53 protein-coding genes (2 of these 53 running past the window's edge) are annotated in these 56,616 nt (G+C 61.5%); 14 read left to right on the plus strand and 39 right to left on the minus strand.

The window, feature by feature from the left end:
* A protein-coding gene (locus tag AWB69_RS04780) for a LysR family transcriptional regulator (RefSeq protein WP_062082949.1) crosses the window boundary here: on the plus strand, positions 1-518 show its 3' portion. 394 nt of this gene lie to the left of the window's left edge; only the last 518 of its 912 coding nucleotides appear in the window; the start codon falls outside the window, past its left edge; its stop codon occupies positions 516-518.
* A gap of 24 nt (positions 519-542) precedes the next feature.
* Here the strand turns inward: AWB69_RS04780 and AWB69_RS04785 are convergent, their stop codons facing one another.
* From AWB69_RS04785 to AWB69_RS04825, 9 genes are all read right to left on the minus strand, one after another.
* Positions 543-1,916, minus strand: a complete 1,374-nt coding sequence (locus AWB69_RS04785) for an MFS transporter (protein WP_062082707.1) — start codon at positions 1,914-1,916, stop codon at positions 543-545.
* 84 nt (positions 1,917-2,000) lie between these two features.
* Positions 2,001-3,740, minus strand: a complete 1,740-nt coding sequence (locus tag AWB69_RS04790) for a GMC family oxidoreductase (protein WP_062082709.1) — start codon at positions 3,738-3,740, stop codon at positions 2,001-2,003.
* 163 nt (positions 3,741-3,903) lie between these two features.
* Positions 3,904-4,710 (minus strand): enoyl-CoA hydratase/isomerase family protein, encoded by an 807-nt coding sequence (locus tag AWB69_RS04795; RefSeq protein ID WP_062082712.1) that lies wholly within the window; start codon positions 4,708-4,710, stop codon positions 3,904-3,906.
* Positions 4,711-4,713: 3 nt separating this feature from the next.
* Positions 4,714-6,264, minus strand: a complete 1,551-nt coding sequence (locus AWB69_RS04800; protein WP_062082715.1) for an AMP-binding protein — start codon at positions 6,262-6,264, stop codon at positions 4,714-4,716.
* Positions 6,257-6,826 (minus strand): (2Fe-2S)-binding protein, encoded by a 570-nt coding sequence (locus AWB69_RS04805; RefSeq protein WP_062082717.1) that lies wholly within the window; start codon positions 6,824-6,826, stop codon positions 6,257-6,259. Before AWB69_RS04805 ends, AWB69_RS04800 begins: the two co-directional genes overlap by 8 nt.
* Positions 6,823-7,638 carry an FAD binding domain-containing protein gene (locus AWB69_RS04810; RefSeq protein ID WP_062082719.1) on the minus strand — a complete coding sequence of 272 codons (816 nt, stop codon included), beginning with the start codon at positions 7,636-7,638 and terminating at the stop codon, positions 6,823-6,825. Before AWB69_RS04810 ends, AWB69_RS04805 begins: the two co-directional genes overlap by 4 nt.
* The gene (locus AWB69_RS04815; RefSeq protein WP_062082721.1) at positions 7,635-10,691 is read right to left on the minus strand and encodes a xanthine dehydrogenase family protein molybdopterin-binding subunit; all 3,057 of its coding nucleotides are present in this window, start codon (positions 10,689-10,691) and stop codon (positions 7,635-7,637) included. The genes AWB69_RS04810 and AWB69_RS04815 overlap by 4 nt, the downstream gene beginning before the upstream one ends.
* The gene (locus AWB69_RS04820; protein ID WP_062082723.1) at positions 10,688-11,311 is read right to left on the minus strand and encodes a UbiX family flavin prenyltransferase; all 624 of its coding nucleotides are present in this window, start codon (positions 11,309-11,311) and stop codon (positions 10,688-10,690) included. The genes AWB69_RS04815 and AWB69_RS04820 overlap by 4 nt, the downstream gene beginning before the upstream one ends.
* Positions 11,308-12,792, minus strand: coding sequence for a UbiD family decarboxylase (locus AWB69_RS04825; protein WP_197500166.1), 1,485 nt, complete (start codon positions 12,790-12,792; stop codon positions 11,308-11,310). The genes AWB69_RS04820 and AWB69_RS04825 overlap by 4 nt, the downstream gene beginning before the upstream one ends.
* A 285-nt stretch (positions 12,793-13,077) precedes the next feature.
* Here AWB69_RS04825 and AWB69_RS04830 point away from each other — a divergent pair, with 285 nt between their 5' ends.
* Complete coding sequence (locus AWB69_RS04830; protein ID WP_062082727.1) at positions 13,078-13,992, plus strand: LysR family transcriptional regulator; 915 nt, start codon at positions 13,078-13,080, stop codon at positions 13,990-13,992.
* Between the two features lie 15 nt (positions 13,993-14,007).
* Here the strand turns inward: AWB69_RS04830 and AWB69_RS04835 are convergent, their stop codons facing one another.
* Together AWB69_RS04835 and AWB69_RS04840 are read right to left on the minus strand one after the other, a co-directional pair.
* Positions 14,008-14,400 (minus strand): VOC family protein, encoded by a 393-nt coding sequence (locus AWB69_RS04835; protein WP_062082729.1) that lies wholly within the window; start codon positions 14,398-14,400, stop codon positions 14,008-14,010.
* 26 nt (positions 14,401-14,426) lie between these two features.
* Positions 14,427-14,795, minus strand: coding sequence for a YciI family protein (locus tag AWB69_RS04840; protein ID WP_062082731.1), 369 nt, complete (start codon positions 14,793-14,795; stop codon positions 14,427-14,429).
* Between the two features lie 216 nt (positions 14,796-15,011).
* Between AWB69_RS04840 and AWB69_RS04845 the strand changes: the two genes are divergently transcribed.
* The 3 genes from AWB69_RS04845 to AWB69_RS04855 all read left to right on the plus strand — a co-directional run bounded on the left by AWB69_RS04845 (position 15,012) and on the right by AWB69_RS04855 (position 17,207).
* Positions 15,012-15,428 (plus strand): DUF6232 family protein, encoded by a 417-nt coding sequence (locus AWB69_RS04845; protein WP_062082734.1) that lies wholly within the window; start codon positions 15,012-15,014, stop codon positions 15,426-15,428.
* Between the two features lie 253 nt (positions 15,429-15,681).
* Entirely contained in the window at positions 15,682-15,864 is a 183-nt protein-coding gene (locus AWB69_RS47470) for a hypothetical protein (protein ID WP_097268160.1), read from the plus strand.
* Between the two features lie 278 nt (positions 15,865-16,142).
* Complete coding sequence (locus tag AWB69_RS04855; protein WP_062082738.1) at positions 16,143-17,207, plus strand: LacI family DNA-binding transcriptional regulator; 1,065 nt, start codon at positions 16,143-16,145, stop codon at positions 17,205-17,207.
* Between the two features lie 73 nt (positions 17,208-17,280).
* Here AWB69_RS04855 and AWB69_RS04860 read toward each other — a convergent pair whose 3' ends face one another.
* The 17 genes from AWB69_RS04860 to phnS form a co-directional block, all read right to left on the minus strand.
* On the minus strand, positions 17,281-18,033 hold the full coding sequence (locus tag AWB69_RS04860; protein WP_062082740.1) for an SDR family oxidoreductase: 753 nt from the start codon (positions 18,031-18,033) through the stop codon (positions 17,281-17,283).
* Between the two features lie 17 nt (positions 18,034-18,050).
* The gene (locus tag AWB69_RS04865; RefSeq protein ID WP_231936977.1) at positions 18,051-18,914 is read right to left on the minus strand and encodes an aspartate dehydrogenase; all 864 of its coding nucleotides are present in this window, start codon (positions 18,912-18,914) and stop codon (positions 18,051-18,053) included.
* 3 nt (positions 18,915-18,917) lie between these two features.
* Positions 18,918-19,691 carry an alpha/beta fold hydrolase gene (locus tag AWB69_RS04870; RefSeq protein WP_062082741.1) on the minus strand — a complete coding sequence of 258 codons (774 nt, stop codon included), beginning with the start codon at positions 19,689-19,691 and terminating at the stop codon, positions 18,918-18,920.
* Positions 19,688-20,239: a cupin domain-containing protein gene (locus AWB69_RS04875; RefSeq protein ID WP_082913257.1), complete on the minus strand. Its 552-nt coding sequence runs from the start codon at positions 20,237-20,239 to the stop codon at positions 19,688-19,690. Before AWB69_RS04875 ends, AWB69_RS04870 begins: the two co-directional genes overlap by 4 nt.
* A 150-nt stretch (positions 20,240-20,389) precedes the next feature.
* Entirely contained in the window at positions 20,390-21,424 is a 1,035-nt protein-coding gene (locus AWB69_RS04880; protein ID WP_062082743.1) for a proline racemase family protein, read from the minus strand.
* A 27-nt stretch (positions 21,425-21,451) separates the two neighbouring features.
* Positions 21,452-22,111: an amino acid ABC transporter permease gene (locus tag AWB69_RS04885; protein ID WP_062082745.1), complete on the minus strand. Its 660-nt coding sequence runs from the start codon at positions 22,109-22,111 to the stop codon at positions 21,452-21,454.
* Positions 22,112-22,117: 6 nt separating this feature from the next.
* Positions 22,118-22,792 carry an amino acid ABC transporter permease gene (locus tag AWB69_RS04890; RefSeq protein WP_062082747.1) on the minus strand — a complete coding sequence of 225 codons (675 nt, stop codon included), beginning with the start codon at positions 22,790-22,792 and terminating at the stop codon, positions 22,118-22,120.
* A 9-nt stretch (positions 22,793-22,801) separates the two neighbouring features.
* Positions 22,802-23,683 carry an amino acid ABC transporter ATP-binding protein gene (locus tag AWB69_RS04895; protein ID WP_231936978.1) on the minus strand — a complete coding sequence of 294 codons (882 nt, stop codon included), beginning with the start codon at positions 23,681-23,683 and terminating at the stop codon, positions 22,802-22,804.
* A gap of 27 nt (positions 23,684-23,710) precedes the next feature.
* Positions 23,711-24,601 (minus strand): substrate-binding periplasmic protein, encoded by an 891-nt coding sequence (locus AWB69_RS04900; RefSeq protein ID WP_231936979.1) that lies wholly within the window; start codon positions 24,599-24,601, stop codon positions 23,711-23,713.
* Between the two features lie 589 nt (positions 24,602-25,190).
* Entirely contained in the window at positions 25,191-27,647 is a 2,457-nt protein-coding gene (locus AWB69_RS04905) for a glycogen/starch/alpha-glucan phosphorylase (protein WP_062082749.1), read from the minus strand.
* Positions 27,648-27,910: 263 nt separating this feature from the next.
* A complete protein-coding gene (locus tag AWB69_RS04910) occupies positions 27,911-28,474 on the minus strand; it encodes a phosphonate degradation HD-domain oxygenase (RefSeq protein ID WP_062082751.1) in 564 nt (187 codons plus the stop codon).
* Between the two features lie 3 nt (positions 28,475-28,477).
* A complete protein-coding gene (phnY, locus tag AWB69_RS04915; RefSeq protein ID WP_062082753.1) occupies positions 28,478-29,932 on the minus strand; it encodes a phosphonoacetaldehyde dehydrogenase in 1,455 nt (484 codons plus the stop codon).
* A complete protein-coding gene (phnA, locus tag AWB69_RS04920; protein ID WP_062082755.1) occupies positions 29,929-31,197 on the minus strand; it encodes a phosphonoacetate hydrolase in 1,269 nt (422 codons plus the stop codon). Before phnA ends, phnY begins: the two co-directional genes overlap by 4 nt.
* Before the next feature lie 162 nt (positions 31,198-31,359).
* A complete protein-coding gene (gene phnV / locus AWB69_RS04925; protein ID WP_062082756.1) occupies positions 31,360-32,199 on the minus strand; it encodes a 2-aminoethylphosphonate ABC transport system, membrane component PhnV in 840 nt (279 codons plus the stop codon).
* Positions 32,189-33,088, minus strand: a complete 900-nt coding sequence (locus AWB69_RS04930) for a 2-aminoethylphosphonate ABC transporter permease subunit (protein WP_062082757.1) — start codon at positions 33,086-33,088, stop codon at positions 32,189-32,191. Before AWB69_RS04930 ends, phnV begins: the two co-directional genes overlap by 11 nt.
* Positions 33,066-34,154 carry a 2-aminoethylphosphonate ABC transport system ATP-binding subunit PhnT gene (gene phnT, locus AWB69_RS04935; protein ID WP_407923013.1) on the minus strand — a complete coding sequence of 363 codons (1,089 nt, stop codon included), beginning with the start codon at positions 34,152-34,154 and terminating at the stop codon, positions 33,066-33,068. The genes AWB69_RS04930 and phnT overlap by 23 nt, the downstream gene beginning before the upstream one ends.
* 71 nt (positions 34,155-34,225) lie before the next feature.
* Entirely contained in the window at positions 34,226-35,320 is a 1,095-nt protein-coding gene (gene phnS, locus AWB69_RS04940) for a 2-aminoethylphosphonate ABC transporter substrate-binding protein (RefSeq protein ID WP_062082760.1), read from the minus strand.
* Between the two features lie 314 nt (positions 35,321-35,634).
* On the opposite strand from phnS, the gene AWB69_RS04945 reads away from it, so the two are divergent.
* A complete protein-coding gene (locus tag AWB69_RS04945) occupies positions 35,635-36,762 on the plus strand; it encodes a 2-aminoethylphosphonate--pyruvate transaminase (RefSeq protein ID WP_062082762.1) in 1,128 nt (375 codons plus the stop codon).
* Positions 36,763-36,794: 32 nt separating this feature from the next.
* On the opposite strand, the gene AWB69_RS04950 is transcribed toward AWB69_RS04945, so the two are convergent.
* The gene (locus tag AWB69_RS04950) at positions 36,795-37,550 is read right to left on the minus strand and encodes a DeoR/GlpR family DNA-binding transcription regulator (RefSeq protein WP_062082765.1); all 756 of its coding nucleotides are present in this window, start codon (positions 37,548-37,550) and stop codon (positions 36,795-36,797) included.
* Between the two features lie 98 nt (positions 37,551-37,648).
* Between AWB69_RS04950 and AWB69_RS04955 the strand changes: the two genes are divergently transcribed.
* Together AWB69_RS04955 and AWB69_RS04960 are read left to right on the plus strand one after the other, a co-directional pair.
* A complete protein-coding gene (locus AWB69_RS04955) occupies positions 37,649-38,821 on the plus strand; it encodes a TIGR03364 family FAD-dependent oxidoreductase (RefSeq protein WP_062082960.1) in 1,173 nt (390 codons plus the stop codon).
* A 162-nt stretch (positions 38,822-38,983) separates the two neighbouring features.
* The gene (locus tag AWB69_RS04960; RefSeq protein ID WP_062082768.1) at positions 38,984-39,172 is read left to right on the plus strand and encodes a hypothetical protein; all 189 of its coding nucleotides are present in this window, start codon (positions 38,984-38,986) and stop codon (positions 39,170-39,172) included.
* 48 nt (positions 39,173-39,220) lie between these two features.
* Here the strand turns inward: AWB69_RS04960 and AWB69_RS04965 are convergent, their stop codons facing one another.
* Together AWB69_RS04965 and AWB69_RS04970 are read right to left on the minus strand one after the other, a co-directional pair.
* Positions 39,221-39,736, minus strand: a complete 516-nt coding sequence (locus AWB69_RS04965) for a hypothetical protein (RefSeq protein ID WP_062082770.1) — start codon at positions 39,734-39,736, stop codon at positions 39,221-39,223.
* A gap of 177 nt (positions 39,737-39,913) precedes the next feature.
* On the minus strand, positions 39,914-43,357 hold the full coding sequence (locus AWB69_RS04970) for an ATP-binding protein (RefSeq protein WP_082913259.1): 3,444 nt from the start codon (positions 43,355-43,357) through the stop codon (positions 39,914-39,916).
* Between the two features lie 365 nt (positions 43,358-43,722).
* Between AWB69_RS04970 and AWB69_RS04975 the strand changes: the two genes are divergently transcribed.
* Positions 43,723-44,043, plus strand: coding sequence for a DUF4148 domain-containing protein (locus AWB69_RS04975; protein WP_062082772.1), 321 nt, complete (start codon positions 43,723-43,725; stop codon positions 44,041-44,043).
* A 619-nt stretch (positions 44,044-44,662) separates the two neighbouring features.
* Positions 44,663-45,100, plus strand: a complete 438-nt coding sequence (locus AWB69_RS04980; protein ID WP_062082774.1) for a PRC-barrel domain-containing protein — start codon at positions 44,663-44,665, stop codon at positions 45,098-45,100.
* 94 nt (positions 45,101-45,194) lie between these two features.
* Here the strand turns inward: AWB69_RS04980 and AWB69_RS04985 are convergent, their stop codons facing one another.
* The 6 genes from AWB69_RS04985 to AWB69_RS05010 all read right to left on the minus strand — a co-directional run bounded on the left by AWB69_RS04985 (position 45,195) and on the right by AWB69_RS05010 (position 52,347).
* Positions 45,195-45,497: a putative quinol monooxygenase gene (locus tag AWB69_RS04985; protein ID WP_062082776.1), complete on the minus strand. Its 303-nt coding sequence runs from the start codon at positions 45,495-45,497 to the stop codon at positions 45,195-45,197.
* Between the two features lie 68 nt (positions 45,498-45,565).
* Positions 45,566-47,716 carry a catalase HPII gene (katE, locus tag AWB69_RS04990; protein ID WP_062082778.1) on the minus strand — a complete coding sequence of 717 codons (2,151 nt, stop codon included), beginning with the start codon at positions 47,714-47,716 and terminating at the stop codon, positions 45,566-45,568.
* A gap of 110 nt (positions 47,717-47,826) precedes the next feature.
* Positions 47,827-49,464, minus strand: a complete 1,638-nt coding sequence (locus AWB69_RS04995) for a S10 family peptidase (RefSeq protein WP_062082964.1) — start codon at positions 49,462-49,464, stop codon at positions 47,827-47,829.
* A gap of 116 nt (positions 49,465-49,580) precedes the next feature.
* Entirely contained in the window at positions 49,581-51,143 is a 1,563-nt protein-coding gene (locus AWB69_RS05000; RefSeq protein WP_062082780.1) for a S53 family peptidase, read from the minus strand.
* A 195-nt stretch (positions 51,144-51,338) separates the two neighbouring features.
* Complete coding sequence (locus tag AWB69_RS05005; protein WP_062082782.1) at positions 51,339-51,899, minus strand: DUF488 domain-containing protein; 561 nt, start codon at positions 51,897-51,899, stop codon at positions 51,339-51,341.
* Between the two features lie 28 nt (positions 51,900-51,927).
* Positions 51,928-52,347 (minus strand): GFA family protein, encoded by a 420-nt coding sequence (locus tag AWB69_RS05010; protein ID WP_062082784.1) that lies wholly within the window; start codon positions 52,345-52,347, stop codon positions 51,928-51,930.
* 189 nt (positions 52,348-52,536) lie between these two features.
* Between AWB69_RS05010 and AWB69_RS05015 the strand changes: the two genes are divergently transcribed.
* From AWB69_RS05015 to AWB69_RS05025, 3 genes are all read left to right on the plus strand, one after another.
* Positions 52,537-53,856: an inositol monophosphatase gene (locus AWB69_RS05015; protein WP_231936981.1), complete on the plus strand. Its 1,320-nt coding sequence runs from the start codon at positions 52,537-52,539 to the stop codon at positions 53,854-53,856.
* A complete protein-coding gene (locus AWB69_RS05020) occupies positions 53,846-54,370 on the plus strand; it encodes an isochorismatase family protein (RefSeq protein ID WP_231936982.1) in 525 nt (174 codons plus the stop codon). The genes AWB69_RS05015 and AWB69_RS05020 overlap by 11 nt, the downstream gene beginning before the upstream one ends.
* Positions 54,371-54,548: 178 nt before the next feature.
* Positions 54,549-55,349 (plus strand): transporter substrate-binding domain-containing protein, encoded by an 801-nt coding sequence (locus AWB69_RS05025; RefSeq protein WP_062082786.1) that lies wholly within the window; start codon positions 54,549-54,551, stop codon positions 55,347-55,349.
* A gap of 88 nt (positions 55,350-55,437) precedes the next feature.
* On the opposite strand, the gene AWB69_RS05030 is transcribed toward AWB69_RS05025, so the two are convergent.
* Together AWB69_RS05030 and AWB69_RS05035 are read right to left on the minus strand one after the other, a co-directional pair.
* Positions 55,438-55,839 carry a type II toxin-antitoxin system MqsA family antitoxin gene (locus AWB69_RS05030; RefSeq protein WP_062082788.1) on the minus strand — a complete coding sequence of 134 codons (402 nt, stop codon included), beginning with the start codon at positions 55,837-55,839 and terminating at the stop codon, positions 55,438-55,440.
* A 2-nt stretch (positions 55,840-55,841) separates the two neighbouring features.
* Entirely contained in the window at positions 55,842-56,138 is a 297-nt protein-coding gene (locus tag AWB69_RS05035; RefSeq protein ID WP_062082790.1) for a type II toxin-antitoxin system MqsR family toxin, read from the minus strand.
* Positions 56,139-56,539: 401 nt separating this feature from the next.
* Between AWB69_RS05035 and AWB69_RS05045 the strand changes: the two genes are divergently transcribed.
* A protein-coding gene (locus AWB69_RS05045) for a 2Fe-2S iron-sulfur cluster-binding protein (protein ID WP_062082794.1) crosses the window boundary here: on the plus strand, positions 56,540-56,616 show its beginning. The gene runs 634 nt beyond the window's last position; only the first 77 of its 711 coding nucleotides appear in the window; the start codon lies at positions 56,540-56,542; the stop codon falls past the right edge of the window.

The following is a 56,616-nucleotide window of genomic DNA, read 5'->3' on the forward strand; positions in this document are numbered from 1 at the left end:
TGATTGATGCGGTCGAAACCGGGCGCCTGGACGCCGCGGTCATTAACAAGCCGCGCGGACGTCTGTCGCTCGACACGCGCTCCTTGCTCGACGAAGAGATGGTGCTGGTCACGAGCGTCATCCACGGACGACCGATGCCCGATGCAATCGACCTGGCCGAACTCGGTGACCTGGAACTCGTGCTGCCCACCCGGCGCAACGGCCTGCGCGGCGTGCTGGATGCCGCGCTTCTCAACGCGGACATTGTGATCAAGCCGAAGTTTGAAATCGATCTGCTGAACACGATCGTGCAGTTCGTCGAACAGAGCAACGTGGCCACGATCCTGCCGCGCGTTGTTGTCCAGCGGAAGGTGGATGACGGCCTGCTGCGCGCCTACCGCATTGCGTCTCCGGGAATCGTGCGGCATATCGTGTGCGTGAGTCACCCGAAGCGGCCGATTGGCGCCGCGACGAATGCACTCATTGAAATCATCACCGACAACATCCGTCGCGTGACCACGACCGCCGCGTCCCGTTGAGCCGCAAGGTCAGTTCAGGAAACATCAGCCCGCACGCGCCAGACGATTCTCGAGCTTGCCGAGCGTCTCCGGCACGATGAACGCACCCGCAAGAAAGATCACGCTGATCACGCCAACGAAGATCGCAAGCGTCATCGGCAACTCGCCGGGGTCCTTCGCCACCAGCGAGACAGCGGTCGGCATCATGCCGCCAATTGCAAAGCCGATATTCCACGAGAGCCCCGTTCCGGTCGCGCGGATCGCAGTCGGAAAACGCTCGTTCAGGAAGATCAGGATAGGTGCATAACCGGCGCTGCCGAGCGCGCTCAACACGACCGCATAAACGCCGATCATCGTGATGCTTGGCGCGGTGGGCAACAGGAGGAACAACGCAGGCAGCGCGAACAGGCGCACCAGCCCGATCCAGATGAACGCGGTCTTGCGGCCGATGAACGTGCTCAGGTGCCCCGCCGCCACCGATGCAGCAAGTACCCCCACGCTTGCTATCATCAGGATGGCAGCGGCGGCGCCATTGGGCACGTGGCTGACCACCTTCAGGAAGGTCGGCAGGTAACCCGAGGTCAGGTAATAACCGCTGCCGCCGCCAATCGTGAGCAGCAGGTTCACGAACAGGATGCCGCGATAGTCCCGCGAAAACAGCGTCCTGATCGGCGAGCGAATGACTTCCACCGGTGCGGACATATCGCGTGATGCCGCCTTCGCGGCCTTCTCCGCCGCCAGCTTTTTCCACAGCGGCGACTCTTCGAGGCTGTTGAACACAAACAGCCCGAGCACCGAACTGATGATCCCGGTGAAGAACATGCAACGCCAGCCCCATGCGTCAAAGAGCGCGCCTGGAAAGATTGACGACATGGTCAGGAATACGATGGAAGCGAGCAAGGCGCCCAGACCCGCACCGCCACCGCCGATGAGCCCGGACACCGCGCCGCGATACTTCGGCGCAACCGATTCCGTGCCGATGGTATGCGTGGACGCTACCACCCCACCCACGAACACCCCCTGCACCAGCCGCAACACGAGGAACAGGACCGGCGCTGCCAGACCGACCTGCGCAACGGTAGGCAAGGCGCCGAAAAGCGCAGTCGATATCCCCACCCCGACCACGGCGAGAATCATCGCGCCCTTGCGGCCGTGCCGGTCCGCGTAGGAACCGAACCACGCGGAGCCGAGCGGACGCATCAGCAGGGTCACCGCAAACGACGCGTAGACCGCTGCCAGCGAGAGCATGGCGTGTTCGGACGGAAAGAACAGCCGGCCGACCACGGGAGCCACGTACAACAGCACGAACAGATCGAATAGATCGAGTGCCCAACCAAGGCATGACGCCACTACTGCGCCCATCACCTGTCGCGTGTTTACTTCGGGTGCGGCGGCGCTTTCCTGTGCTGCTACGGACATTGTCATCTCCTTGAAGGTCGCGGCGCCCTCTCTTGAATGGCGCCGTGTTTTAGGCACGTCGGACTGCCGTGCTCTCGTTGGCGGTTAAGAAATGGTTGAGTGCATTGAGTGCCGGTGCTGCGCTTGCGCGCCAGAACCCGCTTGTGTGCTCAGTATCGTGTCGGCGATTTTCTCGGCGATCATGATGGTCGGGATGTTGGTGTTGGCCGAAGGCAGCCGCGGCATCAGCGAGGCGTCCGCCACGCGCAAGCCTTGCGCGCCGTGCACGCGTCCCTGGGTATCGACCACAGCATGGCGATCGCTCGCCGGACCCATCCGGCACGTACCGCTTGCGTGCCATACGCCGAATACATTCGCGCGGATAAACGCGTGCAGCGCCTGCTCGTCGGCCAGCAGGGACGCCATGTCCTTGCCGCGTGTGAAGAATTGCTCGATCAGCAAACGGCGCAGCGGCGCAGGCGTATCGAGCATTGCGCCGAGCAGCGACGTCACGAACGCGTTGGTCTTGCTCACGCGACTGAGCGCCTTCACACGCGGCGAAAATGCAGCCGGGAAGAAGTCGCGCGGGTCACGGTTCAGGCCTGATGCTTCAACCACGTTCGCCAGCAAGCAGATGCCCGCGGCGAGGCGCGCGGTGTCGCGTTCGTCGTCGAGCAGGTTCAGGTCCACGCGCGGTGCGACAGCGGCGTCAGGGGAAACCAGTTGCACGCGGCCGCGCGAATACGGCCGGTTGCACCAGAGGAAAAACAAGCCGAGGCGGTTGCCCAGCGCATGCCACGCAGCGCGGGTGGCGCTCGATAAATACATGTCGGAGGTATCGCAGTCCTCGACGCCCGATGTAAAGCGCGCAGCCGTCATGCTTGCGCGGCGCCGCGTGAGCGGCATCCTGAACCGGGGTTCAAGGAAGTGACAGAACGTCAGGGACGGATGATCCTGCAGGTTGCGCCCCACACCGGGCAGGTCGATCGCGCAACGCAAGCCGAGTGCATCGAGATCCGCCATGCCGCCGATACCCGCGCGCAGCAACATGGCCGGAGACTGCAACGCACCGGCCGCAACAATCACCTCACGCGCGTCGAATCGCACACGCTCACCATTGGCCGCGATCGCTGTCACCCCTTTCGCCGTGAGACCTTCCATCACAATGCGCTCGACGTTCAGGTTCGCGAAGATCGACAGGTTCGGCCGTTTGCGCGTCGTCGCATCGAGGTAGGCGGTCGCGGTGGTCACGCGCCGGTCGTCGAGATTCGAGAACGCGCCGGGGAAAACACCATCGCCGAATTCCGCATTCTGGTCTTCCAACAGGGGCAGTCCATTCTTGCGCAGGCCGTTCGCGAATGCATGGCAGAAAGGCGGCCAGTCGTGCGGCATGATGCGGCGGATGGCAACCGGTCCACTGCGGCCATGCAACTCGGCATCGGGAAAATTCACGTCGCGTTCGAGCTTGAGAAAGTACGGCAGCACGTCGTCCCAGCTCCAACCTGCCGCACCGTTCGCGGCCCAGTCGTCGTAGTCGCGCGGCAAACCGCGATTCGCCGACTGGACGTTGATGCTCGAGCCGCCGCCCATCACGCGGCCCTGCTCGTACACTCGCTCGGCCGCCTGTTTCGTGGCGCGCGCTTTCAGCGCGGGCCAGATGTAGGTGTCGCCGCAGAACACCGGCATGGGGTAGCTGTCGAGGATCGCTTCGGGCACTCGTCCCGGCGGCGTATCCGCGCCCGCTTCGATCAACGCGACACGCAACGACGGCACGGCCGACAGCCGGTGCGCGAGCACGCACCCCGCCGACCCGCCGCCCACGATCACGTAGTCGAACGCCTCCATGCCCGTCTCCCTTGTCGACCGGAGTTGGCGCTTTAGCGCTTACTCCGGTCCCATGCAATTTTGATGCGGTCGACCGGAGTTGGTGCTTTCGCACTTACTCCGGTCCCATGCAATTTTGATGCGGTCCCATGCAAGATGGGTTGCTTATGGTGTGCTGCAGTCTTCAGCTACCTCGAAACACCGGCTTGCGTTTGCTGTGAAATGCTTCCACGCCTTCACGGAAATCATCCGATGTACGCAGCCGGCTATAGCTGTGCCCTTCAAGTTCGATAGCAATCGAGAGCGGCGCATCTTCCGTGTCATTGAGCAGCTTCTTGGCCGTGCGTTGTGCGAGTGGCGAGAACGCGCGCAGTTCATCGACGAGTGCATCGGTCGTGGCTTCCAGTTGCGCGTCCGCGACGCACTCCACCGCAATGCCCCACTCGTACGCCTGCTTGCCGGGGATCCGGCGCGAACGCATCACAATGTCCTTGGTCCTGCCAATACCCACCATCTGCTGCAGGCGCGCCGACCCGCCCGAACCCGGGATCTGGCCCAGCTTCTGTTCCGGCAGTGCATAGAAGGTCGTGTCGGTCGCAATGCGGAAGTCACAGGCGAGCGACAACTCGAAGCCCACGCCGAAGCAGAAGCCGCGGTTCGCCGCAATCACCGGCTTCGAGCAGCGAGCGGGCGCCGCGATATTCCACGCCAGCTTCGACACATGTTCCGGCGATGCTTCGAGGAAACCCTTGATGTCGCCGCCGCTCGAGAAATGCTCGCCGTTGGCGCGAACCACGATCACGCGCACGCGCTCATCTTCGTCGAGCGCTTCGAACGCCGCGCGCAACTGGTCGCGTGCGTGCATGGAAATGACATTGAGCGGCGGACGATGCAAGATGATGTCGGCACGCTCGCGGGTTTCATCGACTTCGATCGAGAAGCCGTCCAGGTCCTGCAACAGCGTCTGGCCGCGATGGGTCAAGTCAGTCATCGGTTACTCCTTCGTTGTTTCAGTAGGGTTGTTCGTGGTGTCGATGTCATATTCGCCTGCGGATAATTTGCGGCGCAGAATCTTGCCGACTGGCGACTTCGGAATCTCGTCGACAAAAACATAGTCGCGCGGGCGCTTGAAATTCACGAGATCCGACTCACGGCACCAGGCGTCGAGCGTACGGGCATCGACGAAGTCACGACGCTTGATGAACGCGACCACGCGTTGTCCCCAACGCTCGTCTTTCACGCCCGCGACCGCCGCTTCGTCCACGGCGGGATGCAGCGACAACACCGATTCAATATCCACGGGCGAGATGTTTTCTCCGCCGCTGATGATCATGTCGTCTACCCGGCCGCTCACGAAGAGGTCACCGTCCTGGTCGAAGAAACCCGTGTCGCCGGTGAAATACCAGCCGTCGCGCAAGGACTTCGCGTTCGCGTCCGGACGATTCCAGTAACCTTCGAATGCTTCGTCGCCGAGCAGGTCCGCAATGATCTGGCCTTCCTCGTGCACGGCCGCGAGATCGGCCGACGAGACCGCATCCAGCTTCACCACGCGCAACCGTGTGTTGATACCCGCGCGTCCCGCGCTGCCCGGTTTGCGTGTGGCGTCCTGGTCGATGCTGAACGTGTACACCTCGGATGATCCGTAGTGGTTCACGAACAGCTCGGGCTTGAATGCAGCCGACAGGCGTTTCAGCAAGCCGTCGCTCATGGGTGCGCCGGCAAAGCCGAGCTTGGTCACCGAGGCTATGTTTGCGCCCGCGAAGCCGGGAGCGGCCAGCAGGTCGTGATAAAGCGTGGGCACGAGATACAGGCACGTGAGTTCGAACGAGCTGATCGACTCGAGCGCCTGGGGCCCGTTCCAGCGCCGTATGCAAACGAACAGGCCGTCGACCAGCGCCATGGCGAGAAGCGAACGCACGCCCATGGTGTGATACAGCGGCATGACGCCAAGCGTGCGTTCACCGTAGCGGTAGAGGTTTTGCGCCACGTGCGCGAGTGCAGCAGCGCGCTCATGCCGGTGACGGCGCGGCACGCCCTTCGCTTTGCCCGTTGTGCCGGAGGTATAGAGGATCAGCGATACGTCCTCGGCCGTGGCTTCCGTTGTGCCGCTCGCCGTATGCCCCCTCAGCAACGCATCGAACGAAGTCGTGCCGAGGGCATCGTCCAACGCGACACGCGGCAGCTTCTGCGCCGCCTCGCTTGCGTAGACCGCATCGGCGGAAACCGGTTCGAATACGACCGCTTTCGCACCCGCATCGGTCACGCAATAGTCGAGTTCCTCCGGCTTCGCGCGCCAGTTCAACGGCGTCATGACAATGCCCGCGAACTGGCAGGCCCAATGCAGCGTTGCCATTTCCCAGCGGTTTTGCAGCACCACGAGCAAGCGGTCGCCGCGTACGAGACCCAGCCTGCGCAAACCGCCGGCTGCCTTGAGGATGGTTTCGTGCCACTGCGCATAAGTCAGCCGGACGTCTCCATCCACTAGGGCAAGCGTGTTGGGGCTGCGCTCAACGCTTTGCAAAAAGGTCCGGCCGAGATCAAGCATGCTCCGGCTCCTTCTTGCTGCTCTCCTTGCTGCTCTCCTTGCTGCTCCCGTCGCTGCACTCATTACGCTGTGCCGCTACATCCAGCACCGCTGCCACGATCGGCGTGTAGCCTGTACACCGGCACAGATGCCCCGACAGCATCTCGCGTACCTGCGTTTCCGTCGGGTCGGGGACTCGCTTGAGATAGTCCGCACACGACATCAGGATGCCCGCCGTGCAGAAGCCGCACTGCAATGCGTGATGACGTTGAAACGCCCGTTGCAGATCGCCAAGCGTTTGGTCAGGTGCGAGACCTTCGACCGTGTCCACCCGGCGCCCCTCTGCCTGCACCGCCAGCATCAGGCATGACCGTGCCGCCACGCCATCCACGTGCACGGTGCACGCGCCGCACACACCATGTTCGCAACCCACGTGCGTTCCGGTCGCGCCCAGTTCATGACGCACGAAGTCGGACAGCAGGTCGCGCGATTCGCAATAGCCGGCGCGCTCCCGTCCGTTGAGCGTCACGGTGATTCGCCGGCGCTCACCGCGCTGTAGCGTGGTGGATGATGTCTTGCTCACTTTGCCTCCTCTATCACGCGCCATCCGAGTTGCCGCACCAGATGGCGTCTGTAAGTTGCGCTGACATGGGTGTCGTCCTGCGCATTCAGCTTCCAGCTCAAGTCGTTCAGCGCGGCGCGCAAATCATCGCCGTGCAGCCTTGGCCATTGCTCGACCACCGGCCGGTCCGCCACGCCGCCGACCGCGATCCTGATCGATGTATCCGTGACCACGGTGGCGCACGCGACCACCGCGAAGTCCCCGTGGCGGGCTGAAAATTCGGTGAAGGCGTATCGCTCGCCGGCTCGCTTCAACGGGAACCGAACGCCTTCCACCAGTTCGTCGGGCTCGCGTGCAGTCATCAACATGCCCTGGAAAAAATCCCCGGCCTTGAGCACGCGCTTGCGTTTCTTCGATCGCAACATCACGTCGCCACCCAGTACCGAGAGCACCAGCGGCAGCTCCGCGCTGGGGTCGGCATGCGCAATCGAACCGCATACGGTGCCGCGATTGCGGATCTGAAAATGCGAGATATGCGGGAACGCGAGCGCGAGCAAGGGCACTTCGTTCTGCAATGACGGACGCCATTCCACACTGCCTTGTGTGGCGGCCGCGCTCACCACAAGATGACCGTCGTCGATACCCACGCGATCAAGATCCTCGGTACGAGAGATATCGATCAGCACCCGTGGTTGCGCAAGCCGCATGTTCAGCACGGCCATCAGCGACTGGCCACCCGCGAGGATGCGTGCGTCTTCGCCGATTTGGGCGAGGACCTCGAGCGCGTCGTGCGAGGAAGCGGCGCGCAGATAATCGAATGGCGCCGGTTTCATGACTTCCTCCTGAAGCGTGCAACGAGCCTGCCGAGCCACGAACCGCCGGTTCTTACGGGCTTGCCCGCCGCCTGACGTCCCAGCGACTCAAACAGCTGGCGCAGCACGACCTTCGCCGCGCCCTCAAGCATTCGTCCGCCCACGGCTGCGACCTTGCCCGAGACCTGTGCCTCGTAGTCGTAGGTAAGCCGCGTACCGGTAGCAACGGGCGTGAGCTCCACCAGGCCATTACCGCGCGCGCTGCCAAGCGACGACATGCCCGCGCCGGCCAGCCGCAACCGGTGCGGCGGGTCGAGATCTGACAGCGTGATCTCCGCTTCGAAGCGCGCCTTGATCATGCCCACGCCCACGGTCACATCCGCGCGGTACGCGTTCTCGCCTGTAGCTTCCAGCGCATGACAACCGGGGATCACCTTGGCGAGCGCGTCCGGATCGAGCAGCACCGCGAAGATCGCTTCCGGCGATGCAGCGAGATCCACGCTGCCCTGCGCGGTCAGCGCCTTGCCGCCGGGCAGGGTCGGCCGCTTCTGCTGCGTCTCGCGGAACTCGGGCCGCGAAGGCTCAGGGTCGTCGATACCGATCAGCGCCATCACGTTCGAAGGCGTGAGCGGCAAACGGATGTCATCTACGCCGAGCGCGTCGGCCACCGCGTTCGCAACGCATGGCGGTGTGCTCATGTTGTTGCCCTCGCCCAGTCCCTTGGCGCCAAGAGGCGTGAAAGGCGACGGCGTCTCCAGATGGATGATCACCGGATCGGGCACTTCGCACGTGGTCGGCATCAGGTAATCGGCGAGCGTGCCGGACTGGAAACTGCCGTCGGCGCCATAGCGGAACTCTTCCATCAGCGCCGCGCCGAGTCCCTGCGCAAACGCGCCGCGAATCTGGCCGTCGGCGAGCGCGGGGTTCAGCAACGTGCCGGCATCGTGCGCGGTCACATAGCGGTCGATCCGCACGCGCCCCGTTGCGCGGTCCACCTCAACGCCGCACATATCGAACGCAAAACCATATGCCGCCGATGTATTGATGCGGTCCTGTTCATCGGGCGCATCCATGTTTTCCGGCGTCCAGAACACCGTCTCCCGCAACCCTGGTTCTTCACCTTCGGGCAGTAACGCGGGCGCCCAATGCGGGGCGTTGCTCGCGACGCGGCCAAAGGGCATTGCGCGGTCTTCAGCGCCCTTTGCATACACGCGGCCGTCCTCGAAGCAAATGTCCTCGGGCCGGCAGCCAAGCTGCGACGAAACAATGCGCGCCAGCTTGTCCCGCACCCGCATGGCCGCAAGATGCACCGTGCCCGCGACGGCGCCGGCAAAGCGGCTTGAATAGTTGCCCGCCGCCACCGACCACGCGTCCTTGTGCGTATCGAACTCCACGTTCACCACGATCTCGTGCGGCGCGAGCCCGAGCACATCCGCCACCACTTGCGCGCACACGGTCATGTGGCCCTGCCCCGCCGGTGTCGACGCGACCGTCACGACCACGCCGCCGAGCAGATCGACGCTGACCGTCGCACTCGCAATCGCGCCGCTCTTGGGTCCGGCCTTCTTGCGTGCCTCAGCGGGCATCACGGTCGTGATGTAGCCCATGTTCGATACCGACGGTTCGACAATTGCCGCAAAGCCGATGCCGTATAAACGGCCTTCCTTGCGCGCGGCTTCGCGGCGTGCCTTGAGCTCGTCGTAACCGCCCTCGGCGAGCGAGCGCCTCAACGCTTCCTGATAGTTGCCGGAGTCCAGCAATGCGCCCGCCGCCGCACGATAAGGGAAGGCATCGGCGGGAACGAAATTGCGCCGGTACACGTCGAGCACATCAAGCTTCAACTCGATCGCGATGCGTTGCACCAGGCGTTCGAGCGCGAAATAAACTTGTGGACCGCCAAAACCGCGTACGAGGCCGGTAGGCGTCTTGTTGGTCAGTACAACCCTGTTGCGCACCAGCAGCGCGGGAATGGCATAGGCACCCGTTAAACAGCCGTGCATACGATAAAACGTGGCAGGCTCGGGCGCGCGCAGATAACCGCCGCAATCCTCGATCTGGTCGTAGTTGAGCGCGGTGATCCGGCCGTCGTTTTCCACGGCCGCTTCGAGCGTGGTCAATCGCGCCGTGGCGGAGGTCGCCGCGCTCAGGTGTTCAAGCCGGTCTTCCACGTATTTCACCGGCGCGTTCGCCTTGCGCGAGGCCAGGCACATCAGCACCACGTACGGGAACACCGCCTGCTTCACGCCGAAGCTGCCGCCCGAATCGCGCGGCGCCTTGTGACGCAGGCGGTTGGCCGGCACGTTCAGCGCGAGCGCCATCACCGCGTGCAGCGAGAACGGCCCCATGAAATTCGAGGTCACGTCATACCCTTCGTCACCCGAAAGATATTCGGCGATGACCACCCCGCATTCGATCGGCGCGCAGGTATTGCGCGGATAGTGCGCTTCGAGCTTCACGCGATGCGGCGCGTTCCTGAATGCCGCCTCGGGCTCGCCGTAGCGAAAGCTGCGGTCGCTGATCACATTGGTCTGGACGTTCGCATGCAGTACGGGTGCATCGCTTTTGAGCGCGCCTTCTATCGACGTGACCGGGTCCAGCGTCTTGTATTCCACCTTGATCAGGTCGAGTGCGTCTTCGGCCAGCGCACGCGTTTGTGCCATCACCACCGCCACTGGTTCGCCGACGTAACGCACGCGATCCGTCGCGAGCGCCCACTGCTCCATCTTCGACTTCACGCCGACCACGAACGGCCGGGACCACGCAGCGAGGTCGTCACGCGTCAGGACCGCCCGCACGCCTTCGTATGCGAGCGCGGCCGTCGTATCGATGGAAATCAGCTCGGCATGGGCGTGCGGCGAGCGCAGGACCGCTGCGTGCAGCGTGCCCGGCTTGATCCCCAAGTCGTCGCCATAGCGGCCGCGGCCAGTCAGGATCGCGGGGTCCTCGAAGCGTTCGAGGGACTTCCCGACGTGAGTGGTTCTGGGCTTTGGCGGCAGCGCCTCCTGCACCAGTTCGACCGCTTCGGGTGCGCGCGCGTCGGCACCGGAGAAACCGGTCTGTTCGCGCTGATTCATTCGTCTGCTCCTTCGTTGCGCCTGGTGCCGAACTCATCGGCAAGACCGCTCCAGCGCCGGGTTATTTCGCTGTGCTCGATACTGAACAGATCGAGAATCCGGCCGACGGTATGGTCGACAACGTCTTCAATGGTCTTCGGATGTGCATAGAACGCCGGGACCGGCGGCATCACGATCGCACCCATTTCCGTCGCCATGGTCATGTTGCGCAAGTGCGCAAGATTCAGCGGCGTTTCGCGCGCCACCAGCACGAGCCGGCGCCGCTCTTTCAGCATGACGTCGGCTGCGCGCGTGAGCAGGTTGTCGGCAAAACCATTGGCCACGGCGGCCAGCGTTTTCATCGAACACGGAGCCACGACCATGCCGCTCGTCACAAACGAACCGCTCGCAATCGATGCGCCGACATCGCGTATGTTATGCACGACATCCGCCAGCGCATCCAGATCGGTGCGCGTGATGCCAAGCTCCTGCGCCGCGGTCACCGCCCCCGACGCCGACACGACCAGATGCGTCTCGTGCGTGCCGATCCGGCGCAGCGCGGCAAGCAGCCGCACGCCGATGACAGCGCCGCTCGCCCCTGAAATGCCGACGACCAGGCGCGGCTTTTGATCGGCGCTCATTCCCTGTCGCTCAGATAGCTGTCGAAGCCGGCGTTGTCGGCGGCGACGAGCGCTTCCAGGTCGACTGCGTCGTAGCCTGGAATCCGCACGCGGGTGAACACATGGCCCGAATACATCACCGGCCGCGTGGCGTCGAGACCCATCTTCGTGCTGATGCCCTGCAGATGCGGGGGTGCGTCGTCGGGATGACCGACGGTTGTCGACGGGTCCAGCGGCGAGCCTTGCGCGCCTTCGATCAACACAAGATCGCGGTCCGCCTGGAACCGCGTGGCGACCGCCCATTCAATTTCGGCTGGATCATGAATGTCTACGTCGGTGTCCACCACCACGACCTGCTTGATGTCGTAATGCGCGCCGAATGCACACAGGATCACGTTCTTCGCCTCGCCCTCGCGCTTCTTCGCGAACTGCACCCACAGGTGATAACGGCACACGCCGCCTACCGAAAGATGCACGTCGGTCACGCCGGGGTGACTGCGCTGAAGGTGCGATAAAAGCGTCGCCTCGCGGGGAATTCCGCCCAGCAGCAAGTGCTCCATTTCGGCTGGCACGATCGTGTGATAGACCGGATTCTTCCGATGCGTGACCGCCGTCACCTCGATCACTTCGCGCGCTTCCTGAGCGCTGTAGTACTTCGGGAATTCACCGAACGGTCCTTCCGCTTCACGCACGTCCGGCAGGATGCGACCCTCGATCACGATCTCCGCGAACGCCGGTACGCGCACATCGTTCGTGACGCATTTGACGACCGGCAAGGGTGCCCCGTGCAGTGCGCCGGCAATCTCCAGTTCGTCGAAATCGATGGGAGAAATGGCTTGGGATGCGAGCATGGTCAGCGGATCGACGCCGATCGCCACCGCAATATCGAGTGCATCGCCAGCGGCTTCGGCTGCCTTCTGGAACGCATACAGATGGCGCGGCAGCAGCAGGATCGCCATGCGATCGCGGGCGTGAACCTGGATACGGTTGATCGAGACGTTCTGCACGCCGGTGCGGGGATTACGCGCAATCACGAGCCCTGCCGTAATGTACGGACCGTTGTCGTGTTCGCTATGAGTGGGGATCGGCAGCAACGCGTGAAGGTTGATGTCGTCGGTATGCAAGACCTGCTGGCAGGCTGCTTCACCAGCGGGCACTTCCTTCCACGGCAGCGGATGGTCGGCTGCATCGCGGAAACGTTGCAGCAGGTCTTTCTCGGGCACGCCCATGGCTTCGGCAATCCACGCGCGCCGGGACATGAAACCGCTGACCACCGGCATGGCGTGACCGCCGGGCGCCAGGAACACCGCCGCTTGCTTGCCGTCGAGCCGCTTCGCCACTGCCGCGAGTTCGTGTTTCAGGGAAACCGGCCTGGCAATAGTCGCCAGACGGCCGGTGGCGGACAGGTGGGCGAGCCAGCCGCGCAGCGACAGCGCGCCGGCAAATTTCGGCGCGGGTTGGGTTGATGCGGTACCGTTCGTTGCGGCGTCACGTTGGTTCATCTGCGTCTCCATCATTTCTGAAATGAAGCGTAACGAGAACGCGATATAACTTCTAATACTGTTTTTTGATGCGTTCGATCAGTACCCGTGATATCCGTATTTGCCCCGATGTAAGTGTTTCGTTAGTGGAATATCAATAGCATGGGACTTGGGCGCACTACCCGCCGGCCGGGAATCTGATAAATAATTGCTCCCTCATTAGACTTACTGATGGCCTGCTGCCGGGCCGCTATCCGCTGTCTTTAATGAACTGAGCTGAACCGAGCCGACCGAAATGGACCCGAAATGGACCTGAAGCAGATTCAGTATTTCATCGCGCTGTTCGAGGATGGCTCGGTCACGCGGGCGGCCAAGCGGCTGAACATCGTGCAGCCGGCCCTGAGCATGCAGATCGCCAAGCTGGAGGACGAACTGCATCAGCAACTCTTCGACCGCGGCGCACACGGCATGGCGCCCACCGCGGCGGGACGCCTGATGTACCGCCTGTTCCTGCCGATCATGCGTGACCTCGCGCACGCGCGCCAGCAACTGGTGCAGCGTGATGAAGTGGTGACCGGGCACGTATCGATCGGCTTGATTGCGTCGGTGACGGAGAGCGTGCTGGCAGATTCGCTGTCGCGGTTTCACGCTCGCTACCCGCATGTGGAAGTGACCGTGTCCGACGGTTACAGCGCAACGTTTATCGACTGGGTATCGGGGGGACAACTCGACGCCGCGCTGATCAACAAACCGCGCTCGCGGCTGTCGCTCGACTCACAACCCCTGCTTGATGAAGAGATGGTGCTGGTCACCAGCGCCGTGCATGGCCCTGACCTGCCGCACGCCATCGAGCTTGCGCAGCTTCCTGAACTCGAACTGGTGTTGCCCACGAAGCGCCATGGCTTGCGCGGCGTACTCGATACCGCCGCCCAGCACGAAGACGTATTGCTCGCACCGCGCTTCGAGATCGACGTGCTCAGCACGATCGTCAGGCTGGTGGAAAGCACGCGCTTTGCGACGATCCTTCCGCGCATCGTGGTTGAGCGCGCAGTGCGGCATGGCACGCTGCGCGCCTATCCCATCCTTGCGCCGCGGATCGTGCGCCATATCGTGCGGATCAGCCATCCGCGACGCCCGTTGAGCGCGGCGGCGGAAGCGCTGATTGCAATCATTGCGGACGAATTGCGGCTGGTTTCCAGTGAGTCGACAATGGAAGCTTGAACGTAGCCAGTGGCTTTATCGTTCTTCCAGTACCGAAAAAATGTTACCGGACGGGTCCTTGAACCAGGCAATCACCGGGCCTCCGGAGCTGCGGCAAATCCCTTTGGCATCGGTCTTGAGACTCGGCATGTCGTAGTGCTCGAAACGCACACCCTGCGCGCTCAGCGTCTCGACTGCCTGGTCCACGCTGTCGACCGGAAAATTCAGCACCGTGTACGTCGCCGGCACATGATTGGCCTTGGGATAGACCAGCACGTTGTTCCCGCCTGCCAGATGCAGCTTGAGAATGCCCATGGATCCGCTGGTCACCTTCAGGCCCAGCGTCTCGCTGTAGAACGCCTTTGCTTCGGCCAGATCCTTCACGGCAAAGCCGCTGAACGCGTGACTGTCTTTCAATAGCGTTGGCATTGTTGGCTCCTTTCAGGTTGTGCAACTCATGCGTCCGACCATGACGCGCGCAACTCCTTGACCGGACGCACTTCCACTCCGCCCAGGCGCGCGCCGGGAAAGCCCGATGCCACGCGCATGGCTTCATTCATGTCTCGTGCCTCGACCAGGATAAAGCCGCCCACCTGCTCCTTCGTCTCGGCAAACGGGCCGTCCGTGATCGAGACATGCTCGCCACGGACCCTGAGCGTGACCGCTTCCCTGGCGGACTGCAGCGCCTGTGCCGCGATAAAATGGCGGCTCTCGCGCAAACGTTCGTCATACGCCAGGGATTCGTCGACCAATGCGTCGTACTGCCGTTTCGAAAGATCGTCGAGCATCCGTTCGTCAAAGAAAATAAGGCACAGGAATTTCATCAATGTCTCCGGTTAGGCGCTGCATCCACTAGACGCTCGAACCGGGTCCGAATCGACCTCAACCGTGCACAAGAAAGTATCGAAATGTAACGGGCCGCTTCCGCTTGCGGGATCCGGGGGGATCCGCCCGACTCTGGTGCGACGATCCGCTGGATGCGGCGTGTCGGGCGGGTCTGTTAATCTGCGCCTTTCTTCCCGCCGGCAAGACTTCGAACCATGCAACAGAATCTCCCTTTCAACGAACGAGGTATTACATTTGCCCGTGCTGGCCTGAGTGCGTCGGGCCAGTTGTTTCCGTTACGCGATTTGCTCGGCGCAACGGTGGTGATGGTGCCGCGGCAAAAACCCTTGCCTATTGGCTTGGGCGTGATCGGCCTGATCGTCGCGGTGACGGGTGGAATTCTCGGCTCGGGGCCGGCGTTGCTGCTCGGCGTGATGATTGCGGTGGTGGGGTATTTGTCGTGGATTACGCAGGACGTGATCTACCGGATGTACGTGACCACGCCGGCAGGCGAGCGTGAGGTGTTCACGACGAAGGACGAGGAGTTTGCGCAGCGTGTCGCGAAGCTGGTGCGCGAGGGCATTCCGGGGGCGCCTGCCTCTGCCCCCCCGTCTGCGCCCATGCCCGGTTAACGCTTTCTTTACGCGGACCGCAGCGATCCATGCCCCTTGTTAATGCGCCGCTCGCTAAAGTGGAGTTGTTCCCACCACCGCCCGTCGCGAGACGGCGCACTTCCCGATGCTTCAGGCAAGCGTTGCTTCCCCGGTCCGTTCCTCTTCTGTTCCTGTGCCCCAGCCGTTCGTTCGGGCCGCGCGAAAACTTCAAACAGTAGTTGCCTTTGATCTCATCCTGCCGGGGCTTGACTCCAGCGGGCCGCGGCGCGTTTTGCAGAAGGCGTTGGGCGGCGAAGCACGCATGCAGGTCGTGGCGACGGATCGCCGGCATGAATGCGTCACGTTGCACGTTGAAGTGCCGTCGCGGTCGTTGAGCGATGTGATTGGCGTGGTGACTTCGCGGTTTGAACAGGCGACGCTCGGGCATGCGACCACGTTCACGCTGCGGCGCTGAAAGTCTGCCTGAAAGTCCGGCTGGCCCTGACCGGGTCTGGTGAGCCGAAGGGCTCTTCCATCACGAGCACCTCAGATCCGGCGGTCACCTTGGCTTGGCGATCTGCTCGCGCTACCCATGCCGCCGGGAGTTGTTTCCGGAGATCCCAGGCCGTCCGCGTGAACACCGGCCCCTTTCAAACATCATGGTGTAATCGTTTTCCACTTATAGCGCCGAGTGCTAAACTAACCCGGCACTACGAAGAAGGAACGTGATCCTTCGACCTATTTCGTCGAGCCATGAACAGACAGAAAGCCAAACCCAACATCAACGTGTTTGACGTCGCGAAGGCGGCAGGCGTGTCAGTCGCTACGGTCTCGCGCGCTTTCAACATCCCCAATCGTGTCAGCGCGGTGAGCAGGGAGAAGGTGTTGGCCGTGGCCAAGGAACTCGGCTACAGCCCCGACCCGGCAGCCAAGGCGTTACGCCTTCGCAAATCGTTCATCATTGGTGCAGTGATTCCATCACTCGACTACTCCATGTTCGCGCGGCTGACGCATGCGTTCGAAGAGCAACTGACATTGGCGGGTTACAGCGTGTTCGTGGTGACGAACGGGTTCGACAACCGAAACATGCTCGATGCAGTCAAGCGGATCGTCGAACGCGGCGCGGAAGCGTTGTTACTGGTCGGGAAGATGGTGGATCCCAAGCTGCAAAGCTACCTTGCCGACAAGCAGATTCCCTGCGTGACTACCTACTCCTACAACGACGATGACCTCGTACCGTCCATCGGCTTTGACAACTTCGCGGCAACCCGGCAAGCGGTCGAATTCCTGATCCGGCTGGGTCATCGCGAGATGGCGATGATCGCAGGTCCGCTGCAAGGAAACGATCGGCAACAAGCCCGGCTCAGCGGCTTTGAGAAAACCATGCAGGCTCAAGGACTGGGCGACAAGGCTCATGTCATCGAGAAAAGCTACGGCTCGGCGACGCATCAGGGGGCGGATGCAATGCGGCAGATCCATCATGAGTTTCCGGACGTCACCGCAGTCGTCTGTAACGCCGATGTCTTCGCACTCAGCGCGATAGCAGAATGCCGACGGCTTGGCCTGCGGGTGCCGGAAGACATGTCTGTTGTCGGATTCGATGACGACGACTACACCACCATCTTCTCCCCGGCGCTGACGACCATCGCTGTTCCTGCCGCGGAGATGGGGCGTCTTGCGGCGCGATCGCTGATCGGCGCCCTGACGCATGGAGGCAAAGTCACGCCTGCGCGGCTGGACACTCAGCTGATCGTGCGGGAGTCAACGAGTGTCCCCCGCATTGCCTGCACGAGTACAACACCGAAAGCAGTCGCGTGAAGTAGCCGCATAAAGGAAGCGCCGCCCGCTCACCGCACAGGCGGTGTACCCGCGCAAGTTCCAACGAGCGGCGTTATCGTGCTGTATAACCGCCATCGACCGTGAACATGCCGCCGGTCGCAAACGAAGACTCGTCGCACGCCAGGAACAAGACCATCGTGGCGATCTCCTGCGGCGTGCCCATCCGGTTCACTGGCGCACGCGCTTTCAATCCGTGTACGAACGCGTCGGGATCAGGAACTTCCTTGAGCATCTTTTCGTAGTAGTTGGACCAGATCACGCCCGGCGCAATACTGTTGATTCGAATGTTCTTGTCCGCATGGTCGAGCGCCATCGAACGGGTGAGCGAGGCGACCCCACCCTTCGCTGCCACATAGGCCGCACGATCGGGAATGCCGCACACGGCGGCGGTCGACGAGATGTTGACTACCGCCCCCCCGCCCCGCTTTTCAATCTCCGGTATCCCATACTTGGAGCAGAGATAGACGCTTTTCAGATTCACGTCGATCACCTTGTCCCAGTCCTCTTCATCCGTGTTGACGACGCTGCCGCGAATACCGTAACCCGCATTGTTGACCAGGATGTCGAGTCCGCCAAATTCGGCTACGGTCGCGGCAATGAGGCGCTTGATCTGCGACGCAACCGTGACGTCCACACCTACTGCAAGCGCGTTTTCACCCAGCCCGCGCGCGACCTTCTCAGCTTGCTCGAGGTTGTTGTCCGCGACCACCACCCTTGCGCCTTCCTTGACGAACAACGCTGCCGTGGCGGCTCCGATTCCGGCCGCCGCACCCGTCACGACAGCTACTTTTCCTTCGAGTCGCATCTTCTTTTCTCACAAGATTAAATTGAATGTTCAAGACGGCGGATAACCGCATCCTCAATGCTCATTGCAGCAAGCCATGACGTTCGGGGGTTATCCGGCAATGGATTATTTTCGAGGCGAATCGACAAGCGGCCAAACGCGCCGACCGCGTCGATTTCATGCACGTTCTTGTCGACGCCCGGGTCGGCCATCATGGTGACCGTCGTTCTCTCAAAGCCGATCCCAGCCAGCGCGATCGCCGCAGTGACGTTGGCGTTCTTCGGGAATAGCCTTGCCGACTCGCCGGCCGTGCCTTCGAAGATCACCGTGGGTTTGTCGATAGTAAGCATATCGAACTGTGCTTCTGCCGGAGAGCCCTGCCATGCACGAGGCGGTTTTCGTCCGGTGTAGCGGACTGAGTCGAGACCTCCCATGCGCGCCGCGTGCAATGCATCGATGCCCCCAATCGCGCCGGATACCAAGGTCAGCGTCGAACCGCCGAGTGTCATCGCGCGATTGATCTTCTCGAGCAGCGGCGCGGACGCCAGCGCGCCGAGCGAAACAAGGATGGTGTCGACTCCACGCTCAAGAAGCGGAATGACCGCCTCATCCACTGCCGCGTGGCCCGCGCACTCGACGCAAAGCGTCGGGTTCCATGAAACAAGAGAGGCGACGTCATGGAAAACCTCGATCCCGATTGATTGCATGTTGAGAGAGCCCGCCTCATGAGCGGGAACGAGACAGGCCAGTTGGCGAGCCCTGACGCCTCGTTCACGTAACGTGGCCAAAACGCGCTTTCCCATCGCACCCATACCGACGATCGCGATCCGTTCATCCAGGGCAAAATTTGTGTCGCGATCCACGGGGACCGCCGAGTGTCCGCTGAGCTCCGGCATCGTCATGAGTCATCTGTCCAGGAATGTGCCGATCCGCAATGCGAACGCTTGTGGATCGACCTGTGGGAAAAAATGACCGCCCTGAGCCTCGACGAGCGTCGCGTTCCGAATGCGTTGCGCGAGATCTTCCGAGTGATGGAACGGCACGATGAAATCGTCGCGTGCACCCATGACCAGCGTTTCTTTGTCGATCACTGCCAGTTCGTCGGCGCGGTCATACCCAAGCAACATCTCGATTCGATTGATCACTGTCTGCTTGTCAAACTCATCGTCGCCGTCGAACTGCAGCGGCGACGACGCCACATTTTTTTCGTACCACTGAGCGTCATAACCGCCTAGCCGCGAGAACGCCGAATAGGCGCGCGTACCCAGCTTCTCCAGCATCCGCCGCCGCAGATCAAAGAGATCCCTGAAGCGTCGGTCCGGCTTCACCCAGCCGCCGCTCAGAACAAGCTTGCCGCACCGGCCCGGATGATCGAGCGCAAGCGTCTGTACCACCAGGCTGCCCGTGGAGTGCCCAATAAAATGCGCATGGATCACGCTTTCGGCGTCGAGCACGTCCAGAGCGGCTTGCGCGATCGCTGGTATGCGCTGGTCCGCGTCACTGACGCTACGCCCAACTCCCGGATGGTCGAAACAGATCACCTGATAGCGGTCCGCCAGCAACGCGGCAACCGGGCGCCAGAAGGATGCGAGACCGCCAAGCCCGGAGATGCACACGAGGGCCTCGCCACTGCCGGCTGCTTCGTAGTGGATGCCTGAATTTGTACGGCCTTCGGTCATCCCGGCCTCTTGCTGCTCTGGCCAGGCTGGGTGAACACGGTTCGGGCCTCGATTTGTGCCGCGTCCGCCGGACGTGCAAAGGGTGCTGGAGCAGCTTCGCCCGGCGTGCGCGGCCGGCCGATCTCGCGAAAGAAGGTTTCGAGTCCCGCGGGCACGAAGAACCACACCCAATGCAGATCGACATCGCCATCGTTGATGAACCTATGCTTGCGCAGTTTGCCGAGGAACAGCGTCACCCCAGGTTCGAGCCGATACTCCTTGCCGTCCAGTTCGGCCTTGCCCGCGCCGGAGATGAAGTGCAGCACCTCTTCGTTATCGGTGTGAGAGTGAAGGCGAACAACGCCGCCCGGCGGCAGGGTTTGCGTGCCAACCGCAAACTGACGGTCCATCGGCACCAGGTGCGGCCCGACATGGACCGACGCGTATCCGTTCGCCGGCTGCGGCTGCCAGTAACTTTCTTCCTTCCCGGGATGCACGTACAGATACCTGCCCGTGCCGGCGACCTCTGCGGGTGCCTCGTTATGACGTTCAATCAGGTCGTCGATCATCTCAATCTCCAGTTCAAAAATGAACACCGCGATACGGGAAACTCTTGCATGTCCCGCGATGGAAAACGTTTACGCGCATGCGCGTAAACGCGTCCCTCTGCGCAACCGGCACCCGCGACGACGATCCCGGCTTGCGTTGCTTCAACGCCCCTAAGCCCTTTTCTTCCAGAGGTCGTTTAACGTGTAGCCCGTTGGAAAGGGATCCGATGAATCAAGCACGTACTGATGAAATCCCGTGATCCACGCGCCGCCGGAAATAGCGGGGCGTATACCCGGCTTGCCACCCACCGTAAGCGTCTCGACGATCTCACCGGTAAATTCAGAGCCGATGATCGATTTGTGGACGAACCGCTCGCCCGGCTCGATCAGGCCACGTGCATGAAGAACCGCCAGCCGGGCGCTGGTTCCCGTGCCACACGGCGAACGATCGAGGCGGCCCGGCGAGACGATCACGCCGTTCCTTGACGAAAGGCCGTCCGGTCCGCGTTCGAGAGGCCCGGCGAACAAGGTCTGGTTGATCGTATGGATCTGCGGATTCTCCGGATGCACCGCGGGAATCTGCACCGCCGCCGCTGCCTTGATCGCCTCGCCTGCTTCGACCATATCGGCGGCTTCATCCGGAACGATGGAAAAACCAAACGCCGCCGCGTTGACAAGCACGTAGATCATTCCGCCATAAGCAACATCCACCGTCAGCGTGCCAATACCCGGCACCTCCAGCGGAAGATCAAGTCCGAACACGAAACACGGCACATTGGCGAAGCGGACATTGAGGCACTTGCCGTCGCGGCACTCGGCCCGAACCTTTATCAGGCCGCCGGGCGCCTCCAGCGTCAGGTCGGTGTATGGCTCCTGCATGGGCAACATGCCCGTCTCCAGCAGCGCGGTTACCGTGCAGATCGTGTTGCTGCCCGACATGGGCGGGTAATGCTCGGACTCCATGATCACGAATCCCGCGTCCGCCTGGCGGTCGCAGGGCGGAAGCACGAGGTTGATACATTGAGTCACTGTCCCTCTCGGCTCCTGCAGCAAGAATTTGCGCAGATCGTCAGCCTGTGTTTCCAGATATCGCATCTTCTCGAACATCGTTTTCCCGGGGACGTCGAGAACGCCGCCGGTGATCACGTCGTTGCGCTCGCCGCCGGTGTGCATGCCCACAACACTCACCATTCGCTTCATTTTCATCTGCATCGCTCCCGAAACATTTAGCCACTAGAACCGCTGGAGTACCTTTCGTTCGATATGCCCGACGCATCGCGTCAGCGGATACGCGACCACGAAGTAAATGAGCGCCGTCGTCGTCAGGACTTCCACCGGCCGGGCGCTGGTGTTCGCAATGTTCTGGCCGACGAACATCAGGTCGGCCATGCCAAGCGCGGAGACCAGGGCGCTTTCCTTGAACAGGCTGACTATGTTCGAGAGCAAGGTGGGCATCGAACGGATAAAAGCGAGAGGCAGGACAACGTGCGTCACGCGTGTCATGCGGCTCAGTCCAAGCGCCACGCACGCGTCCAGTTCTTCCTTCTTGATGGTCATCAGCGCCCCGCGGAAGGTCTCGCACGTGATTGCGCCCATGTACAAGCTAAGCGCGGCAAACGATGCGACGCCTACGCTGATGTTTACATGAAGCAAAAGCGGCAGGCAGAAGAAGAACCAGAACAACTGGACCAGCAGCGGTGTCCCTCGAAACACTTCCACATAACCGATCGCTATTGCGCGAGCAAAGCCGGGGCCGTAGGTGCGTACGAGGCTCGTCGCGAATCCCGCGGCGATGCCGGCGATCGCGGACGCCAGGGTCAGCCTGACGGTAAGCGCGAGCCCGTCGAGCAATGGTTCGATATACCCCAGCAGGAACACGAAATTGAATTTCATGACTGGCTACGCCGCTGAATAGCCGAAGGACCGTTTGCGCTCGATCACACGCAACGCCTGCGCAACGAGCACCGACACAACGAGGTACAAAATGCCGATCGTCGTGAAAACCTCCAATGGCCTATAGGTATCCGAAGCAATCTGCTTGCCTCGGTACATCAACTCCTGGATCGCCACCACCGAGAGCAGCGACGTCTGCTGCAACGCCGAGATGCCATTGGTGACAAGAACCGGCAGCGCCACGCGAAAAGCATGCGGAAGCACGATCAGCGTCGTGCGCTGAAAGGGCGAGAAGCCCAGTGCGACACCGGCGTCGTGCTGGTCGTGCGGAACCGATTGGATGCCGCCCCGGTACGCCTCGGCATTGAACGCTGTCAGGTTCAAAGAAATGGCGAGAATGCCCATTACCATGGGACTGAGAAACACGTTGAAGATTATCGGCACGCAGTAGAAGAACCAGACCACCTGGACCAGCGCCGGTGTGCAGCGGAAGAACTCAATGAACGCCGAGACCGGCAGGCGGACAAGCCGTGACTTGCTTTGAGTCAGCATCCCGACAGCAAAACCCGCTACCACGCCTATTGCATTCGCACATAACGCGATCACGAGCGTAACCGCCAGGCCGTGCCACAGAAGACCCAGTCCCGAGGAGATCCAGGAGAAATCCAGAGAATAGTTCACGGCTCTTTCCTAGTTCACATGCAGGACGTTGTTCAGAAATTCCTGGGTCCTGGTGTGTTTTGGGTTCTTGAACATTTCGTCGGGCGTTCCTGACTCGACGACCACGCCGTCCGCGCAGAACACGATGCGGGACGCGACTTTCCTCGCAAACCACATGTCGTGCGTCACCATGACCATGGGCATTCCCTGCGAAGCCAGCTCGAGGATGACAGTCTCGACCTCCGCAACCAGTTCGGGATCCAGCGCGGATGTGACCTCGTCGAACAGCATGAGCCGGGGGTCCAGCATCAAGGCGCGTGCGATCGCAACGCGTTGCTTTTGGCCGCCTGAGAGCTGTGCGGGATAGGCGCGCGTTTTAGTTGCCAGTCCGAAACGATCCAGAAGTGACGTCGCCCTTCGTTCCGCCTCGGCCCGCGGTTCGCCTTTCACCTTGCAGGGCGCGAGCGTCAGGTTGCGCAAGACGTCCAGGTGAGCAAAGAGCGTGTAGTTCTGGAAGACCATCCCTATCTGCTTGCGGATGCCCAGGTCCATGCGTGTGCGCTGGTTTGCCTCGTCAAACGACAGATAGGGGCTGCCATTGAACTCGACAGTGCCACCGTCGATAGTTTCAAGCCCCATCAGTACACGCAGCAACGTGCTCTTTCCCCCTCCGCTCGGTCCGATCACCACCAGGCGATCATCGTGCTGCATATCCAGATCGAGACCCTTGAGGACCTTTACCGTAGGACCGTATTGCTTGGATAAGCCCTTGATGCTGACAAGTGGCTGCGTGCCCGCTTGCAAGGCCGGGCGGCCCGGCACATGCCCTTCCTGCCATCCTGCCGGGCGCGCATCGGCGTCATGTTTCATCAGCCGGCTCACTTTCATGACCTGTTCCATGTCGTTGCTCATTGTCTGGCTGTCTATGGAAAAAACCGGCTACTGTTTTACCGACTGCGCCGCCTGCTTCACGGCCGCTTCGACGCTGGATTTGACGAAGCCGCTCTTGGTTTGCTGCTGGATGAATTGATTCAGCTCGTTGAGGTCAGCGCTTGTGTAGCTCTTGTTCATTCCGAAGGCCACGTCCTGAAGATTGAAGGGCGGGTCCGGCCGGTAGATCTCCGCCCAGTCGGGATGGGCCGCCTGGAAGATCAGGTTGGCATCGGATTGGTCGGCAAGAAAATCGGCACGATGCGACATGAGCGCAAGGCGGGTGCTGTCGGCGTCGGGCAGACGAAGGATCTGCGCCTGCTTAAGCACCGGACTGATCGCCTTGTCGTCGGTCGTACCCTGCACGACGGCAACAATTAAATCGGGCTTGTCGATATCGGCGACCGACTTGATCTGTTTCGGCACCTTTACATCGGAATGGCTGTACACGAAGTTCGTATCGTTACGAACGACGGCCGTCGAGAAGTTGATCACCTGCTCCCTCACGGGCGTCCGATTGATCGCCATGGCCAGATCCCATTTGTCGGTCTGCAACCCGGCAATCATGTTGTCCCAGGTCGTATCGACAAACTTCACCTTGACCTTCAGAACGTCCTCACCGAAGCGGCGGCACAGGTCGCTGAATGCACCCGTATAACTACCAGTCTTCGCATCACGCACGACAAACGGAGGCGCCAGCGCAGCGCCGCAACGCAGTTCGCCCGCTTTGCGCACTGACTGGAAAGTCGTTGGATCAGCCGCGTGAGCGGGAACAACCAGGCTGCTCATGCCTGTAGTAAAACAAACCAGAGCCAGCACAGCCTTGAGCAGCGGGCGAAGCGTTTGGGCGGACGGAGCGCGGCGAGGGGCCGGTATAAGCGTGTTCTTCATGGTGGTCATGGACTCCAAGGAATATGGACGAATTAACACTTCCCTTAACGCTCCGCGGGCTCAAGGCGACTTTCCGGACTTCGCTCACCCCTACCAATCAACTTTGCCTCAGTTGGGTGGTAATCGTTTACGAGGATGATCGGAGCCAATCACCGTTGGGATGACGACCGTCCTGTCGCCAGGAAACAGCTGATGTCTGAGCGCGTACAACCATGCTAGTAGAAAAAAATTAAAGCGTAAAGCTTTACAAACTTGACCAGTCATTTTCACTAGGCTCAATGCCTATAAAGGTTCTATGAATGGAAAACGATTACCAATATTGGTTTGGCAGCAGTGTTAAACCGGCAGTCCGTCCATCCGTATGACGGCCGGACGCGGGCGGTCCGGCCGGTGAGCGCGGCTTGATGAAAGGGGCGAGGATATTGAGCGAAGCAGAGGGCGATACGCGTGCGCGCCCTGGCCGCGCGCTGAGATCGACGGCCTGATGTGGCCTGTCCGGGGAGGACATGGTGTGACGGGAGATTGAGAGCTTCTGCAGGGCGGATATCGGCAGCAGAAGCTCTCGGGGGTTACAGGTCGAGGCAAACTTGCAGCAGGCTCAGGACGTCACCGACAGCGGCTCCACATGCCAGATATGCTTCGCATATTCCGCAATGGTCCGGTCTGAAGAAAAAATCCCCATCCCGGCGACGTTTTCAATCGCACTGCGCGTCCACGCTTCCTTGTCGAGAAACTTCGCGTCGACGTCCGCCTGCGCTTTGTCGAAACTCTCAAAGTCCGCCAGCACCATGTAGTGGTCGCCCCAATCCACCAGCGTATGAAAGATGTCATAGAACCGATGCGGCTGGTCCGGCGAAAAATGCCCCAGCCGAATCTGGTCAAGCGCCATCTTCAGTTCGGGATTCTCCTCGTAGATATGACGCGGCCTGTATCCAGTCGCCCGCAGCGCGTCAATCTCCTCAGTCGAGTGCCCAAAGATAAACATGTTCTCGCGGCCAACGGCATCGCAAATCTCAATATTTGCGCCGTCCAGCGTCCCGATAGTCAACGCCCCGTTCAACGCAAGCTTCATGTTGCCCGTGCCTGACGCCTCGGTCCCCGCCATGGAAATCTGCTGCGATAAATCCGCCGCCGGAATGATCAGCTCGGCCACGCTCACCCCATAGTTCGGAATGAAACCGACTTTCAACCGGTCCCCGATCAACGGGTCGTTGTTGACCTTCTCCGCCACGTCGTTGATCAGCTTGATGATCGTCTTGGCCATCTTGTACGCCGACGCCGCCTTGCCGGCGAACATCACCACGCGCGGTGTCCACGCCTTCTCCGGCTGCTCGCGGATCCGGTTGTAGCGCACGATCACATGCAGGATGTTAAGCAACTGGCGCTTGTATTCGTGAATCCGCTTGACCTGCAAATCGAACAGCGCGTTCGGGTCAATAATCGCACCCGTCTCAAGCTTCGCGCGCGCAGCCAGCCGCACCTTGCTGGCAAACTTCGCGTCGTGGAAGGCTTTGGTGAACTCGGGGTCGTCGCGCCATTCACGCAGCCGGGCCAGCTCGAACAAGTCGGTCCGCCAGCGCGGCCCAAGCCGTTCATCGATCAATGACGACAGCGTCGGACTCGCCTGCGACAACCACCGTCGCGGCGTGATGCCGTTCGTTACGTTCGTGAACCGCTCGGGATACATGCGCGCGAAATCGGCGAAGATGTTTTGCGTCATCAACTGCGAATGCAGCTTCGACACACCATTCACCGTGTGGCTTGCAACAATGGCCAGATGCGCCATGCGCACGCGCCGCTGACCATATTCATCCACCAGCGAAATGCGGCGGATCAGGTCAACATCGCGCCCGAATTTTTCACCCACCTGCTTGAGAAAATCCGCGTTGATGTCGAAGATGATCTCAAGGTGGCGCGGCAACAGCCGCGACAGCATCTCCACGTCCCAGGTTTCCAGCGCCTCGGGCATCAAGGTGTGGTTCGTGTACGAGAACATCTGCTGCACGAGCTTCCAGGCCTTGTCCCACGGCAGGTGATGCGTATCGACCAGCAAACGCATCAACTCGGGAATGGCCAGCACCGGATGGGTGTCGTTCAGGTGCACCGCCACCTTCTCCGCCAGCCGCCCAAAATGCGTGTGCGTGCGTTGATAGCGGCGAATCAGATCCTGCATCGTCGCGGACACGAAGAAGTATTCCTGGCGCAAACGCAGTTCGCGGCCGGCCTGCGTGGAGTCGTCCGGATATAGCAGGCGCGACACGTGTTCGGACGTGTTCTTCGCTTCAACCGACCGCCGGTAATCGCCCTGGTTGAACGCGGACAGGTCGAATTCATCGGTCGCCCGCGCCGACCAGAGCCGCAATGTATTGGTTGCGGTCGTGGCAAATCCGGGGATCACGGTGTCGTACGCCATGGCGTTCACGTGTTCCGTGTCGATCCATTCGGTCCGGTCGCCGTGACGTACCGTACTACCGCCAAAATGGATCACATAGTTCACTTCCGGGCGCGGAAACTCCCACGGATTGCCCGCGCGCAGCCAGTAATCGGGGGTTTCGACCTGATTGCCGTCCACGATGGTCTGCCGGAACATGCCGTATTCGTAGCGGATGCCGTAACCAAAACCGGGAATGCCCACGGTTGCCATGGAGTCGAGGAAGCACGCGGCGAGGCGGCCCAGGCCACCATTGCCAAGCGCCGCATCCGGCTCCAGGTTCTCGAGCGTATTGATATCTATGCCCAAGCCTGCGAGCGCGTCGCGGACTTCGTCGTGAATGCCCAGCGCCAGCAACGCGTTGGTGAAGGTCCGGCCGATCAGGAACTCCATCGACAGGTAGTAGACACGCTTGACGTCCTGCTCGTACTGCTGGCGCGTGGTCTTCATCCAGCGCGCCACCAGCCGGTCGCGGACCGCCAGTTCCGCTGCATGAAGCCAGTCGCGCGGCTGCGCGGTGACTGCGTCCTTGCCGACTCCGTACATGAGACGGTTGGAAATGGAGCGCCTGAGCGCATCAACGGTGCTGTTCAGCTGTTCGAATTCCAGGTCGACGGATGTCATCGAACTCTCCAGAAATGCATCGCTGGACAACGCGCTAGGTGCGAGCCGCGTTCTGTCAAGCGGGACGGGGCCGGGTGAACAGGCAGGTTACGCTATTTTTATTTTTTTGGTAATGGCCCCCAGCTGCCGTGGAATCGGCACGACAGCCGCCGGCAGTCCGTCCTTTTGTCGCATTTCCGTCATCGTGAACAGCCCGGCTGATCCCGGAACAGAATTGTTAAATTATTTTGGTTTCCTGATCATTGTCCCGTTAGAACGCGGATTCATGCCGCCGCGCGGTGGTTTTCCGCCAGCCTTTCGATTAGCTGAATATAGTGGTCGAGCGGGGGCGTAACGCGCTCGGGGCGCTTGGCGAGGTCATCCCAGCGGCGCAATGAAAGCGCGTCTTGCGCGAAAGGTTTGGACAGAAAAACGTCCGCCTCCTCCTTGCTGAATATGCCGCCTTGCAGTTTCAGGCTACGGACCGAATCCGCGGATAGTGTCGAGAAATAGCCGTCGTCAATGGCACATAAACAGCGTTTCGCGTCCACGTGCAGGCGGATCGGCTCGAGCACGGCATTGCCGAACAACGGCCGCAGGAACGGCAGCGCGAAATATTGGTGCAGGTCGTCAATACCCCGCTCGCTCGGCGTCTCGCCCTGGAGATTCAGCAAGTGGCCCAGGTCGTGCAAAAACGCCGCGCCCACGAGTGTTTCGTCAGCGCCCGCTTCCTCGGCCAGTGCCGCCGTCTGCAACGCGTGCTGGAGTTGCGTGACCGGTTCACCGCTATAGGCAATGGCGCCGTAGGTATCGAAGAGATGCCGGATGTCAGTAAGCGTAAGCGCCATGATTCAGCCCCAGGGTAACGAAAAGGTCTTGAGGTTCGTGAAGCTTTTCATCGCTTCCTGCACGCCTTCCTTGTAACCCAGGCCCGAGTCCTTGATGCCGCCGAACGGCGTCAGCTCGATCCGGTAACCCGGCACTTCCCACACGTTCAGGGTACCCACGCGCAGTTCGTTCACGAAGCGCGTGATCAGGTCTGCCCGGTCTGTACATACCCCGGACGACAACCCGAATGCCGTGCCGTTGCTGATACGAATGGCGTCGTCGATGGTATCGAACTCAATGATCGGAGACACCGGCCCGAAGGTTTCCTCACGCACCAGCGTCATGGACGGATCGATGCGGTCCAGCACCGTAGGCGAATACAGCGCGCCATCGCGGTGATTGCCGCAGAGCAGCCGCGCGCCCTTGGACACCGCTTCGTTCACGCGGACTTCGAATAATTTGGCTGCGGCCTCGTCGATCACCGTGCCCATCTGGTTGGCAGGATCGAAGGGATCGCCATAAGTCCACGCAAGCGTTTTTTCCACCACGAGTTCCGTGAACCGGGCAGCCACGCCCTTTTGCACCAGCAGACGCTTGACCGCCGTGCAGCGTTGTCCGGAGTTCTTGTACGAGCCTTGCACGGCAAGCGTTGCCGCGCGGTCCAGGTCGGCGTCGTCGAGCACGATCAGCGGGTCATTGCCGCCGAGTTCCAGCACCACGCGCCGATACCCCGCCTTCGCCGCAATCTCCTTGCCAATAGCCACGCCACCCGTAAAAGTGACAAGGTCGGCATGCGGATTCGTGACGAGTTCCACGGCGATCTCACGCGGGTCGCCCGTTAAAACCTGCAGCATGGGGGCGGGCAAACCGGCTTCGTATAACACGTCGGCAAGGTAGTAAGCCGATAACGGCACTTTCTCCGACGGCTTCAGAATCACCCGATTATTCGTCGCGATAGCCGGCGCAAGCTTATGCGCGACCTGATTCATCGGATGATTGAACGGCGTGATTGCAACGATCACGCCGGCCAGCGGCTCACGCTGTGAGAACACGCGGCGAGCCTTGCCGTGCGGGGTGAGATCGCAGGAAAAGCTCTGGCCGTCGTCGCGCAACGCTTCCATTGCAGCGAATTTGAGCACGTCGGCCACTCGCCCGATTTCATAGCGCGAGTCCTGCTTCGACAAACCGGACTCAAGCGAAATAAGATCCGACGCTTCTTCCGTGCGCTCGCGAAGCAGCGCAGCGGCGCGTTCCAGAATCTGCGAGCGTTCATAGCGCGTGAGCGTCGACCGGTAATTCACCGCGTACTCGAATGCGTCGCGCACGTCGTCGACGCTTGCCATCGGCACGGTGCCAACGCGGGTGTTCGTGTAAGGATCGAAAACATCAATAGTGCGTGCACGCGCCGCACGTTCGCCCTTCAGGCGCAGCGTTTCAACCCGCAGCGCTTGCCGCTCAACCGCAAGAACGGCGCTCATGATGCAAGCTCCAGATGGTTCAACGCGATGTTGAAGACGTCGAAGTTGCGCAGGCGCTTACCTTCTCGCTTCGACTCGAAGCCATCGGTTGGGCGATTGAACAGCAAGGGCACCTCCTGCTCGGACACGCCGCCATGCGAGCGCAACGGTACCGTCAATCCCGACAGGTCATGCTCCGCGCGCCGGGTGCCAAGCGCCGTGTCGCGCCGGCTCACCACGACAAGATCTCCCACGCGATCGTTGGGTAACTCGAAGCGCTCGCAAGCCGCCGCGTTGTCGAGCACGATATCCACGCCCGGCAGTTCAGCAATGCGCGCCGCCAACGCTTTGGCATCGACAGAAGCCGGCAGGTAGATGGTTGCGAATGAACCAAGCGCGCCGTGGTGGACCACGTAGGGATCCGTGATCGGCAGGATCACGCGCGCATTCGGGACGTCCGGCGCTTCATCCAGCCAGTCCTGCAGGTACACCACGTTCGGCTCGCCGGTTGCGGCGTCGTGCTTCGCGTTCATGCCATGGTCAGCGGTCAGGCCGATCACCGCGCCGAGTTCGTTCAGGCGCGCGAGATAACCGTCCATCATCGCGTAGAACGCGTTCGCGCCGTCCGTGCCGGGGGCGCATTTATGCTGCACGTAGTCGGTCGTCGAGAGGTACATGAGGTCGAGCTTGCGCGTCTCGGCAAGCCGTACGCCGGCCGCGAACACGAACTCGGAAAGGCCGGCGCTATACACGTCAGGCACCGGCTTGCCGACCAGTTCCAGCACGTTCTCGATACCGTTCTCCGCGAGCGTCACCGCGTCCGCTTTCTCCGCCGAGAAACAGATGCCGTCGAGTTGCCAGCCGAGCAGGCGGCGCAGCTTGTCCTTCGCCGTGACCACGGCCACCTTCTCGCCGCGTTGAGCCGCAGCCGCGAGGATCGTGCCGGCGCGAAGGTAGGCCGGGTCGTTCATCATCACTTCGGCACCCTTGCCGCCGTTCGCCTGCGGGTCGTAGAAGTAGTTGCCGCAAATGCCATGCACCGAAGGCGGTACGCCCGTCACGATAGACAAGTTGTTGGGGTTGGTGAACGACGGGATCACACAGTCCGCGCGAAAGGCGGACCCGCCATGCAGCATCGTGCCGATAAACGGTGCGACACCCGCCGCAACGGCCGCTTCCAGGTAATCGTATTCGCAGCCGTCGACGCAGACGACCACGGTCAGCGCGCGCGCCGGACCATAAGCGCGGCCATTAACTTCCATAAACATTTCGGTGGACGTGGACATGAAGTTCCTTTCCGTGGTGAACCAGCGTTTTGCCAACCCGTTTTGCTAACCGTTACTGCCAGGCACAAGATTCCATATTTTGATGCACAACACCAATATTTGCCACATTTTTCGCCGCAAGCCGGTCCCGAAAAATGGGATTTTCGGCGGGACCCGGCTGGATCAGACCATTCGCCGCCGTGGCACTTTTGCCGCGATCAGCAACAATGCAGCGAGCGAGACGGCCAGCAAGATCAGCGAAAGCGCCGACGCCGGCAAGTAATAACCGCGGTTCACCTGCCCGACCACCACGATGGGCACGGTCGCAAAACCCGGGGGATAGACGGTCAGCGTCGCGCCGAGTTCGCCCAGCGATAAAGCGAACCCCAGTGCAAGGCTCGCGCGGATCGCGGGGACAAGCTGCGGCAGGACAACGCGTGAGAGGACCATCGAAGGCGGCGCGCCGAGACTGGCTGCCGCTTCGCGCAGGATCGTGAGTTCGGGGCGCAGCGCAGCGGCTGCGCATCTATAACAAAAGGGCAGCACGAGCGCGAGCTGCACCAGCACCACGATTGCCGCCGACCCCGAGATGTCCAGCGGTTTCTTGTGGTACGCAATCAACACGGACAACCCGAGCACGACGCTCGGCACGCCATTGGGCATCATCGCAATGGTGTCGACCCACGCGCCCACGCCGCGGCGGTCGCGGCCTTCCAGAGCCAAGGCAAGCCAGAGGCCAAGCACGGTGCCCAGCACCGCGACGCCGAAGCCGACTTCAAGGCTCGTGGTCAATGCATCGAAGTCGCTTCCACTCAGGCGTTCGAACCAGCGCATGCTGAAACCGTCGGGAAAGATGGTCCCCGACCAGTGCGACGCCACACTCGAAAGCGCGACCACGATCACCGGCAACACGAACAGCCAGAAGCACAGCAGCGCGGCAAAACCCGTGAATGCCCACGCGCCAATCCGCTTCAGCGAATGCGGCTTCGAAGTCGTGGCGGGCAGCGTGAAATCAGTTGCCATTACGGCCTCCCGTGCGTCGATTGACTCGTCTGTAGAGCGCATACAACGAGAGCGACATCGCCAGCATGACGACAGCGCCGGCGGCTGCCGTCGGCAAGTCGAGGTCGACCGTGGCCGAGCTATAGATGGCCATCGGCAATGTGATCAGATGCGCGCTGCCGAGCACCAGCAGAATGCCGAACTCATTGAGCGTCAGCAGGAAGCACAGGATCGTGCCCGCCGCAATGCCGGGCCACGCGAGCGGCAGGATGACCTTGAACGCGACCATCCAGCCGTTCGCGCCAAGGCTCTTGGCGGCTTCGATCAGGCGCGTGTCGAGCGTCGCGAACGACGCGAGCGTGGGGCGCACGACGAACGGCGCGTAGAACACGACTTCCGCAAGAATCACGCCGCCAATACCGAACAAGAAGTTGAGCGGCGGGTCCTGCAGGTTGAACAGCCGCTGCAAGCCGATGCTCACCGACCCCTGCGAGCCATATAAGAAGATCAGCGTGAACGCGACCAGGAATGACGGGAACGCAACGAATAATTCGAGAAATCGAGTAACGAGCTTTGCGCCGGGGAACGGCTTGAAAAACAGCATGGCAGCGAGCAGCACACCGAGCACTGAAGCGAGTGTCGCACTGGCGAACAGGATGCCGAGCGTTGTGCCGACCACCCCACTGGTCTCGGGATTGCTGAAGAACGCGGTGTAGGCATGAAAGCTCACGCCATGCGCACCGCTCATGCTGAGAATCAGGAGTTGCAGCAGCGGATAGATGACCAGCGGACCCAGAATAACAACGAGAATGAACCACAGGTGCCATTGCGCCAGCCGTTCGCGACGCCGCTTCGCGGCCGTATGCGCGACGTCGTCGACTACATGCTCACTCACTGATAAGGACGACATCGTCAACCTCATGGCGTAGGGAAACGCGCGCGCCCTTCACGGGCATCGGGCCGTGGGCACGCTGCATGGTGACGAGCACCGGCTGATCGGGGAGCGCGTCGATCATGACCGATACCGACAGGGCCGCGCCGTACCACTCCACCGAAGTAATAGTGCCGTGCAGCTGGGCATCCCCAAGCGGCACGATCTTGAGGCACTCGGGACGCACGCACGCGACATGCTCGCGATCGTCATGTCGGGCGTCTCCGATGGGGAACATGATGGACGGCGGCAACAGGTTCGCCGCGCCAAGATAGCGCGCGACGAACGCGTCCTTCGGGTTGTCGTAGAGTTCGCGCGGCGTGCCGAGTTGCGCAATGCGGCCATCGCGCATCAGCAACGTGCGGTCGGAGAGCACGAGCGCGTCGTCCTGGTCATGCGTGACGCATACGATGGTCAGGTTCGGCAAACGCTCATGCAACGCCTTGAGTTCAGTCCGGACCGAGGCGCGCAGGTTGGCGTCGAGTGCGGACAGCGGCTCGTCCAGCAGCAGCACATCCGGCTCGATCACCAGCGCCCGCGCCAGGGCCACGCGCTGCTGCATGCCGCCCGACAACTGCGCGGGCATCACGTGCCCCGCGTCGCCGAGCTGCACGAGCTTGAGCGCATCGGCTACGCGCCGTGCGATCTCCCCTGCTTTCAGACGCCGCGCCCGCAGACCGAACGCGACGTTGTCATACACCGACAGATGCGGAAACAGCGCATAACTTTGAAACAGCAAGCCGAGATTGCGCTTGAACGGCGGCACGTGCGTGAGGTCACGCCCCGCCACCGTCAACGTCCCCGCCAGTCCGTCCGCCTCGATGAAGCCCGCGATAAACCGCAGCAACGTGGTCTTGCCGCATCCGCTGCGGCCAAGCACGGTCAGCAGCTCCCCGCGCTCGATGGTCAATGACAGGTCATCGAGCACGGTGCGTGTGCCGAAGCGCACGCTCAGCCGGTCGATACGCACGCCGCCGTGCGCATGCTGATCTGAATCCACGGCGGCGGCTTCACGAGCGGCCGGAGCCAGCGTCAAAGTGTTCACGGTTCGCATCCTTGAAAGCTTGGGGAAAACAGGACGAGCCCGAAGGTCAAGGCAGATTGAAGCTCAGACGCTCAGGACTTCGGCTTGACGACCTCGAGCTGCTTGTCGGAGTTGCCGATCACGTCGTTTTTCCAGCGCGTGGTCCACGCAGCCTTCTTCTCCATCACCTGGTTCCAGTCCACCGGAATCAGCTTCACGCCGGCTATTGCCTGCTTGACCGTCTCGCCGTTCTTGCCCGCCAGCGGTACGTCCGTGCGGCCCGGAATGCCGTAGATATCCGGCACCTTCGCCTGCACTTCCTTCGACATCAGGTAGTCCACCAGCTTCTTGCCTTCAGCCTGGTTCGGGCCGCCCTTGATCAGGCCGATTGCGTAGGGCAACTGGAACGTGGTCGGTGCTTCGCCGGGCTTGGCCGAGAGGAAGATCGGCTTGAGCGACAGGCCGCCGTTGGTCGAGTCGTCCAGGTCCATCTGCAGGTCGCCGTTGGCGAACGCGATCTCGTTACGCGAGAGCAGGACGTCGAGATAACCCGTGCCCTTGGTGTGGAATTTTGCGCTCTTTTCCAGGTCCTTCAGGTAGTCGAACGCCTTGTCTTCGCCCATCAGCGCGCTTGTCAGGATGATCACGGCCATGCCGTCGCCGGCGGTGGCGGGATTCGAATAAGCCACCTTGCCGCTGAAGTCGGGTTGCAGCAGATCGCCAAAGGTCTTCGGTGCGGTCTTCGTGATTTCAGGGTTGATCGCGAACGAGAAATAGTTGTTCACGAAGGTCGCCCAGGCGCCGTCCGCAGCCTTGGCAATCGCCGGCACGTTCTTGTAGTTGACGCTCTGGTACGGCTGCAGCAAGCCGCTTTGCGAGGCCTGCTGAATGAACGGCGGCAGCGTGACGAGCACGTCCGCTTTCGGCGAATCCTTCTCCACGGTCGCGCGATTCACGACTTCCCCGCTGCCCGCGATCACGATATTGACCTTCACGCCTTCCTTCTTTTCGAAGGCCGGCAGTACGTCCTTGTACAGGTTTTCCAGGCCGTCGGCGCTGTACAGCACGACTGCGTCGGCAGCAAAAGCCGGCACGGTCACAACGCTCGCGAAAGCGGCCACGGCCAGGGCCAGGGCCGGCAACACGCGCTTTGCAAAACGGGATGCGGGAAAGCGATTTTTCGTCATGGTGCTAGTTCTCCGGGATAGCGGATACAACCAGGTGGCGTGAGGTTAGATGCACGTTTGGCACGTTTTTCTAAACATCGGCTCGATTCTTTTAAGTCCGATGCGTCTGATGATTCATTGGTGCGGCATCCCGAATTTCAGTCCGCCAGCAGCCCGAACGAAGAATCACAGAACTTCATGACAGCGACATGACGATGCCACATTTTTCCAACAAAGAACACATTTCGCCAAAAATACGACGTAGACTATTTCATGCCTGCCGAACGATGCGAAGTCGTCGACGAAGCCATCGAAACGGCGCTTGAAAGCTATGAATGGAGAAAAACGTGATCAACGGAAGCGACCCGATTTTGCTGACCCCTGGCCCACTGACAACCTCGCCTGCCACTCGTCAGGCGATGCTGCGCGACTGGGGTTCCTGGGACGCGGCTTTCAACCGGATGACAAGCGACATCTGCCGCGATCTCCTCACGATCGTGTCCGGCCAAAAAGATTTTGTGTGTGTCCCCATGCAAGGCAGCGGCACGTTTTCCGTGGAAGCCGCGCTCGGCTCGCTCGTGCCGCGCGATGCGGTCGTGCTCGTGCCGAACAACGGCGCGTACTGCACACGCTTACTGAAAATACTCGAGCGGTTGGGCGTGGCGTCAGTAGAACTGAAGTTTCGCGATGACGAGCCGGCCAGCGTCGCGCGGATCGAAGAGATGTTTCGCCGCGAGCCGCGCATTACGCACGTGGCGCAGGTGCATCTGGAAACAAGCGCAGGCTTGCTGAACCCGCTCGACGAGATTGCGGCGCTGTGCAAGCAACATGGCAAGAGCCTGATCGTCGACGCGATGAGTTCGTTCGGGGCCTTGCCTATCGATGTATCGAAGGGCGGCATTGATGCGGTGATTTCCGCCAGCGGCAAGTGTCTCGAAGGCGTGCCGGGAATGGGCTTCGTGATCGTGCGGCGCGCGCTGCTGGAAGCATCGGCGGGCAATTCGCGCTCGCTCGCACTCGATCTCCACGATCAATACGCGTACATGATGAAGACCACGCAATGGCGTTTTACGCCGCCTACGCATGTGGTCGCCGCGTTGCGCGCGGCGCTCGATCAGTTCATCGCGGAAGGGGGGCAGCCGGCGCGTGGCGCGCGGTATCGTAACAATTGCTCGGCGTTGATCGACGGCATGGCGTCGCTGGGTTTCAAGCCGTTCCTGGATGCTGCGGTGCAAGCGCCGGTGATTGTCACGTTCCATGCGCCGAACGATCCGGCCTACGATTTCAAGCGTTTTTATGAAGCCGTGCGCGAGGCGGGGTATGTGCTCTATCCGGGCAAGCTGACGGAAGTGGAGACCTTCCGCGTGGGGTGCATCGGAGCCATCGATGCAAACGAAATGTGTAACGCGGTAGCGGCCATCGGGCGGGCGCTGGGCACGCTGCACGTGCGTCTGGCAGCATGAAACAAGCGCCGCGACACGTGAACCCCTGGCACTCAGGCGATCACCAGCTCCGGCCCGCGCGCGGCGATGGCACGGCGCATGGCTTTGTCGGGCGCGACTTCGGTGATGAGGTAACGCGCCTTCTCGAAGTCGCGGATACGCACGGGCGTGACGTTGCCGAACTTCGAGTTGTCCGCGACGATAACCGCCGCGCCCGCCGCCAGGATCATGCGGCTGCGCACTTCGGCGGCGAGACGCGAGTAGTCGGTCAGGAAGCCTTCGGGCGTGATCGCGCCCGCGCCGACAAATGCGAAGTCCACGTGATATTGCGAAAGTTGCTGGACGGTGTCCAGCCCGAATACCGCGTCCTCGTTGTCCGAGAGCTCACCGCCGAACAGCGTGACCTTGTTGTCGTTGTGGCGGCCGAGCAGCAGCGCGATGCGCCAGTCGTTGGTGTAGACCATCAAGCGGTGCCGGTCGCCCAGTGCGCGCGCGACGGCTTGGGTCGTGCTGCCCGAGTCGATGATCACCGACGCGCCGTCCGGTACGAGTTGCGCGGCACGTTCCCCGATCGCGCGCTTGGCGGCTGCGTTCGCCGCTTCGCGCACGTCGAGATCAGGCTCCCGCCGGTCGTTGGACAGCGCACCGCCATGGGTGGTCGCGATCAGGCCGCGCTCGGCAAGAGCGTTGAGGTCGCGCCTGATGGTCTCGCGCGACACGTCGAGTGCGCGGACGAGCTCGGCGACCGACAACGCGCCGTTCTTCGACAACTCCGACAGGATGTATTGATGACGTTGTTCGGCGAGCATCGAGTACGGCCGGGCATGCCGGCAATGAATGAACGGGCAAAGGGATAAACACGGGACCGCGCGTATTGTAGTACGCGAAGGCCGCCACACGGATGATCATGACAACAACGCATACTCCTGTTCACACCGATGTCGCGATTGTCGGCGCGGGTATTCTCGGGCTGGCGCATGCCTGTGCGTTCGCTCAACGCGGCTTGCGCGTGACCGTATTCGAGCGCAGCGGTACGCCGGTGGGCGCATCGATCCGCAATTTCGGCATGGTGCTGGTGACCGGCCAGCCGCCGGGCGCGATGCATGCGCTTGCGCAGGCGTCGCGGAAAATATGGCTCGACTGGGCAGCCGGCGCGGCGCTGCATGTCCGGCGTTCCGGCTCGCTGATGTTCGCCCGCAGCGCGGCCGAGGCACAGGTGATCGAGGCGTTCGCGGCGACCCGTGCCGAAGCGGCGGGCTACGAGACCGCGTTGCTTTCGCGCGCCGCGCTCGACGATCTCTACGACGGCCGCTTCCGGAAACATCGTGCGGCACTGCATGGACGCGCCGACTTGCAAGTGTTTTCACGCGAAGCGGTGCCTGCACTCATCGACTACTTGCGGCGCACGTACAACGTCGATTTTCGCTTCGGCACGCTCGTGCAGAACGTCGATGGCGGCCGGATCGAGACGACTGCGGGCCCGTGGCGCGCGGAGCATGTGGTGGTTTGCGCGGGACATGATTATCTGTCGCTGCTCGCGCCGCAACTCGCCGCGCTGGCGCCGCGCGTCTGCCGGTTGCAGATGCTGCGCGTGCGGCCGGCCATCCCGTTCGCCCTCGATCACGCCGTGCTGACCGGGCTGAGCTGCCTGCATTACGGCGCGTTCTCGGACCTTCCCGAAGCCGCCGCATTGCATGCGGAAGTGGCGGCGCGGGAACCCGCGCTGCTCGAGCACGGCATTCATCTGCTGGCGAGCCCGACGCCTGAAGGGGATCTGATCGTGGGGGATTCGCACGACTACGGTGACGATCCGTCGCCGTTCAATGCGCAGGCTATTGATGAACTCCTGCTGGGTCTAGCGGAATACACGCTCGGCAGTACGTTGCAGGTCGTCGAGCGATGGCAAGGGGTGTATGGCGCGCGCACCGGGACGTCAGGCGCACCATTTTCCGTCCTGCGGGCCCCACCGAATGTGACCGGTGTGTACATGCATAGCGGCGTGGGCATGAGCATCGGGCCCGCGCTGGGCGAGCGCGTGGTCAGTCATCTGATTGACGGGGCAGCGCTGCCCACGGCGTGACAACTTGTCGCAGACGCAACGTCTTCAGGCCTTGCGGCGCCGGTCCGCTTCGTTGAACCATCGGCAAGAGACTGTTTTTTCCTCGCCGCGCGCCAATGAAGACGGACTGGCCCGGTAAGATCGACGCCTGTTCTTTTCTGCGACCGCGCGGAGTGTTGATCGATGGGCTACAAGAAAGGCATTGTGCTGGAGATCCAGTTTCCGCCCGAGCGTCTGAACGACGGCGCGGGAGACCCGTACTGGATCGACCTGACACTCGAGGAAGCCCGCCGTCTCCACGACCAGCTGGCGAGACGCTTCGCCGGCGAGGCGCAGGCGAATCAGCCGCTCGATACCTTCACGATGGGATGAGGGGCCGTTCGGGGCGGCGCTGATGACCGGGGGCGAACCAGCATCCGCTCACCCCCCGTTGCACGTGGGACTCGACAGATTGCGGAAACGGCTCGGCCAGTCGCCCGACATGGCCGCCTGCGCGTCTGCCAGCGGCATGTCGCCGGTGCACACACAGCGCTTCAGGAACACCGCCAGCCGCTCCTTGCGACGCTGCCCGGCACGCCCGTCCCAGCGGCGGATATCGAGGTTCGCCGCGGCAGTCGGGGAGCCTCCCAGGAGGATCGGCATGCGGTGATCGAGCGCGTAGTCCGAGGCGCTCTGCGGGTCCACATGGCGCTGGCTCAGCAGTTGCTGCTTCTGGCGCTGCAAGGTGTCGAAGGGAGGCAGGACGTCGTCGGCATAACCGGGGCGGCAGATGGTGTCCACGATGGTCGACTGGGTGACGCGCGGATCCAGCAGCTCGGGTTTTTGCGCGTGAACCGGCACACTGCCGGCGGCGAACGCAAGCAGGAACCATACGGCGGCAACACGCCGGCGACTGTGGCGGCGGTGACGGTAATGCGAAAGAAGCCTTCTATTCATTCGGCGATCGGGCCGCGCCAGAAACGCAACGGCCAAGTGTCGGAGCGAGAGGAGGGGCTAATTAAAACACATGCGCGTTCCCGGAACGGAATCGGACATTAATCAAGACGCGGGAACAAGCGGGATGCAAGCGGGGGTGGCTCGCCGCCGAGCGACCGTAAAAGCCTCGTGGCGGACTTAGGCAGGGTGCTGCTCAAGCGCCGTATCGAGTGCTGTCGCTTCGGCGTGGAAACGGGCGTAGGCAATGCGGATCGCCGCGGTCTCGTAGCCTTGTCCCGGCGTTATCACGCATGCATGCTGCAGGTCCAGGCAGGCATCGGAGAAAGACGTGGCGCCGATCACGAACGCAGCGCCCTTCATCCGGTGCGCAAGTTCGAGCAGACGCTGGAAGTCCGCCGATGCGAACGCCCGGCGCGCCTCATCGAGATCCTGCCGGTTCGCCGATTTAAGTGCGTCGACCAGCGCGGCGGCTTGATCGCCGAAGCTGTTGAGCTGGTCTGCGTTGAAACGCGGAACCGTGGCGGGGGTGGCAAGTTGATCAGGTTCGGGGGCCGTGCCGGGTGCAGGCAACACCGCCCGGCGAACGACAATGTTAGCCGGGAAGTTTTGCGTGGGGCCATAGGCAACGGCATGCCCACGACCCGGCCTGGAGCGCCCCGCAGAACCAGTCGATGCGGTCGGCATATGCATGGGTGCAACACGCGATGCCGCGAGCAAGGAACCGTCCGGCGCCTCGGCCTTCGGCTCCTGTCCATCATGCAGGGCAACCACCAGCGCCCGGTGCAGCGCGTCGAGCCCAAGCGGTTTGACCAGACACAACGTCATTCCCGCAGCCAGCGCTTGCGTGAGCGCCTCGGCCTGCGCATTTGCCGTGACGCCTACGATCGGTGTCGGCGTCACATCGGCGTTCATGCGCAGCAGCGCCTGTTCACGTGCACGAATTGCACGCGCGAGATCCTCGCCGCTCATCGTGGGCATCGAACAATCGGTCAGGATCAGGTCGAACGGCGCGCCCTCTTGCCGCTGCCGGTCCCAGCGCACGAATGCCGCCTCTCCGTCGTTGGCGGTTTCGATCACGCAACCGAGCGTACTCAACTGGCTCGCCAGCAGGATGCGATTCGCCGGATGATCGTCGACAATGAGTACGCGCAGGCCCTGCAAATCACCTGTATCGAGCGCGGGGATGAGCGCCGGCGCATGGCCTTCGACCGGCGGGCGGGTTACAGGCAAGCGCACTCGCACGGTGAAGCGGCTGCCCTGCCCGGGTCTGCTCGATAAGCGAATCGTGCCACCCATCAGGGTCATCAGGCGCAGACAGATGGTGAGACCGAGACCCGTGCCGCCGAAGCGGCCGGGCCGTTCCTGACGCGCCTGCGCGAATGGTTCAAACAGCAACGCTTGTTGATCCGCGGCAATACCGATGCCGGTGTCGCAGACCGTCAGCAACAGTTCGCAATACGAAGTATGTTCGTCACCCTTCTTCACTGCCCCGACCGCATATTCGAGCGTCACGTGTCCCGCCTCCGTGAACTTGATCGCATTCGACAACAGATTGCCCAGCACTTGCCTCAGGCGCAGCGCATCAGCCATCACCCATGCATGCCCATGCGTGAGGCCACCCCGCATGCGCACCACCAGCGCGATACCCTTGCTGCGCGCCGCCTGCTCGTAGATCGCCGCCACGCTGTCCACCCATCCACCCAGTTCCAGCGGCGCGGGTATCAACACAAGCCTTCCCGCTTCGATCTTCGCCATATCGAAGATATCGTCGATCATGCCGAGCAGATCGCGGGCGGCCTGATGCGCAGTGCCAAGCGCTCGCTCGGTCGATGCGCGATCCCCCGGACTACGCAATTCGAGTTCCAGAAGCCCCAGCACGGCGTTCATCGGCGTCCGGATTTCATGGCTCATGGCGGCAAGGAACGTCGACTTCGCGCGGTTCGCGGTTTCGGCTTCTTCCTTCGCCACGCGCATCGCATGCTCGGCCGCCCGCCGGCGCGCGATCTGCGCTTTCAACGACACCGCCCAGCCGGTCAGCAGCGCCAGCATCAGCCCACCCAGCAGCAGGCCAAGAAGAACCTGCGGACGCCGCCGTTCCCACAGGCTCTCCGGATGGTTCACCAGCACCCATCGACGGCGCATGGCATCGAGTTCCGTCGGCTGCATGTGTTCGATCGCCTGATTCAGGATCGTGAGCAGCATCGGCTGGTTTCGCGCGACAAGAAAGCCGTACGGCACGGGTTGCTCGGAGAACGCGCCGGTGATGACAAGCTTGCCGCGATACGCGTCGCCAACCGCATAGTTGGCGAACGGAAGGTCGGCGATGGTTGCGTCCGCCTCGCCTTTCACGACGGCTTCGAACTGGCCATCGACCGGCGAGGTCGCAACAATCCGCGCCGACGGCACGCGTTCGCGCAGCATCGCGATGATCGGGTGATTGGGCCATAACGCAATACGCTTGCCGGCGAGCGCACGCACATCGCGCAGCGCCGGCGCGCCCACGCGCGTCAGGATCACGAATACGCCTTCGCCGTAGGGCCGGGTTGCCGCGACTTCCGGCGGAACCTCGCCGTTACTCACGCTATGCGCAATCAACATTGCGCTGCCATTGCGTATATCGCCCATGACCTGGTTTGTCGAAGCACGCAAGCGGCCTTCGAACCGCAACCCCGTCAACTTGCCGATAGCAGCGAGCACATCGACGGACAGGCCCGCCGGTTCGCCGCTTGCATCGCGGAAGGTCATGGGCGCGGCGTTGGCATAGGTGGTGTAGTCGATCACCGGATGCGCCTTGATCCACGCACGCTGCGCGTCGTCCAGCGTAAGTGGCCGGGTAAATGTCACGGCCGACGCGGCAGCCCATCGGGCGCCCACTTCCAGCGCAAAACGCTCTGGCAGCGCAGCCAGCGCCGCATCCACGCGCTGACGCAACTGTTCGCCCTGTGCGTCCGCTGCGAAAGCAAAGCTGTAACCCGCTTCGTCGAACGGGGTGAAACCCGACAGAGTGAGGTTGATCAGATCGAGGTGATCGACGGTATAACCGGCCGTGACGAGATCGCCGACAAACGCGTCTGCATCTCCCTGCGACACCGCAAGCAATGCGCTCAGCGTATCGGCATATCCGACCGGATACAGCGCCGGATAAGCGCGGTGCAGCCGCTGCACCGAAGTCTGCTGCCCGACATAAGCGATACGCCCGGTATGCGGGTCAGCCACCCGGCGTTCGACGAAGACCTGCTTGGTGACCACATACGGGCGGCTGTAGAGCAACGCGTGACCGGAGTCATTGCCCGTCGCGCTGGTGGCGGCATCGATCTCATGGCGGCGCAATGCGTCGATCATGGCGGCGCGGTCATGAAAGGTCTTCCATTCGAGCGGCCTTTTCAACGCGCCGGCAATACGCTGAGCAAAATCGGCGGACATCCCGCGAACGCTGTTGCCGGATCCGCTCAGGTCTTTCATTTCCATCGGCGGCAACGCGCCGGGCACCGCGCCAACAATAAACGGCTTGAGCGTGGAGGCATGGGCTGCAACGGAAAGCGCGAGCAGACAGATGAACAAGAGTGCCTGGCGAAACACTGCGGCAATTGGTGTCGCTGCGTGTGTCCTTAGCGAATTCATTGAGTGATTGCCTGCGCGACGACGCCGGACACGCCTGTTTTGATAGGAGCGCCAGTGTCGCAAATGCAGGCGGCCACGCCAATTGAATAAGCTGAAACGATCGATCCACCTAAACGACACAATCACTCGGCCCGGTGTGGGAACGCGCGACGACTCGTGGAGCCTCGATTAACCCAGAAATTAACCAAACGGTTCACCGCACCGATCCAGTGCATTCATTATTGCGAGATGCACAACAATATTTCGACAGATTCGCGGCTAATGCAGCAACGCTTGCTTACCTACACTTCAGTGTTGAGATTGTTCGGCATGACCTCACCGGTCCTGGAACAAACTCGACCCACAAGATCCGAGGAGATTCCATCATGTTCAAGTCACTGGTTCCCGCAATGGCGCTGGCTTGCGCGCTGGGCGCACCGGCATTCGCTTATGCGCAAGATGCAGACACGGTAAGCCGCCCTGCAGTCAAGGCCGATCTGATTCAGATGGAACAATCCGGCTATAACGTCGAAGGCGATCACACGACCTACCCGGCGCAGGCCCAGGCAGCAGAGCAACGCGTGGAAGCGAACCGTGGTGTCACGGCGACCTCTTACGGCTCGCCGACAGACAGTTCGTCCGCGGCCGGCATGCGCATGCCGATGGCGCAACCCGACGGAACACATTCGGTGTACTTCGGACACTAAGCTCGATATCAATAATCCGACGGACATGATCCGCCAGAGATCGAGTGAAAATTAACGCTTTAGTTAAATTGAGTTGATAAAGAGGGCCGCCATGCAGCGGCCCTCTTCATTTAAACCTCGCCTCCAAATCTTACAAAAAGCGCCATCCAAACTTTACAGTTCGACAGGCATGCGAGCCGCGTTCCATCTCAGGTCCTGCCCGCTAGCCAGGCTCCAGGTTGGGCCTTCTCTGACAGAAACTGATTTCACCGCTACCATTCAGCAAGGTTCTGTTGCCGTACCCAATCAGTTCGCTCATTGCGATACAAGACACATTCATGTCACATCGCTCAGGCGAACCATCCGGACAAGGCCACATTCAACCTGACCGGTCAAACGCCGAAGTTCATTGTCGGCATGACCCTGTTCGTTCGTTTTTCCCAACGTGTTTTGTGTCACTCGTATCAAGCCGTCCGTTTCGCTTAGCTTAGTCGTGTAACGCACCACCCACGACCATCAGTCATGAGCTGTCGGCCGATGGTTTTTCCTGCGGCCGGCGCAAGCGTGTCTCCGGTTTTCCAACCTGAACCCGCATGGGCGTCCCGCATGCCCGTTCATTCACTCGCGCAAAAGGACACACATGAAGACGAAACTCATCGCAGCGCTACTCGCGGCAGCGCTTGCTCAAGTCGCCCTTCCTTCGCAGGCGCAAGTTGCCGGCTCGCAGCCACTCGGTATCAGCGTGCAGGAGTCCACCGCCATCCTCGGCGGCTGGAGCATCAAGAAATCCATCCTGAACAAGCCGGTGGTCAACGAGAACGGTGCGCGGGTCGGTGTGATCCACGACATCATCGTGGCGCCGGACAAGTCGGTGTCGTTTGCGATCATTGCGGCCAGCCAGTTTGCCGGCGTCTCGCATCACGACGTCGCCATTCCTATCGAGCAACTCGATATAGTCGGCGGGAAGATTGTGTTGGCGGGCGCGACAAAGGACGCGATCAAGGCATTGCCGGAGTTCGAATACGCGAAGATGCCGGCCACGCCGAAACCCCGCGCGGACTTCCCCGAGCATCATTGAACCCGCTTTGAAATGATTGATCTGAAATGAGTCGGTAGGCCTGCTGCGGCGTTGCACTCAACGCAGCAGCAGGTGACACCCATGCCGCGTGCGTTCAGCCCGGCAGCTTCGCTGCCAGCAGATCGACCTTCACGATCTGCGGCGGCGAAGCAAGCAGTTCATCCGCCTTCGCCATCAGCGCTTCGGCGACCTTGCCGGAAAGATGCGCATCGCGACCGGCTTCGTCGGGGAAGGCATCGAAGATTCCGAACGTGCTTGCGTTCAACTTCAGCGCAAACCATGCAGTCGTGGCGGGCTCCTGCTCGACCAGCGCCAGGCCACCCAGCAAGAACGCCTCGACATCTTTCTCCTTGCCGGGTTTGGCTTCCAACCGGACCCACAATGCTGTCTTGACCATGTCATCCTCCGTGGAAATTAATCGGCTGATTAATCGGCTGATTGAGCGGCTCAACCAGTCACCCTCGATCACGCCGGCACGCTTTCCGCCTTTTCAGCCCGCGTCCATACGCGATGTTTCGACATCGCGGCAATAAATGCCTTCATCACCTTCTTCACGTCACTGCCCACGCTGACGCCCTCGTCATCTGTCGGCAAATGCGCGGCGGCCAGCACGTCCTCGCCGTCGCCCACTGCGCCGATAGCCTTGAGATGCTTGAACGATTCAAGTACGAAGTGGCGGGCATCGCCGGATTCCGACAGGATCTTTGCGCTCGCCGCGCCGCCGGCCACCACCACGCCGTCGAACATGATCGATGGCAAACCAAGAATGGTTGCATCGACTTCCACGCCGTCGCCCAGCGTGCCGAGCTGCGGCGCCACCACCTTTGCATGCGCGCCTTCAGCGGCCAGCGCCTCCTTGATCGCCTTGATCGTGGCGACATCCGCGCCCTTGGCCGCGAGAATGGCGACCTTGCGCGTCTTCACCGACGGCTTGGTCTTCGCGACAATGCTCAGCGCCGGCGACTCCGCCAGCGACGACTTGCCCAGTTCGGCCGCGCTTGCAGTCGCTTTCGGCGCTGGCAGACCGAGATTCCCGGCAACCCGCGCACACAGTTCACTGTCGATATTCGCGAGAATCCCAAGCTGGCGTTCGCGGATGAACTTGCGTTCGACCTTGCTCAGCTCGAACGAATACGCGCCCACAATATGATCCTTCTCCGGTTTCGTCATGCTGTTCCAGAACAGCGTGGCTTGCGAATAATGGTCGGCGAAGGACTCGCTGCGCTGCCGGATCTTCACGGCATCCACGCGTTCCGGATAGGTTTCGAAACCACCGCCCGCTGCGGCGGGTTCAGTTTCCTTCGGCCAGCCGTTATCGATGGAATTCGGCTCATACGACGCCTGACCGCGATTCACCGTCATCCGGTGTTTCGCGTCGCGCTGATTGTTGTGCATTGGCACGATAGTGCGGTTGATCGGGATTTCGTGGAAGTTCGGACCACCCAGGCGGCTGATCTGCGTGTCGGTGTATGAGAACAAACGGCCTTGCAGCAGCGGATCGTTCGAGAAATCGATGCCCGGCACAATGTGCCCGGGACAAAACGCCACCTGTTCCGTTTCCGCGAAAAAGTTGTCCGGGTTGCGGTTCAGGGTGAGTTTGCCGAGCATGGTGATCGGCACGATTTCCTCCGGGATGATCTTGGTCGGATCGAGCAGGTCGAAGTCGAACGAATGCTCGTCGTCCTCTTCCACGATCTGCACGCCCAGCTCCCACTCCGGATAGTCGCCCATATCAATCGCCTCCCACAGATCCCGCCTGTGGAAATCCGCATCCTTGCCGGCCAGCTTCTGCGCTTCGTCCCACAGGAGCGAAGCCGACCCGATGGTCGGACGCCAGTGAAATTTCACGAACCTCCCTCGGCCTTCGGCATTCACCAGACGAAACGTATGGATACCGAATCCTTCCATGGTGCGCAAGCTGCGTGGAATGGCGCGGTCGGACATGGTCCACAACACCATGTGCGCGGACTCCGGCACGAGCGAGACGAAGTCCCAGAATGTGTCGTGGGCTGAGCCGCCCTGCGGCATTTCGTTATGCGGTTCCGGTTTGACCGCGTGAACGAAGTCGGGAAACTTGATGGCGTCCTGGATGAAGAAGACAGGCATGTTGTTGCCGACCAGGTCGAAGTTTCCCTCTTCCGTGTAGAACTTGACGGCGAAGCCGCGAACGTCGCGCACCGTGTCTGCCGATCCGCGTGATCCCTGCACCGTCGAGAATCGTACGTACACCGGAGTTTCCTTGTCCGGGTCTTGCAGGAACGCGGCCTTGGTCAGGTCGCTATGCGCCTTGTACGGTCTGAACACGCCATGCGCGGCCGAACCGCGGGCATGCACGATCCGCTCCGGAATCCGCTCATGATCGAAGTGCGTGATTTTTTCACGCATGATGAAATCTTCGAGCAGCGAAGGTCCGCGAGGACCGGCCTTGAGGGTGTTCTGATTGTCGGAAACCTTGACGCCCTGATTAGTCGTCAGGGCTTGATTCGTCGCGTCCGAGCGGAACTGCTCAAGACTGTCAAGCTTCGTGTTGGTGTTGTTTTGCGAGGGTGTCCGCGCAACTGCGCTGGCGTTTTTCGACGGCGCAGTTGCGCCACCATTCTTCTTCGAGGTCGGCATCGGGGGAACTCCAGTGTGCAATTGAAGTGACGCATTCCATATGCGCTCGTTCATCCATTCGCAACTTGTGTTCCCGCCGACGCCGTGATCCAACCCTCGCTAATGGCCTGCTATTTCAGTTCAGCCTTGCGTTGCTGCAGTGCGCGAATCCGGCTCATTGCCTGATGATCCGTTGTCGCTGCCTCGTACATCTTCGCCAGATCCGCCTTCAATTGCGTACGCGAAGGGCCGTCGAGATAGATCATGTGTCCCGACGGATAAAACTTCGCCGATAAATTCTCCCTCACGGTTTTATCGATCAGCGGCATTTGCTGCAGGTCGATTATCGTCTGGTAGAACGGCGTCACGAAGTCGTAGAAACCATTTGCCGACAACACCTTCAGGTCGATGTTGAGCGCCATCACCGCAGCCAGGTCGCCGGCCGTATAGAGAATGATGTTGCCCTGCGCGTCTACGCCCTTCTGCGCGCCGGTCGGGTCCGTGTGATGAAAGTCCCAGTTGGCGAACGCCTGGTCATTCAGGTCCGTGAATGACGACGTGGACGTGAACTTCAGCTGCTCGTTCAGGTACTCGTTCCACATGACGGTGTACACGCCGGTCACGGCCGTCATGGTGGGGTCGTTGCCGCCGGAGTTCGGATCGATCTTGCCCGCTATGCCCGTCGAGATCGCCGTCACGCGGCCATCGTAGGAGCCTAGCGCCACGCCTTTGGACTTCAGCAGCGTTGTGAGAAACAGCGAGTTGCCCTGGCTGTCGTACGAAGCCACGTCGAGACTCCAGGCGATCAACGTGACTTTGTCGATGCCCGTGTATTCGGACAGTTTCTCCACCGTGTCGTTGTCGGTCTGCGGGAATTTGCGCAACGCCGCGATGTAATCCGTGCGCGAGAACTGCGCGACTTCCTCGGCGAACGTCAGCAGGTCGGTCGGACGCGGATGCACCCCCAGCTTGCGATGAAACCACGCGTCGGCGGCGGCCGTCGGCAGCGCGCCCACGGGGTTGCCGGATTGCGTGTAGTCGAGAATCGACGACTGCAGCGTGACGCCGTTCAGGTCCACGCCGTCCTCGTGCAAGAGGTACGCAAGCACGCAACTGCGCGCGGTGCCGTACGATTCGCCGTACAGGAATTTCGGCGAATTCCAGCGGTTGTTTTTCGTCAGGTAGCGCTTGATGAATTGCTTGAGCGAGTTCGCGTCCTGGTCGACGCCCCAGAAATCGATGTTCTTGTTCGGGGCAATGGCCGCCGAATAACCCGTGCCGACCGGATTGATGAACACGAGATCGCTCTTGTCCAGCAAGCTGTCCGGGTTGTCCTCCATTTGGTAGGGCGCGGGCGGAGTGAACGAGGGCATCGAGGTCTTGATGCGTCGGGGGGCGAAAGATCCGAGCAACACGAATACCGACGACGATCCCGGTCCGCCGTTGTAGAAAAACGTGACCGGGCGCGATTCTTCTGTCTGATTATTCTGCGTGAACGCGACGTAAAAAAGTTTCGCGTCGGGCTTAGAACTGCTTGGATCGACAATCACAAGATGGCCGGCCGTCGCCGTGTAGTCGATCTGCTTGCCGCCTATGACGACCGAATGCTGCGTGATGGCGGCGTTTTCGTCGGTCAGGCTGGCATCGATGGAATCATTGGGGCCATTGCCATAGGGAGTGGGATCGAAATAAGGCTGATCCGGCGCTGTTGTAGAAGTACCTGCAGACGTGCCTGAAGATGTATTTGCCGCTGAACCGGAGTTCGTCATGATTGCTCCCTTGCCGGTGTTGTTGGAATTCTTGCCTGGGCCCATCGTCACAACTCAACCAACCTCAACTACGTCAACTCAACTGCGTCAACTCAACCAATCCGGACCTGCAACCGCTACTTCAGCGCAGCCGCGACTTTCGCGCCGTCCGGGCTGCCCAGCCCCGTGCAGGCGTCCCAACCCGCCGTCGCCTCGAAGCTGCCGTTGTTTCCCTGCGTGATGTCGTGGCCCGCGGTCTTCGCAGCGTACAGCTTCGGGTTGAGGAAACCCACCGGCTTTCCCGCCGCCGCGTTGATCCGGGTGATCAGCCCGGCCCATAGCGGCGCGACCGCGCTCGTGCCACCCACCACCGTCTGCGTCCCGCCAATGATCACATCGTAGCCGGTGAGCGGCGACGCGTCGCCGGCAACATCGGGCACGCCGCGTTTGGTCAGCGCCGACCTGGCGCCGTTGACGCGCGTGACGCTCAGGCCGTTCTGCCAGACCGGCAGCGCAAACACAGCGCTCACGCCGCCACCGCCCGCGCCGCCCTGGTCGCCGTCGTTCCACACCACTTCACTTCGGATCCCGCTCGCCGATGCCAACAGTTGCGTCCCGCCGCACGCGAGCACGTACGGGCTCGACGCCGGGAAATCGACATGATCGCCGTTCGCGGCGCCGTCGCCGGAACCGCTGTCGCCGGAAGCTGCGCACACCGTCACGCCCAGCGCCGCGGCCGATTGCAGGACTTCATCGAAGGCGTTTTGCGACTGCGGCGTCCAGTTGGTTTCCGGCCCGCCCCAACTGATCGAGATGACCGATGGCTTGTTGGTATCGTCGTGGATTGCGCGGTTCACGGCGTCGATAAAACCCGCGTCGCTGTTGGCCGTGAAATACACCGCGATGCGCGCACCCGGCACGATCGCACCGACAATCTCGATGTCCAGCGTCACCTCGCCGTCAGGCCCGTTCGGGTTGCCGGACGGCGAGTTGTTCGCCTGGTCGACGCCGATCGCAACCACGTTCGGCTGGGCCACGCCCAGTTGCGAAAAATAGGCGCTCAGGTCGCTTTCGTTATACCCCCCGCCCAGTTCGATAATGCCGACACACTGGCCACTGCCGTCGCCGCCGGGGAAGTCGTAGAGCCGCGCGAGATCGAGTGGCGTGTATGACGTGCTGGATTCGCTGCGCGCCGTCTTGAACGGCGGCCGGAAGCGGAAATGCGGGCGCGCCTGTGGCCGGCTGTCGAGACCCAGCACGGCGGTCACCAGGTCCTTCATGTCCTCCGGCACATTCACCGGTCCCGTGCGCCCGCGATACTCGCCGATCGCGTGATGCTCGAAGCGCTCCAGCTTGACGCCAAACACCGTGCTGAACTGGGCGATCGTGCCGGAGAGCACCACGCTGCGCGCGCCCGGATCGGCGCGGACTACGGTCAAGCCGTGCGCCTTCGCGAACGCTTCCGTCCTGGCCACATCCGACGCCGATGCCCCGAAGCGTTTGCTGAATTCCTCGCGTGAAACCGGCACGGCGTCGGCAGCGCCGCTGTTGATCTTTTGCATCAACTGCCGGAATGCGTCCTCGTTTTGCCGCCGAAGCATGACCACCACTTCGATTTTTTCGTCCGGGTTGCATGCACCGAGGCAACGAGCGCCTTCGGGTTGCGGCTTGTCGCTGCCAGCTATGGGTTGCTTGCTCATGGGTCGCGGTTCCTTGCTGTTACGGGAAAATTCGTGTCGCGCGGATTCGGGGTTCGAGATGACCGGCAAACGATGATCTCAATTGCGGGGGACCCCTTGCTTGCTTCAGCCTGATATCCGACACGGCGCAATGGGCACAGTTCCAGCATAGGCAAACGATTGCCTTCTGCTTGTGCATTGAGGGCAAGAAGACGGTCAAGTCGGGGTCGCTCCCACCGTCGTGCCGGATTCCGGATAGATCACAGTGCCGTCTGCTTGCGGTTGCGCTTGCGGCGTAAGTGTCGCGGGCCTGACCTGGTGCGGGCCCATGATGTGCAGCACGGTTTCACCTCGTGCGAGCAGATAATCCGCCACGATTCGCCGATGACACCGCCACCACACTGCTTCCGAGCACATGATCGCGCAGCGTCGGGTGTGGCCGAGGTCGAGCAGTTGTTCCAGGCCTTCGCGGAAGGGTTCACCCAGCGCGTAGTCGGCGTAATGGCGGAACGCCGGATGGGTCCAGTAGGTGTTCTTCGACGGGTGGTCCATCTTGCCCTTGCCGCGCCGCCCGCCCAGAGCCTCGAGGTGCACATATCCCACCCCCTCCGTACTCAGCGAAGCCGGCAAGCTGTCCAGGTTGAACTGCGGATTGGTTCGTGATCGCGGAATGCTGCGGACATCGACCAGCATGTCGATCTCGCTTTCCTTCAGCAAACCGGTAAATTCCGCCAGCGGACGGGTCGAATGACCAATGGTGAAAAAAGGCGCGGTCATGTGGTGGTCTGGCAACCCGGTGCGCTCGTCAGGAACGGTCTTCGGAATATTCGCGCCGTCCGGCGCCGGACAGCCACGGCTCGCGGTGGATGCACCAGAGTTCGTAGGTGGGATCGAGGAAGCCGGTTTCATCGAAGGCGCCAATCGGCAGGTCGATCTCGTCATTGTTGACATACGCCATGTAGGCCACCGACCCGCAGACCGGGCAGAAGTGGCGGCGGGCATCGGCGGAACTTTGCCAGGCTTTGGTCGCGCCCGACATGGTGACCTGTTCCTCAGGGTACACCGCGTACGCGCCAAACGCCGAACCGTGCACGCGGCGGCACGTCATGCAATGGCAAAGACCGACACGGTCCGGCTGCGCCGATACCGTAAAGCGCCATGCCCCGCAAGCGCAACCACCTTCGTGTCGTACTTCCTGACGAGTTTGATCATTGATGCCATTCATCGCGGCCTCCCTATAATCTGGTATCTGTCATCTGATGGCATGCAGGACGCTGCCATCAGGCAGCAGTTGCAGCAACAAATCGTTCGAGCAATCCGCGTGGTAGCAACCTGCGCGCCGCATCGGCGTTGCGTCGTACAAAAAAACGCGTTTTTGCTACGATGACACCCCCACGAGACGGAGATGGCACTCATGAAGCACCTATCCTTGCTGGCTCTGCTCCCCTCCGGCGCGGCTGTTTCCACCGCGACCGGGCCGCATGCGGTGCCAGGCGCTCCCGATCTCGCCGCCTACGTGCTGTCGCACGAACGCTATGACGCGGCTGAAAACGCGCCGTCCGCACGCAAGGATTACAAAAACGTGCACGTTGCGGATGTCATGACCGACGAGTACGTGTTCCCGCTTGGAGAAACCGGCAAGTCGATCGTGCTGTCCGGTTATCAGATTGCAGCAGGATTTCTGGCGGAGCGCGCGGCAGACGCATGGCTCGAACTCGCGCGCCAGCAACACGTGGAAAACGGCGGTGCAGACAGCGATGGCACGCGGCACGTACCCGATCCCGCCGAAGCCGATCAGTTGATGGATCGGGCAATGGAATCCGCGGAGCGCATTCTTGCGCCGTTCGAAACGGCGCCGATCGCGTCGTTGTTCGAAACGCACTATCGCGGCGCTCGCGAATTTCTTCGCCTGAGCTGGGAAGGCTTGCCGGAGGACCTGGTGCCCAAGTCGCGACGGCCGGCCGTGGTGTTGAAAACGGCCACGGATCCGGCGCCTGCAGCGGCCGCAGCGGCCGCGCAGGACTACGACCCGTACGGACTGGAGGGCACGAGCGATTACGACGTCGACAAGCCGTTGGCCTATCGGGAAAAAATCGGCCCGTTCCTGCTGACCATGACGTATCGGCATGAATATCCGCAGGTCGACGACGAGCGGCTCGGCACGGCTTTCGCCGTATTTCATGAGGCGGGTACGGATATTGTCGCGGCGGCGGTCGAGTTGAAACTCGTGAAAGTGCCGCCCATCCACAGCAGCGCGGACCTGGTGTATGTCCTCGACACCTATTCCGGCGAGATGCTGTCCCTCGCGCTCGCCGCTACCGAAGCCCTCGGGCCGGAGCGGCTGTGCAGCGTGTTCAATACGCACCGGGTGGTGTACATCAGCACGTGGGAGGTGAGGAAACAGTGGCGCGGCCAGGGTCTGGGCGTCGCGTTGCTGCGCGAAGCGTTGCAACGCCTGCCCGCGGATCCCGATGGCCGTCCCGACGCGTTGTGCGTTGCGCCTGAGCCGTATCAGACCGAAGCGCGGTATCTCGGTCAGTTGCCGCCCGCGTTGCGCGCCGAAATCGATGTACCTGCGCAAAGGCTCACCCGGCATCTGACGGAGTGGCTGGATCGTGCAGACCTGCCGAACGTGAAGACGCATTTTTTCATTCCGATGGCCAAGCATGAAGGCATCGGATCGGCGGGTGAAAACGCCCGGTTGATTGACCGGATCATGGAAAGTGAAGCCTGACCCGGTGCTTGTCGTCATCGATATGCAGGCGAAACTGATGCCGCATATCGACACCGGCGCGGCCGTGTTGAAGCGTTGCGTGACGCTGGTGAAAGCGGCTGATCTGCTCGATATCCCGGTGCTTGTCACCGAGCAGAATCCACGTGGGCTTGGGCGGAGCGTCGCTGGCCTGATCAGCGAGCGGCATCGCGTGATAGAGAAGGATACGTTCGACGCAACGCTGTGCCCGGACTTCGTGGCGGCGTTGCCATCAAACGACTCGGTGCTGTTCGTGGCTGGCTGCGAAGCGCATGTGTGCGTGTTGCTGACGGTGAGCGGCTTGCTGAAGCTCGGCTACACGGTGGAACTGATTGCCGATGCCGTCGGTTCACGCACCCCGGAGAATAAGGCAATCGCGCTGGCCAGAGCGCAGCGCGAAGGAGCGCTTCCCACCACCACGGAAAGCACGATCTTCGGCTGGCTGGGAAGCTGCCGGCATCCGCGTTTCAGGGACGCGCTGGCGCTGATCAAATAACATCGGCAAATGCGCCCCAAGCCATGCACGCCGATCATGGCTGGCATGAGCATATTTCGATTGTTGCGGGTTTTTGGCCTGCCTAGAGTGCTTTCACGCGTACGGTCACGTAGCGCTCCGGGATGTCGAGTGGTTAGCGACCTCCCGCTCCCCGAATTTTCTGCTCAAGGCCACCATCATGACGACTCGCTTCTCCCGCCTTTCCCGGCGCCTCTTCGTGGCTACGGCTTTCGCCCTGCCCCTGGCGGCCACGGCCACTTTCGCCCACGCGGACGCCCTCGATACCGTGCAGAAAAACGGCGTGCTCCGGGTTGGCGTATTCATGGACTATCCGCCGTTCGGCTCGATCGGTCCGGACATGAAACCGCAGGGTTATGACATTGAGATGGCCGACTATCTGGCCAGGACGATGAAGGTGAAGGTCGACCTTGTCCCGATCACCGGCGAAAACCGCATGGCTTATCTCGCCACCGGCAAGGCCGACGTGCTGCTGAGCGTGGGCCAGACACCGGAGCGCGAGAAGGTGCTCGATTTTTCGCGGCCGTATGCGCCTTACTATCTCGCGGTGTTCGGACCGAAGTCGTTGCCGGTTAAAAGCGAAAAGGATCTGGCAGGCAAGACGATTTCGGTGGCGCGCGGAACACTGGAAGATTTGAGCGTGACGAAGGTGGCGCCGCCGGACGCGACAATCAAGCGTTTCGACGACCCCAACGGCGCTATTTCAGCGTTTCTGTCGGGGCAGGTTCAGTTGATGGTGGTGGGTAATGACGTCGGTGCGACGATCATTGCGCGTAATCCGCCGATCGCGCCCGAGCAGAAATTCGCGCTTTTTAGTTCACCCGATCATGTCGCCGTGAACAAGGGTGAGGGGCGCCTGCTGAAGGAGGTGGATGCAGCCGTGTTGAAAGCGAAGAACGACGGCACGCTGAACAAGCTCTCGACAAAGTGGCTCAAGGCGCCGTATCCGAGCGATTTGTAAGCAAGGCTGAAGCGTTACTGATGCGAAATGCAAACTGCCACCTTACGGTGGCAGTTTGCATTTCTGGCTAGTGCGGCCAAACATCTGCTTAAGCCGCCCTTACCTCGTCGAGTAAATCAGGGTGGTGATCCAGTATCTTCAATAGCTTGACCAAGGCCAACGGTGGCTTGGTTTTACCATTCTCATAGCGCGAAAACGCGTTGACGCCCCCACCGAAGATTTCAGCGGCTTCGCGCTGGTCCAGAGCAAGCTTTTTACGGACGCTCGCAATAAAAGCCGGATCGACAATTGATGCGTTCACTTGCTTGTTGAATTCGAGCATCGCAGCACTGACACGCGTCGACTCGGATAAATCAAAAATAGCCTCGCTACAAGCGGGGCAAAAATCGCCTGTCACTTCCGGAATGACGGTCGACTCACCCTTGTAGATGTATGGCACATCGCGCGTGTCATGCACCAGCTCCGCCGCCGCGCAAATTGGACACTTCATGTTCATAGCTCCTTGAAGGACACGACGAGGACGTCATCAACCACCGTCAGTTTCAGATAAACCGGTCCAGCGATGGTAGTGGGTTGGTACACGTCCTGCCAGATGCGGTGATCGGCATGCGTAGTCATGCTTTTATAAAAGTCGGCTGACAGCAGCGCTTTGACCACGCCGATGATTCCCTCAAAGTCGAAGCCCAGCGCGGCTCCGCCGGCGAGCGCCGACACGGTTGAGCGGACTTTACCCGCTTCGATCAAGGCGATGATGAGAGACAGCTTGCAATGCGGGACGCCTTTTTCCATCTATTTACAATAACCTATTTGGTTATTTTTGGCAAGTACACACTCTGGCTGTGTTGAGAATGACTTGACTGTACAAAGTCAATGAAAGTAAGCCCACGGTAACCTGATCGAACAGCGCCGAGCCCGACTCAACCCACTGCAAACCCCTGCGAACCACCCCGATTTACCGATGAATGTAGCCCTTACCTGCAATCCTGAGCGGCAAACACCGTAAGCGCGCGGCCCTCATCGATGGCATTGGATTTGCAGACTCCCTCGGTCGCCATTCGCCTCATTGGCTTGCACTCCGCAAGGTCCAGGCGAATGGTGTCAGCGCCTCGGTTAGCCAGACACGCCAACTCCTCCGACGCGTCCAGCCAAACACAGCGCTCACTCGATCGAGCGAGGAGCTTCATATCGCCATGCGCCACATCAACGTCCCCCGTAACAGCAACCCAGACACCGCATCATCCGAAGCAATAAAACCGTCGCGCCGCAG

The organism is Caballeronia udeis, from assembly GCF_001544555.2.
Classification (GTDB): domain Bacteria; phylum Pseudomonadota; class Gammaproteobacteria; order Burkholderiales; family Burkholderiaceae; genus Caballeronia; species Caballeronia udeis.

Excerpts from the sequence above, each read along its gene's own strand:
- AWB69_RS04820 (WP_062082723.1), bottom strand. The coding sequence starts at position 11,311 with ATGAGCGCCGATCAAAAGCCGCGCCTGGTCGTCGGCATTTCAGGGGCG.
- AWB69_RS04965 (WP_062082770.1), bottom strand. The coding sequence starts at position 39,736 with ATGAATAGAAGGCTTCTTTCGCATTACCGTCACCGCCGCCACAGTCGC.
- AWB69_RS04830 (WP_062082727.1), top strand. The coding sequence starts at position 13,078 with ATGGACCTGAAGCAGATTCAGTATTTCATCGCGCTGTTCGAGGATGGC.
- AWB69_RS04800 (WP_062082715.1), bottom strand. The coding sequence starts at position 6,264 with ATGCTTGATCTCGGCCGGACCTTTTTGCAAAGCGTTGAGCGCAGCCCC.
- AWB69_RS04900 (WP_231936979.1), bottom strand. The coding sequence starts at position 24,601 with ATGACCACCATGAAGAACACGCTTATACCGGCCCCTCGCCGCGCTCCG.
- AWB69_RS05025 (WP_062082786.1), top strand. The coding sequence starts at position 54,549 with ATGACGACTCGCTTCTCCCGCCTTTCCCGGCGCCTCTTCGTGGCTACG.
- AWB69_RS04865 (WP_231936977.1), bottom strand. The coding sequence starts at position 18,914 with ATGACGATGCCGGAGCTCAGCGGACACTCGGCGGTCCCCGTGGATCGC.
- AWB69_RS04795 (WP_062082712.1), bottom strand. The coding sequence starts at position 4,710 with ATGACTGACTTGACCCATCGCGGCCAGACGCTGTTGCAGGACCTGGAC.
- AWB69_RS04905 (WP_062082749.1), bottom strand. The coding sequence starts at position 27,647 with ATGACATCCGTCGACCTGGAATTCGAACAGCTGAACAGCACCGTTGAT.
- AWB69_RS05010 (WP_062082784.1), bottom strand. The coding sequence starts at position 52,347 with ATGAATGGCATCAATGATCAAACTCGTCAGGAAGTACGACACGAAGGT.
- phnS (WP_062082760.1), bottom strand. The coding sequence starts at position 35,320 with ATGACGAAAAATCGCTTTCCCGCATCCCGTTTTGCAAAGCGCGTGTTG.
- AWB69_RS04910 (WP_062082751.1), bottom strand. The coding sequence starts at position 28,474 with ATGGCGCTTACGCTTACTGACATCCGGCATCTCTTCGATACCTACGGC.
- phnV (WP_062082756.1), bottom strand. The coding sequence starts at position 32,199 with ATGGCAACTGATTTCACGCTGCCCGCCACGACTTCGAAGCCGCATTCG.
- AWB69_RS05005 (WP_062082782.1), bottom strand. The coding sequence starts at position 51,899 with ATGACCGCGCCTTTTTTCACCATTGGTCATTCGACCCGTCCGCTGGCG.
- AWB69_RS04855 (WP_062082738.1), top strand. The coding sequence starts at position 16,143 with ATGAACAGACAGAAAGCCAAACCCAACATCAACGTGTTTGACGTCGCG.
- AWB69_RS04880 (WP_062082743.1), bottom strand. The coding sequence starts at position 21,424 with ATGAAAATGAAGCGAATGGTGAGTGTTGTGGGCATGCACACCGGCGGC.
- AWB69_RS04975 (WP_062082772.1), top strand. The coding sequence starts at position 43,723 with ATGTTCAAGTCACTGGTTCCCGCAATGGCGCTGGCTTGCGCGCTGGGC.
- AWB69_RS05030 (WP_062082788.1), bottom strand. The coding sequence starts at position 55,839 with ATGAAGTGTCCAATTTGCGCGGCGGCGGAGCTGGTGCATGACACGCGC.
- AWB69_RS04845 (WP_062082734.1), top strand. The coding sequence starts at position 15,012 with ATGCAACAGAATCTCCCTTTCAACGAACGAGGTATTACATTTGCCCGT.
- AWB69_RS04885 (WP_062082745.1), bottom strand. The coding sequence starts at position 22,111 with ATGAAATTCAATTTCGTGTTCCTGCTGGGGTATATCGAACCATTGCTC.
- AWB69_RS04810 (WP_062082719.1), bottom strand. The coding sequence starts at position 7,638 with ATGAAACCGGCGCCATTCGATTATCTGCGCGCCGCTTCCTCGCACGAC.
- AWB69_RS05015 (WP_231936981.1), top strand. The coding sequence starts at position 52,537 with ATGAAGCACCTATCCTTGCTGGCTCTGCTCCCCTCCGGCGCGGCTGTT.
- AWB69_RS04960 (WP_062082768.1), top strand. The coding sequence starts at position 38,984 with ATGGGCTACAAGAAAGGCATTGTGCTGGAGATCCAGTTTCCGCCCGAG.
- AWB69_RS04970 (WP_082913259.1), bottom strand. The coding sequence starts at position 43,357 with ATGAATTCGCTAAGGACACACGCAGCGACACCAATTGCCGCAGTGTTT.
- AWB69_RS05000 (WP_062082780.1), bottom strand. The coding sequence starts at position 51,143 with ATGAGCAAGCAACCCATAGCTGGCAGCGACAAGCCGCAACCCGAAGGC.
- AWB69_RS04950 (WP_062082765.1), bottom strand. The coding sequence starts at position 37,550 with ATGCTCGCCGAACAACGTCATCAATACATCCTGTCGGAGTTGTCGAAG.
- AWB69_RS04995 (WP_062082964.1), bottom strand. The coding sequence starts at position 49,464 with ATGACGAACTCCGGTTCAGCGGCAAATACATCTTCAGGCACGTCTGCA.
- AWB69_RS04875 (WP_082913257.1), bottom strand. The coding sequence starts at position 20,239 with ATGATCGACGACCTGATTGAACGTCATAACGAGGCACCCGCAGAGGTC.
- phnY (WP_062082753.1), bottom strand. The coding sequence starts at position 29,932 with ATGAGCGCCGTTCTTGCGGTTGAGCGGCAAGCGCTGCGGGTTGAAACG.
- AWB69_RS04895 (WP_231936978.1), bottom strand. The coding sequence starts at position 23,683 with ATGAGCAACGACATGGAACAGGTCATGAAAGTGAGCCGGCTGATGAAA.
- AWB69_RS04985 (WP_062082776.1), bottom strand. The coding sequence starts at position 45,497 with ATGGTCAAGACAGCATTGTGGGTCCGGTTGGAAGCCAAACCCGGCAAG.
- AWB69_RS04840 (WP_062082731.1), bottom strand. The coding sequence starts at position 14,795 with ATGAAATTCCTGTGCCTTATTTTCTTTGACGAACGGATGCTCGACGAT.
- AWB69_RS04860 (WP_062082740.1), bottom strand. The coding sequence starts at position 18,033 with ATGCGACTCGAAGGAAAAGTAGCTGTCGTGACGGGTGCGGCGGCCGGA.
- AWB69_RS04785 (WP_062082707.1), bottom strand. The coding sequence starts at position 1,916 with ATGTCCGTAGCAGCACAGGAAAGCGCCGCCGCACCCGAAGTAAACACG.
- katE (WP_062082778.1), bottom strand. The coding sequence starts at position 47,716 with ATGCCGACCTCGAAGAAGAATGGTGGCGCAACTGCGCCGTCGAAAAAC.
- AWB69_RS04870 (WP_062082741.1), bottom strand. The coding sequence starts at position 19,691 with ATGACCGAAGGCCGTACAAATTCAGGCATCCACTACGAAGCAGCCGGC.
- AWB69_RS04835 (WP_062082729.1), bottom strand. The coding sequence starts at position 14,400 with ATGCCAACGCTATTGAAAGACAGTCACGCGTTCAGCGGCTTTGCCGTG.
- AWB69_RS04955 (WP_062082960.1), top strand. The coding sequence starts at position 37,649 with ATGACAACAACGCATACTCCTGTTCACACCGATGTCGCGATTGTCGGC.
- AWB69_RS04825 (WP_197500166.1), bottom strand. The coding sequence starts at position 12,792 with ATGAACCAACGTGACGCCGCAACGAACGGTACCGCATCAACCCAACCC.
- phnA (WP_062082755.1), bottom strand. The coding sequence starts at position 31,197 with ATGTCCACGTCCACCGAAATGTTTATGGAAGTTAATGGCCGCGCTTAT.
- AWB69_RS04980 (WP_062082774.1), top strand. The coding sequence starts at position 44,663 with ATGAAGACGAAACTCATCGCAGCGCTACTCGCGGCAGCGCTTGCTCAA.
- AWB69_RS04790 (WP_062082709.1), bottom strand. The coding sequence starts at position 3,740 with ATGGAGGCGTTCGACTACGTGATCGTGGGCGGCGGGTCGGCGGGGTGC.
- AWB69_RS04815 (WP_062082721.1), bottom strand. The coding sequence starts at position 10,691 with ATGAATCAGCGCGAACAGACCGGTTTCTCCGGTGCCGACGCGCGCGCA.
- AWB69_RS04945 (WP_062082762.1), top strand. The coding sequence starts at position 35,635 with ATGGAGAAAAACGTGATCAACGGAAGCGACCCGATTTTGCTGACCCCT.
- AWB69_RS04930 (WP_062082757.1), bottom strand. The coding sequence starts at position 33,088 with ATGTCGTCCTTATCAGTGAGTGAGCATGTAGTCGACGACGTCGCGCAT.
- AWB69_RS05035 (WP_062082790.1), bottom strand. The coding sequence starts at position 56,138 with ATGGAAAAAGGCGTCCCGCATTGCAAGCTGTCTCTCATCATCGCCTTG.